The sequence below is a fragment of the Methylocaldum sp. genome, from assembly GCF_035627495.1.
GTDB lineage: Bacteria > Pseudomonadota > Gammaproteobacteria > Methylococcales > Methylococcaceae > Methylocaldum.
Genome location: NZ_DASPLO010000070.1, coordinates 1 through 41,710 on the forward strand (window position 1 = coordinate 1; position 41,710 = coordinate 41,710).

43 protein-coding genes, 4 tRNA genes and 1 other RNA gene are annotated in these 41,710 nt (G+C 56.0%); 25 read left to right on the forward strand and 23 right to left on the reverse strand.

Features of this window, described 5'->3' with window-relative positions:
* From VEB01_RS05390 to VEB01_RS05440, 11 genes are all read right to left on the reverse strand, one after another.
* On the reverse strand, positions 1-156 hold a 156-nt coding region (locus VEB01_RS05390), incomplete at its 3' end, for a GTP-binding protein (protein ID WP_324873561.1).
* A 40-nt stretch (positions 157-196) separates the two neighbouring features.
* A tRNA-Thr gene (locus VEB01_RS05395) sits at positions 197-272 on the reverse strand.
* Between the two features lie 22 nt (positions 273-294).
* Positions 295-368, reverse strand: a tRNA-Gly gene (locus tag VEB01_RS05400).
* An 18-nt stretch (positions 369-386) separates the two neighbouring features.
* A tRNA-Tyr gene (locus VEB01_RS05405) sits at positions 387-471 on the reverse strand.
* Between the two features lie 48 nt (positions 472-519).
* Positions 520-1,098 carry an aminoacyl-tRNA hydrolase gene (gene pth / locus VEB01_RS05410; RefSeq protein WP_475441462.1) on the reverse strand — a complete coding sequence of 193 codons (579 nt, stop codon included), beginning with the start codon at positions 1,096-1,098 and terminating at the stop codon, positions 520-522.
* Positions 1,099-1,151: 53 nt separating this feature from the next.
* Positions 1,152-1,760: a 50S ribosomal protein L25/general stress protein Ctc gene (locus VEB01_RS05415; protein WP_324873491.1), complete on the reverse strand. Its 609-nt coding sequence runs from the start codon at positions 1,758-1,760 to the stop codon at positions 1,152-1,154.
* Between the two features lie 44 nt (positions 1,761-1,804).
* Positions 1,805-2,758, reverse strand: a complete 954-nt coding sequence (locus VEB01_RS05420) for a ribose-phosphate diphosphokinase (protein ID WP_324873492.1) — start codon at positions 2,756-2,758, stop codon at positions 1,805-1,807.
* Positions 2,759-2,798: 40 nt separating this feature from the next.
* Positions 2,799-2,873 (reverse strand) — tRNA-Gln (locus VEB01_RS05425).
* Positions 2,874-2,896: 23 nt separating this feature from the next.
* On the reverse strand, positions 2,897-3,748 hold the full coding sequence (gene ispE, locus VEB01_RS05430; protein ID WP_324873493.1) for a 4-(cytidine 5'-diphospho)-2-C-methyl-D-erythritol kinase: 852 nt from the start codon (positions 3,746-3,748) through the stop codon (positions 2,897-2,899).
* A gap of 3 nt (positions 3,749-3,751) precedes the next feature.
* The gene (gene lolB / locus VEB01_RS05435; RefSeq protein ID WP_324873494.1) at positions 3,752-4,336 is read right to left on the reverse strand and encodes a lipoprotein insertase outer membrane protein LolB; all 585 of its coding nucleotides are present in this window, start codon (positions 4,334-4,336) and stop codon (positions 3,752-3,754) included.
* 21 nt (positions 4,337-4,357) lie between these two features.
* Entirely contained in the window at positions 4,358-6,019 is a 1,662-nt protein-coding gene (locus VEB01_RS05440; RefSeq protein ID WP_324873495.1) for a tetratricopeptide repeat protein, read from the reverse strand.
* 314 nt (positions 6,020-6,333) lie between these two features.
* Here VEB01_RS05440 and hemA point away from each other — a divergent pair, with 314 nt between their 5' ends.
* Genes hemA through VEB01_RS05460 form a run of 4 tightly spaced genes read left to right on the forward strand, consistent with a single transcriptional unit; the run spans position 6,334 to position 10,014 of the window.
* The gene (gene hemA / locus VEB01_RS05445) at positions 6,334-7,593 is read left to right on the forward strand and encodes a glutamyl-tRNA reductase (RefSeq protein ID WP_324873496.1); all 1,260 of its coding nucleotides are present in this window, start codon (positions 6,334-6,336) and stop codon (positions 7,591-7,593) included.
* A 3-nt stretch (positions 7,594-7,596) separates the two neighbouring features.
* Positions 7,597-8,679, forward strand: coding sequence for a peptide chain release factor 1 (gene prfA, locus VEB01_RS05450; protein WP_324873497.1), 1,083 nt, complete (start codon positions 7,597-7,599; stop codon positions 8,677-8,679).
* Between the two features lie 4 nt (positions 8,680-8,683).
* Positions 8,684-9,577, forward strand: a complete 894-nt coding sequence (prmC, locus tag VEB01_RS05455) for a peptide chain release factor N(5)-glutamine methyltransferase (RefSeq protein WP_324873498.1) — start codon at positions 8,684-8,686, stop codon at positions 9,575-9,577.
* 23 nt (positions 9,578-9,600) lie between these two features.
* A complete protein-coding gene (locus VEB01_RS05460) occupies positions 9,601-10,014 on the forward strand; it encodes a M67 family metallopeptidase (RefSeq protein WP_324873499.1) in 414 nt (137 codons plus the stop codon).
* Between the two features lie 39 nt (positions 10,015-10,053).
* On the opposite strand, the gene VEB01_RS05465 is transcribed toward VEB01_RS05460, so the two are convergent.
* The 5 genes from VEB01_RS05465 to gatC all read right to left on the reverse strand — a co-directional run bounded on the left by VEB01_RS05465 (position 10,054) and on the right by gatC (position 17,611).
* Positions 10,054-10,671 carry a DUF502 domain-containing protein gene (locus tag VEB01_RS05465; RefSeq protein WP_324873501.1) on the reverse strand — a complete coding sequence of 206 codons (618 nt, stop codon included), beginning with the start codon at positions 10,669-10,671 and terminating at the stop codon, positions 10,054-10,056.
* A gap of 93 nt (positions 10,672-10,764) precedes the next feature.
* Positions 10,765-14,148: a PAQR family membrane homeostasis protein TrhA gene (gene trhA / locus VEB01_RS05470; RefSeq protein WP_324873503.1), complete on the reverse strand. Its 3,384-nt coding sequence runs from the start codon at positions 14,146-14,148 to the stop codon at positions 10,765-10,767.
* A 211-nt stretch (positions 14,149-14,359) separates the two neighbouring features.
* Positions 14,360-15,793 (reverse strand): Asp-tRNA(Asn)/Glu-tRNA(Gln) amidotransferase subunit GatB, encoded by a 1,434-nt coding sequence (gene gatB / locus VEB01_RS05475; RefSeq protein ID WP_324873504.1) that lies wholly within the window; start codon positions 15,791-15,793, stop codon positions 14,360-14,362.
* A gap of 9 nt (positions 15,794-15,802) precedes the next feature.
* Entirely contained in the window at positions 15,803-17,257 is a 1,455-nt protein-coding gene (gatA, locus tag VEB01_RS05480; RefSeq protein ID WP_324873506.1) for an Asp-tRNA(Asn)/Glu-tRNA(Gln) amidotransferase subunit GatA, read from the reverse strand.
* A 66-nt stretch (positions 17,258-17,323) separates the two neighbouring features.
* On the reverse strand, positions 17,324-17,611 hold the full coding sequence (gatC, locus tag VEB01_RS05485) for an Asp-tRNA(Asn)/Glu-tRNA(Gln) amidotransferase subunit GatC (RefSeq protein WP_324873508.1): 288 nt from the start codon (positions 17,609-17,611) through the stop codon (positions 17,324-17,326).
* Positions 17,612-17,718: 107 nt separating this feature from the next.
* Here gatC and VEB01_RS05490 point away from each other — a divergent pair, with 107 nt between their 5' ends.
* The 15 genes from VEB01_RS05490 (at position 17,719) to VEB01_RS05560 (ending at position 32,636) form a co-directional block, all read left to right on the forward strand.
* A complete protein-coding gene (locus VEB01_RS05490) occupies positions 17,719-18,765 on the forward strand; it encodes a rod shape-determining protein (protein ID WP_119630495.1) in 1,047 nt (348 codons plus the stop codon).
* 44 nt (positions 18,766-18,809) lie between these two features.
* Complete coding sequence (gene mreC / locus VEB01_RS05495; protein ID WP_414675418.1) at positions 18,810-19,691, forward strand: rod shape-determining protein MreC; 882 nt, start codon at positions 18,810-18,812, stop codon at positions 19,689-19,691.
* Positions 19,678-20,172, forward strand: a complete 495-nt coding sequence (mreD, locus tag VEB01_RS05500; RefSeq protein WP_324873512.1) for a rod shape-determining protein MreD — start codon at positions 19,678-19,680, stop codon at positions 20,170-20,172. Before mreC ends, mreD begins: the two co-directional genes overlap by 14 nt.
* Positions 20,173-20,199: 27 nt before the next feature.
* Positions 20,200-22,044: a penicillin-binding protein 2 gene (mrdA, locus tag VEB01_RS05505; protein WP_324873514.1), complete on the forward strand. Its 1,845-nt coding sequence runs from the start codon at positions 20,200-20,202 to the stop codon at positions 22,042-22,044.
* Complete coding sequence (rodA, locus tag VEB01_RS05510; RefSeq protein ID WP_324873516.1) at positions 22,041-23,171, forward strand: rod shape-determining protein RodA; 1,131 nt, start codon at positions 22,041-22,043, stop codon at positions 23,169-23,171. The genes mrdA and rodA overlap by 4 nt, the downstream gene beginning before the upstream one ends.
* 5 nt (positions 23,172-23,176) lie before the next feature.
* On the forward strand, positions 23,177-24,175 hold the full coding sequence (gene mltB / locus VEB01_RS05515) for a lytic murein transglycosylase B (protein WP_324873518.1): 999 nt from the start codon (positions 23,177-23,179) through the stop codon (positions 24,173-24,175).
* A 99-nt stretch (positions 24,176-24,274) separates the two neighbouring features.
* A complete protein-coding gene (locus tag VEB01_RS05520) occupies positions 24,275-25,420 on the forward strand; it encodes a D-alanyl-D-alanine carboxypeptidase family protein (RefSeq protein WP_324873520.1) in 1,146 nt (381 codons plus the stop codon).
* A gap of 18 nt (positions 25,421-25,438) precedes the next feature.
* A complete protein-coding gene (locus VEB01_RS05525) occupies positions 25,439-26,287 on the forward strand; it encodes a D-amino acid aminotransferase (protein ID WP_324873521.1) in 849 nt (282 codons plus the stop codon).
* Complete coding sequence (locus tag VEB01_RS05530; protein ID WP_324873523.1) at positions 26,284-26,556, forward strand: YbeD family protein; 273 nt, start codon at positions 26,284-26,286, stop codon at positions 26,554-26,556. Before VEB01_RS05525 ends, VEB01_RS05530 begins: the two co-directional genes overlap by 4 nt.
* A gap of 123 nt (positions 26,557-26,679) precedes the next feature.
* On the forward strand, positions 26,680-28,122 hold the full coding sequence (gene mgtE / locus VEB01_RS05535; protein ID WP_324873524.1) for a magnesium transporter: 1,443 nt from the start codon (positions 26,680-26,682) through the stop codon (positions 28,120-28,122).
* Between the two features lie 11 nt (positions 28,123-28,133).
* A complete protein-coding gene (gene lipB / locus VEB01_RS05540) occupies positions 28,134-28,781 on the forward strand; it encodes a lipoyl(octanoyl) transferase LipB (RefSeq protein ID WP_324873526.1) in 648 nt (215 codons plus the stop codon).
* A complete protein-coding gene (gene lipA / locus VEB01_RS05545; RefSeq protein WP_324873529.1) occupies positions 28,774-29,751 on the forward strand; it encodes a lipoyl synthase in 978 nt (325 codons plus the stop codon). The genes lipB and lipA overlap by 8 nt, the downstream gene beginning before the upstream one ends.
* Positions 29,748-30,980 carry a type III PLP-dependent enzyme domain-containing protein gene (locus tag VEB01_RS05550; RefSeq protein WP_324873531.1) on the forward strand — a complete coding sequence of 411 codons (1,233 nt, stop codon included), beginning with the start codon at positions 29,748-29,750 and terminating at the stop codon, positions 30,978-30,980. The genes lipA and VEB01_RS05550 overlap by 4 nt, the downstream gene beginning before the upstream one ends.
* 93 nt (positions 30,981-31,073) lie before the next feature.
* Complete coding sequence (locus tag VEB01_RS05555) at positions 31,074-31,598, forward strand: C40 family peptidase (RefSeq protein ID WP_324873533.1); 525 nt, start codon at positions 31,074-31,076, stop codon at positions 31,596-31,598.
* Between the two features lie 42 nt (positions 31,599-31,640).
* Positions 31,641-32,636, forward strand: a complete 996-nt coding sequence (locus tag VEB01_RS05560) for a zinc-dependent alcohol dehydrogenase family protein (RefSeq protein WP_324873535.1) — start codon at positions 31,641-31,643, stop codon at positions 32,634-32,636.
* Between the two features lie 28 nt (positions 32,637-32,664).
* Here VEB01_RS05560 and rpiA read toward each other — a convergent pair whose 3' ends face one another.
* Positions 32,665-33,321, reverse strand: coding sequence for a ribose-5-phosphate isomerase RpiA (gene rpiA / locus VEB01_RS05565; RefSeq protein ID WP_324873537.1), 657 nt, complete (start codon positions 33,319-33,321; stop codon positions 32,665-32,667).
* 120 nt (positions 33,322-33,441) lie between these two features.
* Here rpiA and ilvA point away from each other — a divergent pair, with 120 nt between their 5' ends.
* The gene (gene ilvA / locus VEB01_RS05570; RefSeq protein WP_324873539.1) at positions 33,442-34,971 is read left to right on the forward strand and encodes a threonine ammonia-lyase, biosynthetic; all 1,530 of its coding nucleotides are present in this window, start codon (positions 33,442-33,444) and stop codon (positions 34,969-34,971) included.
* Here the strand turns inward: ilvA and VEB01_RS05575 are convergent, their stop codons facing one another.
* The 5 genes from VEB01_RS05575 to VEB01_RS05595 form a co-directional block, all read right to left on the reverse strand.
* On the reverse strand, positions 34,972-35,430 hold the full coding sequence (locus VEB01_RS05575; RefSeq protein WP_324873541.1) for an EVE domain-containing protein: 459 nt from the start codon (positions 35,428-35,430) through the stop codon (positions 34,972-34,974).
* Positions 35,431-35,443: 13 nt separating this feature from the next.
* On the reverse strand, positions 35,444-36,034 hold the full coding sequence (locus VEB01_RS05580; protein WP_324873543.1) for a 5-formyltetrahydrofolate cyclo-ligase: 591 nt from the start codon (positions 36,032-36,034) through the stop codon (positions 35,444-35,446).
* Positions 36,035-36,119: 85 nt separating this feature from the next.
* Positions 36,120-36,304: non-coding RNA, 6S RNA (gene ssrS, locus VEB01_RS05585), on the reverse strand.
* A 61-nt stretch (positions 36,305-36,365) separates the two neighbouring features.
* Entirely contained in the window at positions 36,366-36,665 is a 300-nt protein-coding gene (locus VEB01_RS05590) for a cell division protein ZapA (RefSeq protein ID WP_324873546.1), read from the reverse strand.
* A complete protein-coding gene (locus VEB01_RS05595; RefSeq protein WP_324873547.1) occupies positions 36,662-36,877 on the reverse strand; it encodes a TIGR02449 family protein in 216 nt (71 codons plus the stop codon). The genes VEB01_RS05590 and VEB01_RS05595 overlap by 4 nt, the downstream gene beginning before the upstream one ends.
* A gap of 115 nt (positions 36,878-36,992) precedes the next feature.
* On the opposite strand from VEB01_RS05595, the gene VEB01_RS05600 reads away from it, so the two are divergent.
* The 3 genes from VEB01_RS05600 to ubiH are packed head-to-tail and all read left to right on the forward strand — an operon-like array spanning position 36,993 to position 40,046.
* Complete coding sequence (locus VEB01_RS05600) at positions 36,993-37,529, forward strand: UPF0149 family protein (protein WP_324873549.1); 537 nt, start codon at positions 36,993-36,995, stop codon at positions 37,527-37,529.
* A gap of 13 nt (positions 37,530-37,542) precedes the next feature.
* Positions 37,543-38,859 (forward strand): Xaa-Pro aminopeptidase, encoded by a 1,317-nt coding sequence (gene pepP, locus VEB01_RS05605; protein ID WP_324873551.1) that lies wholly within the window; start codon positions 37,543-37,545, stop codon positions 38,857-38,859.
* On the forward strand, positions 38,856-40,046 hold the full coding sequence (gene ubiH, locus VEB01_RS05610) for a 2-octaprenyl-6-methoxyphenyl hydroxylase (RefSeq protein WP_324873553.1): 1,191 nt from the start codon (positions 38,856-38,858) through the stop codon (positions 40,044-40,046). Before pepP ends, ubiH begins: the two co-directional genes overlap by 4 nt.
* A gap of 117 nt (positions 40,047-40,163) precedes the next feature.
* On the opposite strand, the gene VEB01_RS05615 is transcribed toward ubiH, so the two are convergent.
* The gene (locus VEB01_RS05615; RefSeq protein WP_324873555.1) at positions 40,164-40,565 is read right to left on the reverse strand and encodes a hypothetical protein; all 402 of its coding nucleotides are present in this window, start codon (positions 40,563-40,565) and stop codon (positions 40,164-40,166) included.
* Positions 40,566-40,701: 136 nt separating this feature from the next.
* On the opposite strand from VEB01_RS05615, the gene VEB01_RS05620 reads away from it, so the two are divergent.
* On the forward strand, positions 40,702-41,145 hold the full coding sequence (locus tag VEB01_RS05620) for a hypothetical protein (RefSeq protein ID WP_324873557.1): 444 nt from the start codon (positions 40,702-40,704) through the stop codon (positions 41,143-41,145).
* 93 nt (positions 41,146-41,238) lie between these two features.
* Entirely contained in the window at positions 41,239-41,544 is a 306-nt protein-coding gene (locus tag VEB01_RS05625) for a helix-turn-helix domain-containing protein (protein ID WP_324873559.1), read from the forward strand.
* The last annotated feature ends 166 nt before the right edge of the window (positions 41,545-41,710 follow it).

Sequence of the window (41,710 nt, forward strand, 5' to 3'; positions counted from 1 at the left end):
CGCGTCAATCTGATCGTACGCCCTGAACTCGCCACCAAAGCGCTCCGCACCCACCTTCGTCAAAGCCGCCGTCAGGGTCGTCTTGCCATGGTCCACATGACCAATCGTCCCGACGTTCACATGCGGCTTCGTGCGCGTAAACTTTTCTTTGGACATCCGCCAATACCCCTTAATCTGATTACCGATACACCCAAACTGGAGCCCATAACCGGACTTGAACCGGTGACCTCTTCCTTACCAAGGAAGTGCTCTACCGACTGAGCTATATGGGCGAAAACCTGCCACCCTTTTTGCTGGAGCGGGTGATGGGAATCGAACCCACGCCATCAGCTTGGAAGGCTGAGGTTCTACCATTGAACTACACCCGCGCAAAATCCTAAATTTAATGGTGGAGGGGGAAGGATTCGAACCTTCGAAGGCTGAGCCGTCAGATTTACAGTCTGATCCCTTTGACCGCTCGGGAACCCCTCCAAGGGTTAAGACGCAAATTATTGGGCATTCACTTGCCTGTGTCAATATTCAACGCACTTCATTTCTTGGACCGGCATGAAGACTAGCCGTCACGGCGCTTAAATCTCCCTGCAACATAGCAGGAAATAATTCAACCACCCTAGAAATCGCGCCACGAATCAATTCGCACTCATCACCACCCGGGTTACCCAGAACGTAGGGCACGACGTCGTCGCGATTACCGGGATGACCTATACCGATACGTATCCGATAAAACCCGGCCGCGCCCAACTGGCCAATCAAATCCTTCAAGCCGTTGTGACCACCGTGCCCGCCGCCGCACTTCAGGCGTACAACACCGGGAGCAAAATCTAGCTCATCGTGAGCCACTAAAATTTCCTCGACCCCTATTTTGTAGTACCGGGCTAGCGCCGCCACCGACTGCCCACTCCGATTCATGAATGTCGTCGGCTTTAGGAGCAACGCACTGTCTTTTCCGAACTCCAACGCCGCCACCAACCCATGAAACCGCTGATCCTCCCGAAACGCGAGGCCGCGAGCAGACGCAAGCGCATCCACAAGCCAAAACCCGGCGTTGTGCCGGGTTTTTTCATACTTGACCGTCGGATTTCCAAGACCGACCACCAACCTGAATCGAACAGACAACAGCCTCTCCCGGCCATTTCATCAGCAACGGACAGCTATTCGGCCACACCCTCAGACGATTCGGCAACCTTACCGGACTGAATTGCCGCAACCGGCAGATCATGTTCCGGTCCATGAGCCAAGGCAAGGACATCAACCCCTTCAGGCACCTTCAAATCCGAGAGATGGATAGATTGCCCCACATCGATTTGCGCCAGATCAACCTCGATGTATTCGGGCAAGCGATCCGGCATACAGGCGACTTCCACATCGACCAGATTATGGGTTACCACACCACCCTTCTTCACACCAACCGAGATTTCCTGATTGACGAAATGCAAGGGCACATGGACACGAATTTTCTCAACTCCGCTTACACGCTGAAAATCCATGTGCGTGATAATCGGCCTACTTGGATGCCTCTGCAGCCCCTTCAAAATGACTCTTTCCTCTCTGTCTACAACCTTGACAATCAAGACATGGGAATAAACAGCTTCATTCTCCAGGCTTTTCACAACTTTATTGTGATCCAACACTACCCCTACCGGGTCGGCGCCACCACCGTACAGAATTGCCGGAATTTTGTTTGCCCGACGCAACCGCCGCGCATCGCCTTTACCGGTAGCCGATCTTAACTCTGCCTCAAATACAAAACTGCCTACCATCTTTCTCTCCAAAATACTCTTAGCAGTGGATTAACAAAACTACATCAGTCCACATAGAGGGAACTAACTGATTCGCCGACCGCTATGCGGCGTATCGTTTCCGCCAACATTTCAGCAACACTCAGCTGCCGAATTTTTTTACATTGCTGCGCATCCGGATGCAGCGGAATCGTATCCGTCACGACTAACCCGTCCAGCACCGAATCTTCGATGTTTTCTACAGCTCGTCCCGATAACACAGGATGAGTACAATATGCCACCACCCTCCGAGCCCCGTGCTCCTTCAACGCGCCCGCCGCCCGGCATAGAGTCCCGGCCGTATCCACCAAATCATCGACCATGATGCAGGTACGCCCCTCCACATCGCCGATAATGTTCATCACCTTGGCCTCATTCGGCCTTGGACGACGCTTGTCGATAATAGCCAAATCCGCGTCATCAAGACGCTTGGCCAATGCCCGCGCCCTCACCACACCGCCCACATCGGGGGAAACAACAATCAAGTTTGGATACTTCTGCCGCCACACATCACCCAATAAAATTGGAGAGGCATAAACGTTATCCACGGGAACATCAAAAAAACCCTGAATCTGATCGGCATGCAGATCCACGGTCAACACCCGGTCCGCCCCTGCCGCACAAATCATCTTGGCGACCAACTTTGCCGTGATAGGCACTCTAGCCGACCTAATTCGACGGTCTTGGCGCGCATAACCGTAATAAGGTATCACTGCGGTAATCACGGACGCCGACGACCGACGAAAGGCGTCGATCATGACAAGCAACTCCATGATGTTTTCATTAATCGGCGCACAGGTAGGCTGGATCAGAAAGACCTCCCGCCCGCGGACGTTTTCCTCAATCTCGACCGCTATCTCACCATCGATGAATCTTCCGATAGTTGCCATCCCCAGCCGCATATTCAGTTTGCGCACGATGCCTTCGGCCAAGGAAGGATTGGCATTCCCCGAAAACACCATGAACGAGGCGTCTGTCATTCAAGACACTCCAAAGTCGAGACGTCGAGTCGGAATTATATGGCTGGGGCGCCAGGATTCGAACCTGGGAATGCCGGGATCAAAACCCGGTGCCTTACCGCTTGGCTACGCCCCAATGAATGTTGTTGACAGCCTTATTCAGGCCAACTTCAGCGCCTGATGAAGAGGCGACCGATTCATGCCCCGGGCCACAAACACCGACCAGTCGCGCTCTAATGCAATAGCCGCCGCCCGCGCATCAGTCTCGTCGGCAAAGGTCGCGAACACGCAAGCCCCGGTACCCGTAAGCCTAGCAGGCGAGAAACGCCTCAAGCTGCCCAAGGCAGCCTCAATCTTTGGGTATAACTCCGAAACCACAGGCAAACAATGATTTTCCTGCTGGCCTGCAAGAAAGTCGGCTATTTTGATTGGTTTATTATTTCGTGTCAAACCAGGCGCCGAAAAAATTTGCCCTGTCGCCACATGGCACTCGGGCACCACGACGAGATACCAAGGCTCCGACAGATCCAGCGGAGTCAACACCTCCCCGACTCCTTCGGCCCAAGCGGAACAGCCATTGACGAAAACCGGAACGTCAGCACCCAATTGCAACCCCAAGATCATTAGGTCCTGCAATGATAAGCCTGCCTGCCATAAGCAGTTCAACCCCAGTAAGGCTGTTGCGGCATCTGAGCTTCCTCCGCCCAACCCGCCACCCATAGGCAGATTTTTTTCTATTTCGATTTCGACTCCGCAGCGAACACCGGCAGACTGACGCAAGAGTTGCGCAGCCCTCACTGTCAGATCCATTTCTTCCGGCACGCCCGGAAGCGGGGTCAGCAGCCGAACTAGACCATCGGAACGACGGCGCAGCGTGATCCAGTCACAACGATCGATAAATTGAAATACTGTTTGAAGCAGATGGTAACCGTCGTCGCGACGACCCACGATCCTCAGCATCAGATTGAGCTTTGCCGGCGCTGGCAAACGAAGCACTTCCGCTTTCGTCATGTACTATCCCCTAATTTGCCAGCTATCCGCTATTAACTTGAGTTTCACTTCGGGACCTTGAATAGCCATTTTCTGTGGCATTATCCGATCGCCCACATTCACATACCGCTCAAATCGAAGCGTCCAGCCCGATTGCTGGAACCCTCGCGATGAACCGGACTCCTCATAAACAGGCGTATGACTTTGATTCGGATCAGGCAAACCCATAACCCAGTAACGCAAGCTGGATAAAGGCACAGCAAATCCCAGCCGGTCCTTCAGCATGGCATCAGGATCGCGGGAAAATTCCGCAATCCCGCCACCCCCGTTAACATAAATCAGATCCTTTTGCAGAATAATAGATACCATACCCTGGCTAAAAGGACCCGACACCCGCAAACGATCCTGATCCGCATCGTGCTCCCAAAATAGATTCGCATGCCAGGCATCATGCGTCGTTTGCACACCAATCCGACCTTCCAGCCGCCAAGCCTTTAGGTCATAGTTTTCTTCGGCTTTCGGAGGGAATACGGGGCGGCCGGGCTCTTTCTCAAAAACGGCGCAACCGGCTAGCGACGCGATCAATGCAAGAACAAAAACCTTAAACAAAACTTGTCCTTCTAACACACGCTACTTGAAAGCTTCTCGGTACTTAACCTTGATTTTCTTCATGTCCTCATGCGCCGGATCTTTCTTGAGCGCCTCTCTCCACACTTTCTTGGCCTCTTGCCGCTTCCCGGACTCCCACAACACCTCCCCCAAATGCGCGGCGATTTCGGGATCGCGAACCGACTCATAAGCACGCCGCAAATAATCCAGCGCCACCGCATAGTTTCCCAAGCGGTAATGCAGCCAACCGTAGCTATCCAAGATGGCCGGATCGTCAGGCTTTAACTCGATCGCCCGATCAAGATACCGCTTAGCCTCTTCCAAACGGTCGCCGCGATCGGCCAAAGTGTAACCCAAAGCATTAAGCGCACTGGCATCGTCGGGACTCTTCTCTAGTACGGCACGCAAATCCGCCTCCAATACCTCAATGCGCCCCAACTGTTCGGCGACCAAAGCACGGGAATAAAGCAATTCCATCTGACCCGGCATTTCGTCCAGGGCCTCCGTCAGCAAATCAAATGCCGCTTCATAGTCCTTGGTTTTCGATAAGAGCTCCGCCTCCAGCAAATAAAGTCGCAATGCCTCATTGGGAAACTGTTTACGCACCTCACCTAAGCGCTGCCGCGCGTCGGTCATACGGCCGAGATTAATCAAAGCAGTAATCGCATTGACCTTAGCGTCGAATTCCAATGGCCCCGACCCGACTCTATCAAACCACTGCAGCGCGTTTTGCAGGCGATTCTGGTGCGCTTCGATTAACCCCAGGTAGAAATAGGCCTGCGCCCGCCACTTGGTCACGGCCGTTAAAGCGGAAAACTCTTTCTTCGCTCTCTCATCTCGTCCCGTTTCCATCAACAGTGTTGCGAGACCAAAACGGGCATCGTGATTATCCGGCTCCTTCTCCAAAATGCGAGTTAACTCCCTCTCCGCGCCTTGAAAATCCCCCGCTTTTGCCAAGAACTGGGAGTAGATCAAGCGCAAACGGACGTTGGCGGGGTCACTCCTCAGGGCCTTTTGAAGCGCGCTCCTCGCCGCCTCGGAATCACCCATCTGGGACATAACCTGCGCTTGCAACAGCCGAGCCCGATTCCAATCAGGATGCAGGGCCAGCGCCTTTTCCGTTTCCTGCAGGGCTAATTGATACTCGCCTTTATTGCCGGCCAAAAGCGCATACGCAAAGTGAAGTTCGGCCATGCGCGGAAATTCGGCGACCAGGCGCTGCATCACCTTCTCCCCCTCTTCCTTGGAAACCTCCGAATCCAACCACTTGACCAATTCGATCAAGGTATTTTCCAGGTCTACATCGGGCAGGGTCAAAAGAGCCCTCAGCTGATCGAGAGCCTTATCGGTTTGCCCCGTTTTAAGAAGCAGTAAAGCCGTTATCCGACGCGCCGAAACGTTTCCCGGATCGCGCTCGCTCCATAATGTAGCCGCCGTTAGAGCTTTTTCGGTATTTTTAAGATAGAGTCCGATTTGAGCCGCCCGCTCTGCGATCTGAGCATCTTGAGTAAGCCTGGCGGCTTCCAAGTAATTGTTCAGAGCAGTCTCGTACTGTCCGCGCTGACCGGCCACTTCGGCGGTTAAAAGCAAATAGACGATTTCCGAGTGCTGATTGAGTTCTCGGACACCTGCCTGACGGATCTCTTCGGAGGATTCGCCAGAATGGGGCCGCGATGGATTCAAACCCGCGCATCCCGACAGCCAGATACCCCCGACACACGCCAAACAGACCAATCGTTTCAACACTGACGAAATCCCTAAGCCGAAGTTAATAAAAGAACCTTGGATAGTATCGACAACGCTTTTCTCCCTCCATCCGGAGCGGCATCACGGAGATGTCCTGAGCTTTCGACAAAGCGGAGTAAACTGAATTTTATAAACCGGCGAGATTGTACGCTGTCCGTAACATGCAACAATAGACCCGAACCTCCACTATTTGGCTGCGCCCGAGGTTTTTTCTTAAAATTATATTTGGAAAGTCGCAGAAATTTGAGTTCATGGGCATTTTAACCTTAGGGTTGAATCACAATACCGCGCCGATTTTGATCAGAGAGCGCTTGGTCTTCCCGACCGAACGCCTCAAATTCGCCTTGCTGGATCTAATTAAATTGCCGCAGATCGGCGAAGCGGCAATTCTTTCTACGTGCAACCGAACGGAATTGTACTGTGGCGTCGAAACCGATAATCAAGACATCCTGATCGACTGGATCGCTCAAGAGCAGCGCCTTCAACGGGAAGATTTCCAGCCGTATCTCTATTTTCACACCGATGCCGAGACGATCCGCCACATGTTTCGCGTCGCCTGCGGGCTGGACTCGATGATACTAGGAGAACCGCAGATTCTCGGGCAGATGAAATCGGCCTATCAAGTCGCGGCCGAAGCCGGCACTCTCGGCAAGACCCTGAGCAAATTGTTTCAGCACACCTTCACCGCCGCCAAGAAGGTGCGAACCGATACGGCTATCGGTTCCAGCCCCGTTTCGGTTGCTTTCGCGGCCGTGCGACTGGCGCAACGCATCTTCGACGATCTCTCACGGCAGACCGCTATTCTGATCGGCGCCGGAGAAACGATCGAACTGACCGCCCGTCACCTGACCGAGAGCAAAATCGGCCATCTGATTATCGCTAACCGTACCTACGACAAAGCACACACTTTAGCCACACACTTCAACGGATTTGCCATTTCGTTGGCCGAACTGCCGAAACACTTGGCCAAAGCCGATATCGTCGTCTCGTCTACCGCCAGCCAATTGCCTATTTTGGGTAAAGGCGGCGTTGAAAGCGCCCTCAAAGCACGCAAGCACAAGCCGATGTTCATGGTGGATTTGGCCGTGCCTCGCGACATCGAACCGGAAGTCGCCCAGCTGAGAGATGTTTATCTCTATACGGTCGACGATTTGCGGAACACCATCGAGGAAAACCTGAAATCTCGGCAGGAAGCGGCCAAGAAAGCCGAAGAAATTATCGACACCGAAGTGGAGCATTTTTTGGACTGGCTTCGCGCCCAGGGTGTGACGGCTACCATCCGCGACTTCCGCAGCCAGGCCCAAGAGATCCGCGCCGAAGCCTTAAATCGCGCCAGACAGGCGCTGCGAAGCGGTAAGTCGCCCGAAGAGGCGCTGGACCTTTTAGCGAATTTACTCACCAATAAATTGATTCACATTCCCAGCGTCCAAATCAAACAAGCGGGCATCTACGAGCGGCACGATCTGATTGCCGCCGCCCGAGAACTCTTTCAACTTAAAGACAGCTCTTAATACGTGAAACCATCTATTCGCCAGAAACTCGATCATCTCGCCCAGCGATTCGAAGAGATTACCGCCCTCCTTGCCGAACCATCGATTCAGAACGATCAGGACCGCTTCCGCGCGCTGAGTCGCGAGTACGCTCAACTCAACCCGCTGGTCGGCTGTTTCACAAAATATCTGGGCACGCTCGAAGATCTTGCCTACGCGCAGAGCCTGCTCGAAGACAAGGACCCGCAGGTTCGCAGCCTCGCCAAGGAGGAGCTGGCTCATGCCCAAGAAAGGCAAGAAACCTTGGAGCAGGAGTTGCAAATTCTTTTGCTGCCGAAGGATCCTAACGACGAGCGCAATATCTTTCTGGAAGTCCGCGCAGGTACCGGCGGCGCCGAGGCGGCACTGTTCGCCGGCGATTTGTACCGCATGTACAGCCGCTATGCCGAGCAAAAAGGCTGGAAGGCGGAGGTCGTCAGCGAAAGCGAGGGTGAACATGGCGGCTACAAGGAAGTGATCGTCCGCATTAGCGGCCAGGACGTATACTCGCGCCTCAAATTCGAGGCCGGCGCCCATCGCGTGCAGCGCGTACCGGAGACGGAAGCCCAGGGGCGTATTCACACCTCAGCCTGTACGGTGGCGGTACTCGCCGAGGCCGATGAAATCGACATCGACATCAATCCGGCCGATCTGCGGGTCGATACCTACCGGGCCTCGGGCGCCGGCGGTCAGCACGTCAACCGGACTGATTCGGCGGTGCGCATCACACACATTCCTACCGGCATCGTCGTGGAATGCCAGGATGAACGCTCTCAACACAAGAACCGTGCCCGCGCCATGTCCTTGCTGAAGTCGCGCATCCTATCCGCCGAAGAAGAAAAGCAGAGCGCCGAAATTGCCGCCTCGCGCAAGCTACAGGTGGGCAGCGGCGACCGTTCGGAGCGCATCCGCACCTACAACTTTCCGCAGGGCCGGCTCACCGATCACCGCATCAACCTGACCCTCTATCGGCTTGAAGCCATCATGGCGGGCGATCTCGACCCCGTGATCGAACCTCTGATCAATGAACATCAGGCTGAATTGCTGGCGCAGCTGGCCCAGGATTAGTGCGATGAGTACGCCTCGCCCCGCACCGAAGCCAGACAAGTCCGATAGCGCAACCATAGCGGCTGTGCTTCGGTCTGCCGCCGCTCGACTCAGTGAACTGAATGACACGGCACGCCTCGATACGGAAATTTTACTGGCGCTTGCGTTAAACCGCGATCGATCGCACCTTCGCGCATGGCCGGAACGAGAACTTTTACCCGAGGAGCAAGAGCGTTTTCGAGATCTGATCGAACAACGGCGGTCCGGAACTCCGATCGCCTATCTCTCCGGGGAAAAGGAGTTCTGGTCTCGGGCGTTCAAGGTTCGCCCCGACGTGCTCATCCCACGCCCCGAAACCGAGTTGCTGATCGAATTGGCGCTGGCATTCATACCGGCGACACAGATGGCCGATATTTTAGACTTGGGGACCGGCAGCGGCGCCATCGCCGTGACCGTCGCCGCGGAGCGTCCTTTGGCCCGCATCACCGCAACCGACCTTAGTACTGGCGCATTGGAAGTCGCGCAAGAAAATGCGGGTCTGCACGGTGTGCGCAACATTCGCTTTCAACTAGGCGATTGGTTCAATGCGGTGCAGGACGACGAGCGGTTCGATTTAATTGTCAGCAATCCGCCTTATGTCGCCGATGACGATCCACATTTAAGCCAGGGCGATGTGCGCTTCGAACCGGCTTTGGCTTTGAAAGGCGGCATACACGGGTTGGATGCTTTCCGAATCATTGCCCGGGAAGCGCGCGATTACCTGAAACCACACGGGCGACTGATGCTGGAACACGGCTTCGATCAGGCGAAATCTCTAGCCGATCTCTTAACCGAGTTTGGTTACACAGACATCAGCCACCATCTCGATCTCCAAGGTTACGCTCGAGTCACCACCGCACGGTCGGGAAAACGGGTTTAGCCACTCCTTTTCGGAATAGAGCCATGCGCAACACAGAAATCTGTATCCCGCGGTCTTTGGTTAACCAGTTACTGCACCATGCCCAAACATCGCCGGATCTTGAAATTTGCGGTCTCATCGGAGCGAAAAACGGCGTCCCGAGCAACTGCTATCCGGTTAAGAACGCCGCTACGACACCCGACTGCCGGTTTCTGATGGCGCCCGAGGAACAAATCGAAGCCATGCGTAAGATGCGGGAACGAGGAGAGGAATTATTCGCAATCTTTCATTCGCATCCTGCCGCCCCCGCCGAACCTTCGGCCACCGATCTCGAACAAGCGGCTTATCCCGATGCGCTGTATATCATTATCTCCCTAAACACGAAGGGAGTTCTTGAAATGCGCGGGTTCCGCATCCGTCAAGCACAACGAATCGAAGAAGTCGCTTTGCTTCTGTAGCAAGGTTAACTGCGTGGCGGGCTCCAAGAACGCGATTGCCTAACGGGGCAGTTCCAGGGCCTCTCGCGATTTGGGAAAGTCAGCCCCGACGCTCATGACGAAGCTGGTCACATCAGAGATATCGAGGGCGGATTTGACCACCTTCGACTCGTGAACGATGACCGTGAAACCATTAGTCGGATTCGGCGAAGTGGGCACGTACAAAACGTAACGGTCACCCTCACGATTCGTGACATAAGCCGGCAGCCACATTCCTTCCCGTGGATACTCGACATAGACGATTTCCCGTTTATTCTCGTCGGGCTTGCTGCGAAACATGTCGACGATCTTTTTGGTCACCCGATAAACCGTGTTCAAAAACGGCACTCGCTCGATGGCAAGATCGATCAGCGAAATCAATAGCGAGTGGCGTCGCTTGTTGATGGTGTGGCCGATATAAGCCAACAAGGCGAAGACGCCGGCAAACGTTAAGAGCGTGATACCAGAATTGCCGACAGCTTCGTTTACGCCAAATACCGTACTCAATATCAAGTGCGCGAGGAATATTACTATTTGCGCCACGACAATAATCGGCAGCACCGCCAAAGTGCCGATCAAAAAATTATTCAAGGCGATTTTGATGAGATGTTTAGCCTCTGCAAAATTACTGGGTGCCATGAGTTTTCTCCCTGCATGTCTAATCTGCCTTTTAGACAACATCTCCCGCAACAATGATCGCCAGCGCCGATTATGCGCAAAGCGACAGCCCTCTCACTGACCCGGGCCCGCTCCGGTCCGGCTGTCGAACCAGCCGCGGCGAATCGTCCATTTCGCCATTTCCAGAACTGGGAGTATCGTGGCTGACGCGCCCAGCACCACCGCCCATTCGATTCGCGACAGACTGTCGGTGCCGAACGCGTTCTGGAAGAACGGCACATAGATGATTACAAGGAGCAACATCGCTTCCCAAACGATCGCCAGATTCAGCCATTTGTTCGCGAACGGCCGACGAAACACAGAAAAATGATCGGAACGAAAATTGTAGGCCTTGAAGAACTCGATCGAGACCAGCGTCGCGAAGGTTATCGTCATTGCCTTGGAAAGCTCGTTGCCGTTTCGTAACGCCCATAAAAAGACACTGAGATTAACCAGAGTCGACCAAATGCCTCCGACCAGCATCAGTGAGACGACCGGAAAACTGAAAATTCCCCGCTTCGGGTCGCGAGGCTTCTGCCGCATCAAAGCCTCGTCCATCGGATCGACCGCCAGCGCCAAAGCGGGAAGTCCATCAGTGGCCAGATTCACGTAAAGAATTTGCACCGCACTCAAAGGCAGCGGCAACCCGGCCAGCATAGCGCCTGCCATCAGACCTATTTCCCCGATGTTCGAGGACAATAGGTACATTAAGTATTTTTTGATGTTGCTGAAAATCCCCCGTCCTTCCTCCACGGCGGCGACGATGGATGCAAAATTGTCGTCGGTGAGCATCATCGCAGCGGCCTCCTTGGACACGTCGGTGCCAGTGATCCCCATAGCCACGCCGATATCGGCCTGTTTGAGAGCCGGTGCGTCGTTCACGCCGTCCCCGGTCATGGCGACAATGCGGCCTTGTTCTTGCAGAGTGCGGACTATGCGAATCTTGTGCTCGGGAGCTACACGGGCGAAGACCTCGATTTGCCTGACCGCTCGCGCGAACGCCTCATCGCTCATCGCGTCCAGATCGATGCCGGTAATCACTCGTCCGTGTTTCAGAATACCCAACTCGCGGGCAACAGCGCGGGCCGTAGCCGGATGGTCGCCGGTAATCATGATCACCTTGATGCCGGCCTTCTCGCAGGTGGCAATGGCGGACTTGGACTCGGGGCGTGGCGGATCGATCATCCCGACCAGCCCTAGGAAACACATGTCTTTTTCAGCCGTTTCCAGAGACGTTTCTTCCTTTTGAGCCACCGCCAGAACGCGGAGCGCCTCGCCGGCCAAACGCTCGGCCTCGGCCTGTATCACACCACGCGCCGCATCGTCCAACGGAGCTTCACCCTCTGCACTCAGCCAGCGATCGCACGCGTTAAGGATGACCTCCAAGGCACCTTTGGCATAGGCTATCCGCCCGCCCTCGGCATTCTCGTGGAGCGTCGTCATCCGCTTGGATTCCGAGGTAAAGGGAATCTCGCCCATTCGCGGAAACCGGCCGTTCAGTTCGGAGGGCTTTAACCCGGCCTTGGCGGCGGCAACCACCAACGCGCCTTCCGTAGGATCGCCTTGAATCTGCCAGCGCCCCTCTTCAGTTCGAAGCACACTCGCATCGCTCGCCAGTGCCGCCGCTTGAAGCAGCGTCATCACAGGAGGGGTGGGAGCGACTTCGCGGGCTTTGTGGAGGAACCGGCCGACTGGTTCGTAACCGGCGCCCGTAACGCTGAACAATTCCCCGGCAGCCCAAATCTTGCGGGCGGTCATCTCGTCCTTGGTCAAGGTCCCCGTCTTGTCCGAGCAAATGACGGACGTGCTGCCCAAGGTCTCCACGGCCGGCAAACGACGTATGAGCGCGTGACGCCTGACCATCCGGCGAGCGCCGATGGCCAGAGAAATCGTCACTACGGCGGGCAGGGCCTCCGGCACTACGGCAACGGCCAAGGCAATGCCGAAGATCAGCATGTGCTCGAAGGATTCGCCGCGCAAAATGCCGAGGGAAACGATGAGCGCGACGATGAAAACGGCGGCGACGGCCAGCACGTTCCCGACTTTATCGAGGCTCTTCTGCAGCGGCGTCTCGCGCTGTTCCGCCCCGCGCAAGAGACCCACGATACGTCCGAACTCGGTTTCCATCCCGGTGGCGACGACGACGCCCTGGCCTCGCCCGTAAGTCACGGCCGTGCCGGCAAACCCCATGTTCTGGCGATCACCGATGGCTAACTGAGGATCATCCAACGGCGCGGTGCGCTTTTCCACCGGCGTCGACTCGCCCGTCAGGGGTGCCTCGTCGATTTGGAGATTCACGGATTCGATCAGGCGCAGATCGGCGGGAATGCGGTTGCCGGTCAGCAAACGGACGACATCGCCGGGAACCAGATAGCGTGCAGGTATCTCCACGAATTTACCATCGCGCATCACGCTCGCCATCGGCGCCGCCATCTGCTGCAAGGCTTCCATTGCGCGCTCGGCACGGTATTCCTGAAAAAATCCCAGCAATACGGCAAATAAAACGATCACCGCAATGACGATGGATTCGACGGTATGTCCTAAATACGCCGAGAAGCCGATGGCAACCAGCAGAATAATGACCAGGACGCTCTTGAACTGCGACAGAAAAAGCCTGAAAGCCGAAGTTCCCTTGCCTTGCTCGATCTCATTGAATCCGTGCTTGACAAGGCGGTGATCGGCCTCCTCTTCAGTCAATCCGCCCGGACCGGATCGAACGTCCCCATAAGTTTGTTCGATTGTCTTGGAATGCCAGGCCGGTTGTTGCTCCGGTGCCTCCGCCAGATCCGGCTTTATCAGCTCAATCCGATCCAGACAGTTCCAAACGAACCGCCAATGGAAACCGATGCCGGCCAACACGGCAATGTGGAACAATTCGTGCGGGCCTAACACCCCGCCGACGATAACCGGCCACCGCAGAAAGTCGAGAACCGCACCCGAGGTATAAGCCAATGCGCTGAAAAGCATCGGCCTGAAGAACGAAAAACCGAATCGGCGCCAAACAGCGATCCCGGACGCCAGCCCCAGCCAGCCGAGCCCTAGATACAGCGTCAAACCGAGCGATTCCGGGATGTTCTCGAAGAAGACGACCTTGAGCGTAAGCCCGGTAATGGCCAATCCCCATACCAAAAGCAAAACGCCCCAACGCCAGATGCCCGAGAAAAGGATGCAATGCACGGGGGTGAAGCTTCCCGCGATCAGCAAAAAGATCGCGGCATGATCCAGCCGCTGCAATACCGCACGCCCAGCCCCGCCGACGGACAGCAGATGGAACACGCCGCTCATGGAGAGGAGAAAAATGCAGGTAAAGACGAACACCCCTACGGCTATTGTGCGGCAGAGATTGCCCCGGGCCCGGCGAATCAAAAAGAACCCCAGAATGGCGAACACGCCCGCGGCCAACAAATGCATGAGAGAACTTACGGGATCGGCAAAACCTGGAATCGGATAAGTCTCCATGGCGGAATTGAGCTTTAAAACAGCTGGTGAAAAGGGCTGGCAGGGTCCTTGCGTTGGCGATGGAACGCGGCTACGAGACTAAGCCTGAATCGACAAACGCGCGCCTGGCCCCATCGCCACCGCGAGAACTCACCTCGGGGCGATATCTTGGGTTCGGGTAGTGATCGATAGGACCGTAACGGCTTGCTAATCGCCGTCGTCTGGCGCACGTTTATTGCAATTTCTTCTTGAGCAAATCGTTCAATTGCTGCGGATTGGCCTTGCCTTGGGTCGCTTTCATGGCCTGGCCGACGAAAAATCCGAACAACTTATCCTTGCCCGCCCTGTACTGCGCCAGTTGTTCCGGATTGGCGGCGATGATTTCGTCGATGGTTTTCTCGATCGCGCCGGTATCGGTGATTTGTTTCAGTCCTTGTTTTTCGATGATGGCGTCAGCGGTTTCGCCCGATTCCCAAAGGGTTTCAAAGACCTGCTTAGCCAGTTTTCCGGAGATGGTTTCATCGGCGATGCGCCTGACGAGGCCTGCGAGTCGCTCTGCCTCGACCGGGCTTTTCTCGATCTCCAAGCCAGCTTTGTTGAGCGCGCCCGACAAATCGCCCATCACCCAGTTGGCGCACAATTTGGGATCGCTGCCCGACGACTCCTTGACCACGGCTTCATAGTAGTCGGCAAGCTCCCGCGTTGCCGTCAGCACGGTCGCATCGTAGTCGTTCAAGCCATACTGGGATTTGAAGCGGTCGCGCTTTTCGTCCGGAAGTTCGGGCAGATCCTTGCGCACTTCCTCGATGAAATCGCTCGATATTTCCAGCGGCAGCAGGTCGGGATCGGGGAAATAGCGGTAGTCGTTCGCCTCTTCCTTGCTGCGCATGGAGCGGGTCTCATCCTTGTTTGCGTCATACAAGCGGGTTTCCTGTACGATTTGTCCGCCATTTTCAAGAATTTCGATCTGTCGCTCGATTTCGTAGTTAATTGCGCGCTCCACAAAACGGAACGAGTTCAGGTTCTTGATTTCGGCACGGGTGCCGAACTTCTCCTGACCTTTAGGGCGAATCGACACGTTGGCATCGCAGCGGAACGATCCTTCCTGCATGTTGCCGTCGCAAATCTCCAGATAACGCACCAAAGCGTGCAGCTTTTTCATATAAGCCACCGCTTCCTTCGCCGAGCGAAGATCCGGTTCGGACACGATCTCCAGAAGTGGCGTGCCGGCGCGGTTCAAATCGATTCCGGTAAACCCGTGAAAATCCTCATGCAATGATTTACCGGCATCTTCTTCCAGATGGGCGCGGGTGATCCCGATGGTTTTCTCGATACCGTCCACCGAAATACTCAGATGTCCCGTGCTCACTACGGGAAGGTCGTATTGACTGATTTGATAGCCTTTCGGCAGGTCGGGATAGAAGTAGTTTTTGCGCGCAAAAACCGAAAACGGAGTCACGCGGGCGCCGATGGCAAGGCCGAATTTGACCGCCATGCGCACTGCCTCGCCGTTCAGCACGGGCAATACGCCGGGCAAACCCAAATCCACCGCACAGGCTTGGGTGTTGGGCTCCGCACCGTAGGCCGTCGGCGCACCCGAAAAAATCTTGGATTTAGTAGCGAGCTGGGCGTGAATTTCCAACCCGATAACCGTTTCCCATTCCATACAAACCTCTTATACGAAATCTCTCGGAGCCCGCCGGTGCCAGTCGGTCACTCGTTGATACTGATGCGCCACATTAAGCAAACGCTCCTCGGCGAAATAATTGCCGATGATCTGCATGCCGACGGGCAGATTCTTCGAAAATCCCACGGGGATCGACATGCCGGGAAGACCGGCCAGATTTACGGCGATCGTATAGATGTCCGACAGGTACATCGCGATGGGATCGGCGGTCTTTTCCCCGAAGCGGAACGCGACAGACGGCGCGGTGGGGCCCATGATCACGTCGACCTCCTCGAAGGCCCGATTGAAATCGTCGCTGATCAAGCGCCGGATCTTTTGGGCTTTGAGGTAATAGGCATCGTAATAACCCGCGGAGAGCGCATAAGTACCGATCAGGATGCGCCGCTTCACTTCCGCGCCGAAACCTTCGCCGCGGGAGCGCATGTAGAGATCGTGCAAGTCCTTGGGCTCCTTGCAGCGATACCCGAAGCGGACACCGTCATAGCGGGCCAGGTTGGACGAACACTCGGCGGGTGCCACAACGTAATAAACCGGCACCGACAGCTTCATGTTAGGCAGCGAAATCTCTTTCACGGTCGCGCCCAGCCTCCGATATTCGTCGATAGCATCGTCGATGAGGCGCGCGATGTCTGAATCCAAGCCCTCGTCGAAGAACTCTTTGGGCAAACCGATCCTGAGCCCATCCAAGCTGTTGTTAAGAGACGCGGAATAATCCGGCACCGGCCTATCGAGGCTGGTGGAGTCCTTTTCGTCGAACCCTGCCATGACTTGGAGCATGAGCGCACAGTCTTCCGCCGTTCGAGCCATGGGACCGCCCTGATCGAGGCTGGATGCGAAAGCAATCATTCCCCAGCGAGAAACCAGACCGTAGGTCGGCTTCAACCCGGTGATACCACAAAAAGACGCGGGCTGACGAATCGATCCGCCGGTATCCGTTCCGGTGGCTCCCGGAGCTAGCCGTGCCGCCACCGATGCCGCCGAACCACCGGACGAGCCCCCCGGAACGGTGCCGGTATCCCACGGATTCTTGACCGGTCCGTAATAGCTCGTTTCGTTGGAAGATCCCATAGCGAACTCGTCCATGTTGAGTTTCCCCAGCATGACGGTTCCCACCTGCTTGAATCGCTCCACGACCGTGGCATCGTACGGGGAGATAAAGTTGTCGAGCATCTTCGAGCCGCAGCTCGTCTTTACGCCTTTGGTGCAGAAAATATCTTTCTGCGCGATGGGGACACCGGTCAAGGCTCCGGCCGAACCTTGGGCGATCAATGCATCGGCCGCTCCGGCCTGCTCTAGCGCCTGTTCCTCGGTGACGGTGACAAAGCAGTTGAGTTGTGAGTCATATTGCCGGATGCGCGCCAGAAAAGCCCGCGTCAGTTCAATACTGCTGAATTCTTTTTTCTTGAGCCCGTCGGCTAATTCGGCGATGGTTTTGTCGTGCATGAGTTGGTTCCGGAATCCAGAATATGCATGAAACGGGGTAACCTCCAAATCAACCCGTCGCACTGATCATTCTATAACTTTGGGCACCAGATAAAGTCCGGCTTCCACCAAGGGCGCGCGCGCCTGGAATAACTCCCGCTGATCAGCCTCGCTCACTGCATCAGGCCGTAAACGCTGGGCCTGATCCAGGGGATGAGCCATGGGAGAAACGGTAGCGGTATCCACAACGCTCATTTCCTCGACAAAATCCAATATGCCCGAAAGATCGCGAGCATAAGCGGCCGCTTTTTCGGCATCGATAGCAAGGCGTGCGAGCCAAGCGATCTTGTGAACTTGATCTATGTTTAAGGACATAATTGCATCCATTGTTTCTTTCGGTCATATAATACCCTATATATTGCTCTTGTTGCTCTGGCCCCCACCCGTTGTTAAATTACGGCATTTACAAGGACTACATGCCCATGTTCTTCAGACACCTCCGAGGATTCTTCTCTAACGATTTGTCCATCGACCTTGGCACCGCAAACACCTTGATCTACATCCGTGGCCAAGGCATTGTGGTGAACGAGCCATCGGTGGTGGCTATCCGCGAGGATCGCACCCGCGGACAAAAATCCATCGCGGCGGTAGGTTCTGCCGCAAAATCGATGCTGGGACGAACGCCCGGCAATATCACCGCCATCCGGCCTCTCAAAGATGGGGTGATTGCCGACTTTACCGTCACGGAAAAAATGCTCCAGTACTTCATCCACAAGGTACACAAGAACAAACTCTTCCGGCCAAGCCCCAGAGTTTTGATCTGCGTACCGTGCGGTTCGACCCAGGTGGAGCGGCGCGCCATCAAGGAATCGGCGGCAGGGGCCGGAGCCCGGGAAGTTTATCTCATTGAGGAGCCGATGGCGGCAGCAATCGGCGCCGGATTGCCCGTACATGAAGCACGCGGCTCGATGGTGTTGGACATTGGCGGCGGGACTTCCGAAGTGGCAGTGATCTCGCTGAATGGCATCGTCTATTCCGCCTCGGTGCGCATCGGCGGCGACCGCATGGACGAGGCCATTATGAACTACGTGCGCCGCAATTACGGGACTCTGATCGGAGAGTCAACAGCCGAGCGGATCAAGTACGAAATCGGCACCGCCTATCCGGGAAGCGAGATCAAGGAAATCGAGGTCAAAGGCCGCAACCTTGCGGAAGGCGTACCGCGCAGCTTTGTTCTGAACAGCAACGAAATCCTCGAGGCACTTCAGGAGCCCCTGCAAGGCATTATCGGCGCTGTGAAGGTGGCACTGGAGCAAACGCCGCCCGAACTCGGCGCTGACGTTGCAGATCGAGGTATCGTTTTGACCGGCGGGGGAGCGTTACTTAAAGACATGGACCGCCTGATCGCCGAGGAAACCGGACTTCCCGTTTTTATCGCTGAAGATCCGATGACCTGCGTCGCTCGCGGGGGTGGACGAGTATTGGAACTGCTGGACGAAATTGGCGCGGCAGCATTCTCACTTGAATGAAGCCGGCTGACTGCCGGCTTGCGTCGTTTTAAGAGGATTGGGATATCAAACGGCTGTTCTCGCAAGGCTATTCACTCAACATCCGTCTACTGCTGTGTTTGGCGGCCGCTCTAGTCTTGCTTGCCTCCGAGCAACACGGCGTGTTCCAGGCCGTGCGAACACCTTTCGCTTCAGTGGCTTATCCTTTACAGCAAATCGTTAGCTCGCCCGTACGTTTCGCGCAGCACATCATAGAATCCGTATCCACATACGCTAGCCTGGTTGCGGAAAACCAAAAACTAAGAGACGAGCAACTCGTCTTCAAAACGAAGCTGCTGAAATTCGCCGCCTTGGAACAAGAAAATATCCGGCTACGCGGGCTTTTGGATACCTCTTTCAAAGTTGGCGAGCAAGTGTCGATTGCCGAACTGCTATCCATCAATCTAGTTCCCTATGAGCATATTGTCGTGGTAAACAAGGGTGCCCGATTCGGCGTCCATGCCGGCCAACCCGTATTCGACGCAAACGGGGTTGTAGGGCAGGTACTACGAGTCACGCCTTATAGCGCCGAAGTAATGCTGATTACCGATCCGAATCACGCCATCCCGGTGCAGGTGAATCGGAATGGTCTTCGCACCATAGCCCTGGGCACCGGACAGACCGACCGCCTGGCCCTACCCTATCTTTCCAGCAATGCCGACATTCAGGTGGGCGATCTCCTCGTAACCTCGGGGCTCGGCGGCGTCTTCCCGCATGGCTATCCGGTCGCCACCGTGACAGCCGTCGCACCGCAAAAAACATCCTTCGCCAAAATAACCGCTGCACCGGTAGCCCAACTCGACCGAAACAGGGAACTGCTGTTGGTATGGAGCGACTCCCAACCCATCCCGAGGATCCCTGACCAAGAGCATCATTCAGAAGCTTTGCCTGCACATGGCGACCGTTAAACCGTCCTCCACCGGACTGACGGTGGTCCCTCTAAGTCTTGTATTCGCCATGATTTTGCGAATCCTTCCTTTGCCCCACGAGTGGTTTAATTTCAATCCCGACTGGACTGCTTTGTTCTTGATTTACTGGACCATGGCGATACCGGACCGTGTAGGAGTAGGCACGGCCTGGTTCACCGGCCTTTTCGTCGACACGTTAACCGGCCGCATGTTAGGTCAGCACGCTCTGGCTTATTCCATCATCGCCTATGTCAGCCTCCGATTGTATCGTCGCCTGCGCCTTTACCCGCTCCCTCAGCAATCTTTATGGATACTCATATTTCTGCTGATAAGCCAATTTCTGGTCCTCTGGACGCAAAACGTCAAGAACATGAATGTTTTAAATTGGGTATATTGGCTGCCGTCCTTCACCGGCGCGCTTGCTTGGCCGGCGGTATTGATAACGCTACGGCGGATTAGACGCCACTTCAGCATCTTCTAATTTTCGGCTATGCGGTAAGCGATCGCTATGGGCCGCCCCTTCGAGTTCAAAAACAAGTTTTACGAGAACCGCCTGTTTCTCAACCGCATTGCCGCCAGCGTATTGTTTATGCTGGTGGCCACCGCAGGACTCATAGTCCGCCTGATTTATCTCCAGGTAATGGGGCACGAGCATTACACGACCTTGTCGCGCGACAATCAGGTCAAGATATCCCCTTTGGCGCCTTCCCGCGGTTTGATCTTCGACCGCAACGGCGAAGTTCTGGCGGACAATACCGCCACCTATAGCTTGGAAGTCATTCCGGAACAGGTTCCGAATCTGAATGCCACCTTAGCCGAGCTCAAGCAACTGCTGAATCTGAGCGATGAAGAGCTCAGCCGTTTCAAGGCGCAGAAAAGCCAGCGCAAGAGCTTCGAGAGCGTGCCCTTGCGTCTGGAGTTGACGGAGGAAGAAATAGCCCGCTTCGCGGTCAAGATGCCTTATTTTCCCGGCGTCGAGATCCGAACCCGGTTCATGCGCAGTTATCCATACGGCTATTTGACTTCCCATGTCGTAGGCTATGTGGCCCGCATCAACGAAGCCGAACTTCAATCTCTCGACCCCGCTCAATACCGCGGGACGTACCATATCGGGAAGAGCGGCGTCGAAAAAACCTACGAATCCATATTGCACGGCAAAACCGGGTACGAGGAGTACGAAACCAATGTCCAAGGACGCGCTATTCAGGTATTGAGCACTACCGACCCCCTGGCCGGAACCGATCTTTACCTTTCCTTGGATATTCGATTGCAAAAAACCGCCTTCGACGCCCTGGGAGAGTTCAACGGATCGGTGGTAGCACTGGATCCCTCTACGGGCAAGGTGTTGGTATTAGTCAGCAAACCGGGCTTCGATCCTAACCCGTTTATCCATGGTATCCGCAAAGAGGATTACGATATTCTTCAGAACACGCCGGAACGCCCGTTGTACGACCGCGCCTTGCGGGGCGTGTATCCGCCCGGCTCCACGGTCAAGCCGTTCATGGGCTTGGCCGGTTTGAAACTCTCGGATTTGAACCAGGGGCGGCGAGTTTTTTGCCCCGGCTACTACCGCCTCCCCAATGCGGAGCACAAATACCGGGACTGGCGCAAACAAGGACACGGATCTGTGGATCTCAAAGCGGCCATCACTCAGTCCTGCGACGTCTTTTTCTATGACCTCGCTCACCATATCGGCATCGATCAGCTACAAGAGTTCATGCAGCAATTCGGTTTCGGCAAACGAACCGGAGTCGATCTCGGGGGTGAAAAAACAGGCCTGTTTCCTTCACGGGAATGGAAGAAAAAAAAGCGCAAACAAGTGTGGTATCCCGGCGAAACTCTCATTGCAGGCATTGGGCAGGGCTATGTTCAAGTTACGCCTATGCAGCTGGCGAGAGCCACGGCGATACTCGCCAATCGTGGACGAAGCGTAGAGCCGCGCGTGGTGGACTCCATAAAAGCGACATACGAGGTCCAGAACCCTTACCCCAGAAGCGGTGGCGAAATAGCTGCAGACCTCAAGCCTGAATACTGGCGAACTGTGATCGATGCCATGATCGATGTAGTCCATAGCCAGCGAGGAACCGCCAAAGGCATATCCGCCGGCCTTTCCTATACGGTCGCCGGCAAAACCGGGACTGCACAGGTTTTCACAGTACGGCAAGACCAGGAATACAAAAACTTGAAGATCAGTAAAACGATGCGCGATCACGCTTGGTTCATAGCTTTCGCACCAGCGGAAAGCCCCCGCATCGCTATCGCCGTACTCGCGGAAAACGGCGGACACGGCAGCTCCGTCGCCGCGCCTATCGCTCGCGCCGTGATGGATCAGTATTTGCTCGAAAATCCATGAACATCGATCCTGTACTCGCTCAACTTCGGGTCACGCCGCCTCAGCGCACTTCGCCGCTGCAGAAACTTCATATCGACTTGCCGCTGCTGGCCGGGCTAGGGGGCTTATGTACCCTCGCCTTCATCATCCTTTACAGCTCCGGCGGCCAAGATCTGAACGTGCTCCTGCGTCAGGCGACGCGCCTCGGGCTGGCTATGGTCGTGATGATCGCCATTGCCCAAATTCACCCGCGCCACCTCAAGTTTTATAGTCCGGTTCTATATCTGCTCGGCGCGCTGCTTCTGACAGCCGTTTTGGTGATGGGTAAAACAAGCATGGGCGCTCAGCGCTGGCTGGACCTCGGAATTGTACGCTTTCAGCCCTCCGAACTGACCAAGCTATCCACCCCCATGATGATTGCCTGGTATCTGTCCGGGCACACGCCCCCCCGCTTGAAGCAATTAGTCCTTGCCGGCCTGTTAGTTCTGATACCCACACTGCTTATCGCCAAGCAACCGGACCTCGGCACCGCCGTATTGGTGGCCAGCGCCGGCTCGGCCGTGGTGTTTCTGGCTGGAATCCCGTGGCGCTATATGTTCGCCCTCGGCGTTTTAGGCGGAAGCCTGTTACCTGTAGTCTGGCACTTCATGCATGGTTATCAGCGGGACCGGGTTTTGACTTTCCTGAACCCGGAAGGGGACCCTCTGGGACGTGGTTATCATATTATTCAATCCAAGATCGCTATCGGTTCCGGTGGTATTTATGGCAAAGGCTGGCTGCACGGCACTCAGGCGCACCTGGAGTTTCTGCCGGAGCGCTCCACCGACTTCATTTTTGCAGTATTCGCCGAGGAGTTCGGGCTGGTTGGCTGCCTGGGGCTATTGGGACTCTATCTCTTTGTTCTCGGGCGCTGTTTTTATATCGTGGTGCAGGCTCAGGACAACTTTAGCCGGCTCCTAGCCGGGGCCCTGACAGTGACTTTTTTCGTGTACGTATTCGTCAATATCGGCATGGTCATCGGCATTCTCCCCGTGGTGGGAGTTCCCCTGCCCTTGATCAGCTACGGCGGCACATCCATGGTGACCCTGCTGGCCGGCTTCGGTATGCTTATGTCCGTCCAGACCCATCGCAAACTCCTGCCGAGCTGATGATCATGAGATTTCCGACCCTAATCCTGTTGATTGTTTCTCTTTGTGGCTTTTCCTTACCCGGAAAGGCCACGGAAGACCTGATGGAACGCCCGGACGTCCGAACCTTCATTCGGGACATGGGCCGCAAACATCGCTTCAGCGCCCTTGAGCTCGACAAAGTATTCCGGGGCGTCACGATCCAGGACAAAATTCTCGAAGCCATGGCCAAGCCATACGAAGCCAAGCCTTGGCATGCCTACCGTAAGCTGTTTCTCACCGAGACACGAATTCAGAGCGGGGTCGATTTCTGGAGCCGGAACACTGCCGCGCTGGCCGCGACTGCGCGAAAATACGGCGTTCCCGCCGAGGTAATCGTCGCCATTATCGGAATCGAAACCACGTATGGCCAATCGCCCGGCAAGTATCGGGTCATCGATGCGCTCTCCACCTTGGCCTTCGCTTACCCGAAGCGAGCCGAATTTTTCCGGCGCGAACTGGAGGAATTCCTGGTGCTATGCCGGGAGGAGAGCATGAATCCCACCCATCCCATGGGGTCCTATGCCGGCGCTATGGGCTTGCCGCAGTTCATGCCGAGCAGCTACCGGAGGTACGCTGTCGATGGAGATGGAGATCGCCGACGCGATATCTGGAACAATCCGGCCGATGCCATTGCCAGCGTCGCCAGTTACTTCGCCGCTAATGGATGGCAAGCGGGTGAGCCGGTGGCCTTCCCCGCTACTGTGAGGGGTACGGCTCATGAACAGCTGGCAAGCACCAACGTGAAACCGGCCCATACCGTGCGGGAATGGCTTTCCCTTGGCGTCGACTCCGGCGCGTCCTTGCCCGCCCATGTCAAAGCCGCTCTGGTGAGACTCGATGAAGAAGCTGGTCCTGCGTATTGGCTGGGGCTTCACAACTTTTACGTAATCACCCGCTACAATCATAGTCCGCTGTACGCGATGGCCGCTCACGAACTGAGCCGCCAATTGGTGTCCCGCCGCAGTGCCGATGGCTCTTTCTGAGCCTGATTTACCACCGCCAAATCCAACGAAGCCCCGGCACGCGGTGCGCGCGTGTTACAATGCGGCGCCGATTTTCAACCCGACCGAAAGCAGAAAGCCGTGAAAATTAAACTACCCAGCTTGCTTTTTCTTTTTGCCCTGCTCGGATTTTACCGTCTCAGCCTCGCCGATCCGGTACTGATACCGGCACCGCCCGAGGTTGGAGCGAAGGCCTACGTTTTGGAGGATTTCAACAGCGGACGCGTGCTCGCCGAGAGCAATGCGGATCAACGCCTTGAACCGGCCAGCCTGACCAAAATCATGACCGCCTACGTGGTATTCCGGGAATTGGCGGCCGGCCATCTGAAACTGGACGACATGGTTATGATAAGCGAAAAAGCCTGGCGTACCGAAGGTTCGCGCATGTTTGCTCAGGTTGGCGTCCAGATCCCGGTTGAAATGCTGCTCAAGGGCATGATCGTTCAGTCCGGGAACGACGCCAGCGTGGCTTTGGCCGAGCATGTCGCCGGCGACGAGGCTGTGTTCGCCCAGATGATGAACCAGAATGCCGAACGGCTCGGCATGAAAAACACCCATTACAAGAACAGCATGGGTTTACCCGATCCTGAGCATTACACTACTGCGCGTGATCTTTCCATTCTCACGCGGGCCATGATCGGGGAATTCCCCGAATACTATAAATGGCATGCGATCAAGGAATTCGAATTCAACGGCATCAAGCAAATCAACCGCAACCGCCTCTTGTGGCGCGACCCCACCGTGGATGGCGTGAAAACCGGACATACCGAAGGCGCCGGATTCTGTCTGGTCGCGTCCTCGGTACGCGATGGCATGCGGTTGATTTCCGTGGTACTGGGCACCAAGGGCGAGAACGATCGCGCCAATGCAAACCAGGCGCTGCTCAATTACGGTTACCGCTTCTTCGAAACCCGGCCGATTTACAAAGCCAATGAGAAATTATCCGAAACCCGGGTGTGGAGGGGCGCGGACACCGAATTGGCGTTAGGCGTCAACCGTGACTTCTACGTCACTTTCCCGCGCGGCCAGTACCAGAATCTCAAAGCCGGCATGGAAATCAACACCACGGTGACCGCTCCGGTAAAACAAGGCGATAAGCTCGGTACGGTAAAAGTCACGTTCAACAACGAGACAGTCGGCCAACAGGATTTGGTGGCGATGAAAGCCGTGAATGAAGGCGGTTTTTTCCGCCGTACGATCGACCAGGCCCAACTGTTCTTCAAATAATCCAAGGAATCGGCTGAAATGGCGGAAAACGACTGCCTCGTCTATTTGAACGGGGATTACTTGCCGGTGGGCGAGGCCAAGGTGTCCGTTTTGGACCGCGGCTTTCTGTTCGGCGACGGCGTTTACGAAGTTGTTCCCGTCTACGGTGGACGCCCGTTCCGGCTGGACGAGCACTTGCGCCGGCTGGACGGCAGCCTGCACGGCATCCGCATGGCGAACCCGCTTCCCGACGACAGGTGGGCGGAGATCTTCAACCGGCTCATTAACGGCGAGCACGATCAATATATCTATCTGCAGGTCACGCGCGGGGCCGCGCCGAAGCGGGACCATGCCATTCCCGCGGATGTCAAACCGACCGTATTCGTCATGTGCTCGGCCATTGCACCGATCCCGATCAGCGGGGTATGCGCCGTCACTGTGGACGATATCCGCTGGCGGTGGTGCCACATCAAAGCCATCACGCTGCTCGCCAACGTGCTGTTGCGGCAAGAGGCCGTGGATCGGAACGCCGCCGAAGCCATTTTGGTCCGTGACGGCTGGGTAACCGAAGGGGCGGCGAGCAATGTTTTTGCGGTAATCGATGGCGTTTTGACGACCCCGCCTAAAGGCAATGATCTCTTGCCGGGAATCACCCGCGATCTGGTGCTGGAGCTGGCGCAGGAAAACGGGGTGCCTGCCGTCGAACGCCGCATCAGCCTGGATGATTTGAAGCGTGCTCCGGAGATTTGGCTGACCAGTTCGACACGGGAGATTCTCCCGGTCATCGAACTCGATGGCGTAGCGGTCGGACAGGGTGAACCCGGCCCGCTTTGGCCGCGAATGCAAGCCATTTATCAAGCCTACAAACAGAGGTTGCGCATGGCATGAATACCGAGACTCCCGCGACGCTGCTCCAGTTTCCCTGCGAATTTCCGATCAAGGCGTTCGGTCACAGCCGCCCCCATTTCGACGGTCTGATTGCCGAAATCGTGCGCCGTCATGCTCCGGGTTTGACCGAAGGCGCGGTGACCGCCCGGCCCAGCCAGGGGGGGAAATTCACGGCGGTCACCGTGACTATCCGGGCTGAAAGCAAGGCGCAGCTGGATGCTATTTATCAGGACCTCACCCGTTGCACCGAGGTCATCATGGCCCTGTGAGCGGCCGCTTGCGTGTGACCATTCTTTAAGAGGAACCCGCCCTATGAAGTAACCGATCCGGTCGACTTCGCACATCTCGCATCGTCCTTCCGAACCCGCTGAGCAGCACCGACCGAGCGTTTCATGGCCGAACCGAACACCACCCCTCCCGAAGAAACACTCAAGCATCATCTGGAAGAGGTCATCACGCTCCTCAACAAACAGAAGCTCGAGGAGACCATTCTCCAGCAGCGAGCGATGCCGCACCATGACCTCGTGGAAACCCTGCTGCACAAGCGCCATCAGGCGGCACTGAAACACAAGCTCGATCAACTCCATGCGGCGGACATCGCCTATATCCTGGAGGCGCTGCCGCTGGAACAGCGGCTTATTGTCTGGAATCTGGTCAAATCCGAACTCGACGGACAGATCTTGCTCGACGTGTCCGATGCGGTACGCGAAACGCTCATTTCGGACATGAACATGGAAGAGCTGTTATCCGCCACGGGACAGCTCGAAACGGACGAAATCGCCGATCTTGCACCGGATTTGCCGGAAGAAGTCTTGCAGGAACTTCTGGAAAACCTCAACGATCAGAACCGAAAGCGCCTGCAATCAGTGCTGTCGCACGAGGAGGACACCGTAGCTGCCCTAATGGACTTCGGCATGCTCACGATACGGGAAGACATCAGCTTAGGCGTCGTGCTGCGTTACCTGAGAAGGCGGGGCGATCTGCCCGAGCATACCGACAAGCTGTTCGTGGTCGACGAGCACAACGTGCTGAAAGGCGTACTGCCCCTGAAACGGCTGCTCACCACCAATCCCGACAAGCCGGTCTCGGAAATCATGGGCAAGGATGTGGTTTCATTCCATCTCGACGATGATGCGGAAGAAGCGGCGCGGGCTTTCGAGCGCTACGATCTTTTGTCCGCCCCGGTCGTGGACCGCGAAGGCAAGCTGCAGGGCCGTATCGGCGTAGATGCCATCGTCGATTATATTCGCCGGAAATCCGATGAAGATATGCTGTCTCAGGCTGGTCTACTGGAGGAAGAAGACATTTTCTCCGGTGTCTGGAAAAGCGCCCGGAACCGTTGGCTTTGGCTGGCAATCAACCTCGTTACCGCTTTCGTCAGCACCCGGGTTATCGGGGTCTTCGAAGACACTATCGTCAAGGTGGTGGCATTGGCCTCGCTCATGCCCATCATCGCCGGTATCGGCGGCAACACCGGCAATCAGACCAGCATGATGATCGTTCGCTCCATCGCACTCGGCTTGATCAATTCGTCGAATGTGAAGCGGCTGATCGTCAAGGAACTGGCCATCGGCTTCCTCAATGGAGCCGTGTGGGGCTCGGTACTGGGGCTGATCGCCTATCTGCTCTATCGGGACATCGAACTCGGCTTGGTCATGGCGGGCGCCACCTTGCTCAATCTCCTGGTGGCGGCGATCATGGGCATCGCCGTTCCACTGGTGCGGGATAGGCTTGGGCTCGACCCCGCGGTCGGTACCAGCGTGCTGCTGACCGCCATGACGGACGGCATGGGCTTTTTTATCTTCCTCGGATTGGCCACCCTCGTTCTTCTGTAACAGCCGCGCCTATGACCGATACGACCGAAGCCCTATGCCTGCGCAATCTCGGCCTTACAGAGTACGAGACGAGCTGGCACGCCATGCGACAGTTCACCGAGCAGCGGGATGAAAGCACACCGGATGAGCTGTGGCTGTTGGAACATCATCCGGTCTATACCTTGGGACTGAACGGGGACATCCGGCACATGATCCGAACCACGGACATTCCCGTCGTCAAAACCGACCGCGGCGGGCAGATTACCTACCATGGGCCTGGTCAACTGATCGTTTATGTGTTGGTCGATCTTCGACGGAAGAATCTAGGCGTGAGGCGCTTGGTAAGCGCCTTGGAAAACGCGGTAATCGGCTTGCTTAAGCAGTACGGCATCACGGCCCAGGCGCGACAAGATGCACCGGGCGTCTACGTAGGCGGCCGCAAAATCGCCTCTCTCGGCCTTCGCGTGCGCAAGGGCTGCAGCTATCATGGTCTAAGCCTTAACGTGAATCCGGACTTGTCGCCGTTTTCGGCCATCAATCCGTGCGGCTACGCGGGACTTGAAGTCACTAGCCTAACCGCGCTCGATGTGGCCATCCAAGCGCACGAGGCGGCAGCGCCTTTGGCCGTCGAAATCATGCAAACCTTGAACTACGAACGAGTGATCCCTACCCGTGGCTGACAAAGACTCCTACCAGGCCCCCTCCAGACTGAGCCCCGATACCCATCAACGCAAGGCCGACAAGCTGAAGCGCATCCCGATCAAAGTAGTTCCGGCGGAAGCTCCGTTGCGCAAACCTGCCTGGATACGCGTCAAGGCCACGAGCAGCGAAAGCGTCAACCGGATCAAACAGATCCTGCGCGAGCAAAAGCTCCATACGGTTTGCGAGGAAGCCGCCTGCCCGAACCTGTCAGAGTGCTTCGGCCACGGCACGGCCACGTTCATGATCCTCGGCGATATCTGCACCCGCCGCTGCCCCTTCTGCGACGTGGCCCACGGCCGTCCCGCCGAGCCGGACCCGAACGAGCCCGAACACCTCGCTAAGGTCGTTCGGCAGCTGGGGCTCCGCTACGTCGTCATCACCTCGGTGGACCGGGACGACCTTCGCGACGGCGGCGCCGGCCATTTCGCCGCCTGCATCGAAGCCGTTCGCCATCAGAATAGGGACATCAAGATCGAAATCCTGGTGCCGGATTTTCGCGGCCGCATCGACGCCGCGCTCGATCAATTGGCACGGATGCCCCCCGACGTGTTCAACCACAACCTCGAAACCGTTCCACGTCTCTACCGGCAAGCGCGCCCCGGCGCCGACTATCGCGTATCCCTCGATTTGCTGGCCCGATTCAAACAGCTTCATCCTGAAATACCCACGAAGTCGGGATTGATGCTGGGCCTAGGCGAAACTCTCGAAGAGGTGAAAGAAGTTATGGCGGACTTGCGCGGACACGGCTGCGACATGCTGACCATAGGCCAATATCTGCAACCGAGCCGCGACCATTTGCCGGTGGTCCGCTACGCGACGCCTGAGGAATTCGAAGATCTCGCCCAAATCGGCCGAGGCCTCGGCTTCTCCGCGATCGCCAGCGCACCTATGGTACGCTCGTCCTATCATGCCGATCTGCAAGCGTCCACGGTGCTGGAAGATTATTGAACCGCAACCGCATCTTGGATATCGAGCGCCTTAAGCATCTACTGCCGGAAACTCCGGCCTTCGTTTACGACGAAGCACGGATCATTCATGCACTCGATTTGCTGGGTCGCGTGCGCGAAGCCTGCGGCCTGCGGATCTTGTACTCGGTCAAGGCATTTCCGTTCGCTAGCGCGTTGCGCTTGATTCTTCCCCGAGCGGACGGCTTTTCGGTCAGCTCGTTATTCGAGGCGCGGCTGGCCTCCGAAGTTCTAGAACTGGGTGGTCATCACTCGCTCCAAAAAAGTTCGCTGCACATTACCACCCCGGGCCTTAAAGCCAGCGAGATCGATGAGATCGCCAACCGTTGCGATTTCGTCAGCTTCAATTCCTTCGAGCAGTTTCAGCGGCTTGGACCGCGTGTGGCGGAGCGCGCCAGTATCGGACTTCGCATCAATCCCCGGCTTTCGTTTCTCGATGATGGGCGCTATGACCCCTGCCGGCCATACTCGAAATTGGGCGTGCCTCTCGACAAACTGGCCGATGCTCAGGATCGGGACTCGTCTTTAAAACGCCCTATCGATGGGCTACATTTTCATACCTTGTTCGAATCGCGCTCCTTCGGGCCGTTGAAGGCAACCCTCGACCGGATCGAAAGCGTACTCGACGGGTTTATGGATAGCCTCAAATGGATCAACCTGGGCGGAGGATATCTCTTCGAAAGCGCGGATGATTTGGAGGAATTGGCCGACGTCGTGGGCGCTTTGAAACAGCGGCGCGACATAGAAGTTTATTTCGAGCCGGGCAAGGCCATCGTCGGGCAATCCGGTTATCTTGTGGCAAGCGTCATCGACCGGTTCGAGCGAAACGGCAAAGCCATCGCCGTCCTGGATACGGGCGTAAACCACCTTCCGGAGGTTTTCGAATATCAGAAAAGCCCACTGCTTGCCGAACACCAACTGGAAGGTTCCTTCGATTGCATGCTAGTCGGCAGCACCTGTCTGGCCGGGGATGTCTTCGGCGAATATCGCTTTGCGGAGCCGTTGAGCGTCGGCGACCGGGTGGTATTTCCGAATGTCGGAGCCTACAGCCTGATCAAGGCGAACCGCTTCAACGGTTACGATTTACCCCCGATTTTTGCGTCTGATCGCCAAGGCCGGATCAAAGCGATGAAGCATTTTGGCTACGAAGATTATCGAAAGCAATGGACAGCTTCCCAGCCCAGCCTTGCCGCTGACCACAGCTGCGATTAAATTTAAAGCGGGGACGCGGTGCTTTCGAGTGGACTCAAACGCCGCTTCCGTTTCGAGCGTCGAAAAATCCCATCAAGCACCCGGAGCCAAACCATGGGGTCGGCTATCTATCATGCCTTCCGCAAACCCGTAATCTCGCAACTGCTCGCACTTGCCACTATCTCGATATTGCTCGCCGGGTGCGCCGGGACACGCGAAATCAAGACGAGAGTCCACTACCCCGATTCGAATGCAGTGGTGCGTTACGCCCTCAGTTTGCAAGGAGCGCCCTATCGCTATGGCGCGGAATCGCCTCGGGAAGGCTTCGATTGCAGCGGCTTCGTGAAACACGTATACGAAAGGCACGGCGTTCGTTTACCGCGAACCGCCCATCAAATAGCTGCTGCAGTCCCCCGTATCGATAGCCGGAACAGACAGCCCGGCGACTTGGTCTTCTTCAATACGACCGGACAACCGTTCTCTCATGTCGGGATTTACGTGGGTAACGATTCATTCGTACATTCCAGCAGCGTCAGAGGGCAAGTGATCGTTTCCAGCCTGGAACGGCCCTATTGGTGGGATCGCTTTTTGGGTGTACGCAGACCCAGCTTCCCGGACCGGTTCGTCAGCCACCGCTAATGCCGAAGATCATGAATTCAATCATTGCGAGGTAGGAACGCCATGAAAGCCATTTTGATGACACAGCCCGGATTGCCCGATCTGCTTGAACTACGGGATATTGACGAGCCGGCTATCACCCAACCCACGCACATCAAAGTCCGGCTTCGGGCGGCGGGCATTAACCCCGTTGACACCAAAATACGGCAAAAAGGACTTTTCTATGAAAACCCGCTGCCGGCCGTGCTCGGCTGCGACGGAGCCGGAGAAGTGGTGGAAATCGGCGGGTCCGTGAGTCGGTTTAGGATCGGCGAGCGGGTTTGGTTCTGCAACGGAGGACTGGGCGGCGACCAAGGCAATTACGCCGAATACACGGTATTGGACGAGCGTTGGGCCGCTTCCGTACCGCAATCGCTCGACTTCGAGCATGCCGCTGCCGCTCCCTTGGTTTTGATTACCGCCTGGGGCGCCCTTTACGATCGGGGACGGCTGCAAGCCGGCCAAACGGTTTTAATTCATGCCGCGGCGGGCGGAGTCGGTCATGTGGCGGTCCAACTGGCAAAGCTCCGCGACGCACGGGTGCTCGCCACCGTCGGCTCGCCGGAGAAAGCCGAACTCGCCAAAAATTGGGGTGCGGATGCGACCATCGATTACCGGCAGGAAGACTTCGTGCAGCGCGTAAACGAGCTGACCGATGGCAACGGCGCGGATTTGGTGATCGATACGGTCGGACCCGATGTATTCAAGCACAGCATCGACTGCACCGCCCCGTTCGGCGATCTGGTGACGTTGCTGGATCCGGGCGAAATATCTTTACACGAAGCGCGAATGCGCAATCTCCGCATCGGCTTCGAACTGATGCTGACCCCGATGCTGCGCAATCTGCACACGGCTCGCGATCACCATGTGGAGATTCTGCGGCAGTGCGGCGAATGGATCGATCAAGGCCGCTTGGAAATCCACGTAAGCCAAGTCTTGCCGCTGGAAAAGGCCGCCGCGGCGCATGCCCTGATCGAGACAGGACATGCCACGGGGAAAATCGTCTTGAAGATACCGTAGGGTGGGTTAGCGCAACCGGCCGAAATGGCTAATCGAGCTTTCTGACGCCGCTCGCGCTTCCGAGGAGGACGACGTCCGCGCCACGCAGGGCGAAGAGACCGACCGTCACGACACCCGGAATATTGTTGATATCCCGTTCCATTTCCGCCGGATTCAGGATGTTAAGATTGTGCACATCGAGAATTTGGTTGCCGTTGTCGCTGACGAAGCTCTCGCGCCATTGCGGCTGGCCGCCCAGCTTCACGAGCTCGCGGGCCACATAGCTTCGCGCCATCGGGATCACTTCCACGGGCAGCGGAAACTTGCCTAGGACATTCACATACTTGCTCTCGTCTACGATGCAGACGAATTTCCGGCTGGCCGCCGCGATGATCTTTTCCCGCGTCAGCGCACCGCCGCCGCCCTTGAGCATCTGCTTGTGGGAATTGACCTCGTCGGCTCCGTCCACGTAAACGTCCAGCGTACCCGCGGCATTCAGATCCAGAACCGGTATGCCGATTTTCTTGAGTCGAGCGGTGCTCATCTCGGAGCTCGATACGGCGCCTTCGATATCTTGTTTGACATCTGCCAGCAGATCGATGAAATGGTTTACCGTCGATCCGGTGCCGATGCCAAGCACCGAAACGCCCTTTACGTAATCGAGAGCGGCTTCCGCCACTTTCTTCTTAAGCTCGTCTTGCGTCATTTTCGTCGCTCCATCATGTAGTTACTCGAAATTTGCGGGATAATAGCGTGATCATGCCGGCACTGTCATGCTATGTCGCCTTGCCGGCCGCGTTTCTCACTCGCATCTTAAGATTAAAAAATGCTTCACAAGTATATCGAGCGCATTCTGCGCGCCCGAGTTTACGACGTCGCTTCGGAAACTCCCCTGGACTTCGCTCCTGGACTGACACGCCGCTTCGACAATTCGGTCTACATCAAGCGGGAAGACCTCCAGCCGGTCTTTTCCTTCAAATTACGGGGCGCTTACAACAAGATCGTTTCATTGGACGATGCGGCGAAGCAGGCCGGCGTGATCGCGGCTTCGGCCGGCAACCACGCCCAGGGCGTCGCGCTCTCTGCGCAGCGGCTCGGCATCCGGGCGGTCATCGTGATGCCCTGCACTACTCCGGCCATAAAGGTACGGGCGGTGCAGAACTTCGGCGGGGAAACCATACTGTTCGGCGATTCGTACGACGAGGCGTACGAGCACGCCTTAAGCCTCGCCGAAGAGCAAAAACTGAGTTTCGTTCACCCCTATGACGACCCCGAGGTCATCGCCGGCCAAGGCACTATTGGCATGGAAATCCTGCGGCAACACACGGGCGACATTCATGCCATCTTTGTCCCCGTGGGCGGTGGAGGATTGATCGCCGGCGTCGCAGCTTATGTGAAGTGCATTCGGCCGGAAATCAAAATCATCGGCGTCGAACCGGACGACGCGGATTGCCTGAACCGGGCGCTGAAAGCGAAGCGTCGGGTCATCCTGAAACAAGTCGGGCTGTTCGCAGACGGCGTTGCCGTCCGGCAAATCGGCAAAGAGCCGTTCCACATCGCACATCAATACGTGGACGACGTTGTTACCGTCGACACGGATGAGATCTGCGCGGCCATCAAAGACATCTTCGACGACACCCGTTCGGTTGCCGAACCTGCGGGAGCCCTGGGTGTGGCAGGCTTGAAGAAATACGCCTCAACAACCGGAGTGCGGGATCAGTGCCTGATCGCCATCGAAAGCGGCGCCAACATCAACTTCGACCGGCTGCGCCATGTGGCGGAGCGGGCCCAGGTCGGCGAGCGGCAGGAAATGCTCTTGGCCGTGACGATCCCGGAAAAACCCGGCAGCTTTCTCAATTTTTGCCGCGTTCTGGGCCGGCGCAGCATTACCGAATTCAACTATCGCTACTTCGACGACAACGCCGCACACATCTTCGCGGGCATCGCGATAGCCGACGGCAGCCGGGACAGCGAGGAACTGATGACACAGTTGCGCGAACAAGGCTTCGCGGTCACCAATATGACCGGCAATGAGCTGGCGGTGGAGCATATCCGCTACATGGTGGGGGGGCATGCGCCACGCCTGCTGCACGAAATGGTGTACAGCTTTGAATTCCCCGAACGCCCCGGCGCGCTTTTGAAATTTTTGTCCTTCATGGGCGGGCGTTGGAATATCAGCCTATTCCATTATCGGAACCATGGCGCCGCGTTCGGCCGGGTGCTGATGGGAATCCAGGTGCCGAAGACGGAACGGCGTGCCTTCCACGAGTTTCTGGATGTTATCGGCTTCGCGTATCGGGAGGAGACGAACAATCCCGCTTATCAGCTCTTCGCGGGCGGCAACGCAAAAGCCTGACTACTCCAAGGAGAGGATAAAAGCCCACTGCGCCTCGGCAACCGGCATGATGGACAGCCGGTTGCCGCGCCGAATGAGCGCCAGACCGTCGAGTTCCGGCCGCTCCTTCAGTTCGCTTAAGGTAATCGTCCGTTTGAGCTTGCGGACGAACTGTACGTCCACCATGAACCAGCGCGGATCGTCCGGCTTACTGCCGGGATCGTAATGCTTGTTGCCGACATCAAAAGCGGTGAAGTCCGGATAAGCCTCACGCGAAATTTTCGCGATGCCGGCGATGCCGGGCGTTTCGCAGTTGGAATGGTAAAAAAACGTCAGATCCCCCACTTTCATCTGGTCGCGCAGCATGTTTCGCGCCTGATAATTGCGCACGCCGTCCCAGTGTTCGGTCTGATCGGGCCGCATCTCCAGGTCATCGATGCTGAACTCGGAAGGCTCGGATTTCATCAACCAATAGTGCATAGGGATTCTGGATCTAGGTGAAAGTGTAAAAGGCCTCCTCGGTGACCACGCCGTTCAGCGGTACATCCCAAGGCTCCGCTGGTATACGGTCCCATTTTTGGCATTCGAAAGCCAGACCGATGAGAATCGGCGAACGCGGTTGGCTACCGTCCTTAAGATAAGCGAACGTGCGGTCGTAATAGCCGCCGCCCATTCCGATGCGATTACCGGAAAGATCGAAGGCTACCAGGGGAACGAGAACCAGATCCAATGTCCACGGCTCGCTGACCGTATCTTCTCCGATAGCAGGCTCGGGAATATGGAATCTATTAGGAATCAGAGCCGTTTCAGGCGCGTAACGCCCGAACCACAGCGACCGCTGGGGAGATGAACGGAGAATAGGCAGATAACACGCTTTGCCGCATGACCACAAGGTTTCAACGATGGCTTGAGTTCCGACCTCGCCGTCGTTGCTGAGATAAGTCGCGACGCGACGGCTGCGCCCGATAATCGGCGAGCTAATAAAGTGTTCCGCAATGTGAAGACTCTTCTCCCGAGCAAGCTCCGGCGGCAAGTTTTGCCTAAGACTTCGAATCTGGCGCCTGATATCTGCCGGAAGATTCATTCGGAAGAATCGGGCTGAGGCTGGCGGGCACGTGTTCGCGTGTTGGCCAAGAAGGATTTATTCAGAAAGATAAGGTGGAGTGGAAGTATTCCCCGCCTGCGCCGTAGACCGCTTTCGCCCTTGAACCGAAGGTTCAGGTGGGAGCGCAAGAGCGCCGAATTAGGCTTTCCGCTCGGGGCGGACATGCGCACATCGCTCGCTCAATGGCTCCCGGGGTTTTAGATTAGGCTCAAGAAGTAACCCAGCTGCCTTCGTACGCCGCAGGGAATACGTAAACTAAATTTTACTAGGTCGATAAATTGATGCAATACGTATCGGCGCCGGAACCGATTTATTCCGCACGCAAGGCTGAATCCACCTTCTCGTGCAGCGACGAAAAACGGCCTCGCAAATCCTGCGATAACAATTTATTCTGCTGCTGAGCCTGCAGAAGCTCGTGGGCAATATTCAGGGCTGCCATTACAGCGATGCGCTCGGTGCCGATCACTCGGCCGGTATCCCGGATTTGGCGCATTTTTTCATCCAAATAACGCGCGGCAATCAAGAGATCGTGCTGCTGATCTTCGGGGCAGGAAATAGGATATTCCTTGCCGAGTATCTGAACTTTAATTGGCGGATTCATTTCGCTCATGATTCATGTCCCATGGATTTCAGGCGGGAAATCATCGCTTCGACGCGGCTTTTCGCCATCTCGGTTTTGTCGGATAGTTGCGCCCGCTCTCGCATCCATTCGTCTAACGTGGACTTCAGCACCTGATTTTCACCACGCAGCCGTTCGCACACGACGGTCAGTGACTCGATTTTGCTTTCTAAGCGCCTTAGCTCGGCATCCAAATCAAACATATCCGCTATCATGATTCCGGAGCCTTGGAATAAGGGTTAATCTGCGGTGCTGGCTTTTGATCCGGCTATTCAGAGTGTTAGCATAAAGAATTAAAGTAGGGTCTACAAGGCTGGAATGAACCAAGATATATCCTATCAGGATGTCCAGGACATTGTCCTGAACAACGACTCAGCGGCTAGCGCCGCCGAAGCGCATGGAGTGCTGTCCGGCCTGCTATGCCTAAACGGTCGAATCGAATGCGATCAATGGCTGGAGGCCGTTTTCGGCGAAAACAGAACTAATCTGAACCCCGCCGAGCATGCCTTGCTTTCGAAATTGTGCGAGACGACTCGGCATCAATTGGACGATTTCGATTTTTCGTTCGAATTGCTGCTGCCGGACGATACGCTTCCCTTAAGCGAACGTGCTAATGCCTTGGGAGAATGGTGCCAAGGCTTTTTGTATGGTCTCGGTTACCGATCGGATGGCGCCGACTGGCCGGGAGAGAGCACCGAAGTCCTGCACGATATTCTGGAAATCTCCCGTCTTAATCCGGATTCCGCCGGAGAATCGGATGAAGTGGCTTATGCCGAGATCACGGAATACGTCCGCGTAGGCGTACAGGTAATCCGCACCGAATTGCAGCAACAACCGCCCACGCGACTCCATTAAGACGGAAATCCTCATGCCTCAGCCGAGCGAATTCAAAGTGCGCCGCAAACAGCTGGCGCATCGCATCAAGAAGAAGAGCGTAGCGCTGATCGCGAGTGCGCCCGCGAGCGTGCGCAACCGGGATGTGGAATATCCCTATCGCCAGGACAGCGATTTTCATTATCTGACCGGTTTCAACGAACCGGAAGCGGTGGCGGTCTTTGTCCCCGGACGAAAACAAGGGGAATACATTCTATTTTGCCGCGAATTCGACCCGACTAAAGCTCTCTGGACCGGAAAATATGCCGGACTCGAAGGCGCCCGCGACGCTTTCGGCGCAGACGAAGCATTTCCCATCGATGAACTGGACGAAATTCTGCCCGGCCTCCTGGAAAATCGTGAGCGGGTTTATTTCCCGATTGGGCACGATCCGGAGCTCGATCATCAGGTCTTCGCCGCGGTCAACGAGCTACGCGGGAAAGTCCGTACCGGCGTCCGCGCTCCATTTGAATTCGTATCGCTGGAGCATCTGCTCCACGAGCAGCGGCTGATCAAGACGCCACACGAAATCCATTTGATGCGGAAAGCCGCCGACGTTTCCGTGCTCGCGCACAAACGCGCGATGCGCAACTGCAAGCCGGGATGCTACGAATATCAAATCGAAGCCGAATTGCTCCACGAGTTCACCCGGCACGGCATGAGAGCGCCGGCGTATCCTTGTATCGTCGCAGGAGGACATAACACTTGCGTGCTCCACTACACCGAAAATAAGGATGTACTCAGGGACGGCGACCTTCTGTTGATCGATGCCGGGGCGGAGTATGAAAATTATGCCTCCGACATCACCCGTACCTTTCCGATCAACGGAACGTTCGGCGAAAGTCAGCGCCTCCTTTATGAATTAGTCCTGGAAGCCCAGCTCGACGCCATCAAGCAGGTGCGCCCGGACAAGCGCTGGAACGATCCGCACGACGCCGCCGTTCACACGTTGACCAAAGGGCTGGTCAAGCTAGGCTTGCTGGAGGGGCGGGTTTCCAAGTTGATCAAGGACGAAGCCTACAAGAAGTTCTACATGCATCGGACCGGCCACTGGCTAGGCATGGACGTGCATGATGTTGGGGAATATCGGATTGACGGCGAATGGCGGACGTTGGAACCCGGCATGGTGCTGACGGTGGAACCCGGCCTTTATATCGCACCGGATTGCCACGATGTGGACCCTAAATGGCGCGGCATCGGCATCCGCATCGAAGACGATGTTTTAGTCACCAAAGAGGGTTATGAAGTTCTCACCGATGGGCTTCCCAAAACCGTAGCGGAAATTGAAGCGTTCATGGCGGGTTCCGAATGAACTACGATTTTGATCTCTTGATCGTCGGCGGCGGACTGGTCGGGGGCAGTCTCGCTCTGGCCTTGCGCGACGCACCGCTCCGTATCGGAGTGGTCGAAGCGCTAACGGAAACCGAAAGACAGGCGTCAGCGGCCGGTGATCGTGCCCTGGCCTTGGCGCGCAGCACCGTCCAAATTCTCGATCAATTGGGCATTTGGCAAAGCGTCGCGGCCAAAGGCATGCCCATCCGGCACATTCACGTCTCCGACCGAGGACGTTTCGGGAAAACTCGTCTTCACGCCGCTGAAAAAGGCGTCGAGGCGCTAGGCCACGTCATCGTCGCCCGAAACCTGGAGGATCGAATTGCCCAGGAGTTGCGCGCACTCGATGCGGAGCTTCTGTGCCCGGCCCGGATCATCGGCCTCAAAGCAGGCCGGGACGGCGTGTGCGTTACCCTCAAGCAAGGCGATGAATGCCTTAACCTCACGGCCGCCCTGGTGGTCGCCGCCGATGGCGGCAACTCCACGGTGAGAAGACTTTTAGGGATAGAGCAAGATGTTCGGGATTACGGACAAACGGCTATCGTGACCGAAGTGCGTACGGAGGCGGACGTGAATTTCACGGCGTACGAGCGCTTCACGGCGTCGGGCCCATTGGCCTTCCTTCCTTTGGAGCGCAAGAAGTGCTCGGTAGTTTGGACGCTCAAAAACGAAGACGCAACCGAACTCTTGAACGAATCCGAACTGAACTTTACCGCGAACCTACAGTCGGTGTTTGGATATTGGCTCGGAAAAATTCAATTGGCCTCCCAACGGCAGGGTTTTCCGCTCAAACTGATCCGCGCGGAGAAAATGGCGGACGAACGTGTATTGTTGATCGGCAACGCGATGCATCAGCTCCACCCGGTTGCCGGGCAGGGCTTCAACTTGGGGCTTCGTGATGCGGCATTCCTGGCTGAACGCTTATTCGCCAAGCTGGCGTTCAATGAAGATATCGGTGAAAAAGAGTTCCTTGACCATTATGTCCAAGTCAGGCAGAGAGATTTGACAAATGTGATTCATTTCACCGACGGGTTGGTACGGACGTTCTGCACCGACTTTCCGCCCGTCGCCCTGGCCCGTAATGCGGCCTTGATCGCCTTGGATTGCTTCCCACCGGCAAAGCGCTTGCTGGCTCGTCATGCCATGGGATATGGCTTTAGATTTTGAGCGAGAAGCGAGATTTTGAAAAAACTAGTCGTCTTGACCAGCGCCGAGAGCATTAATCTTGCTCGTCAAGGCTCACAAATCCTTATGAGCTTTGCCAGCTTCCCGTTCAAATCAAAACTATTTGAACTCTGGAAAAGGGCTCTCCAATACCCACCGCTCTTTCACGATGTCAAAACGCCATTTTTGGTCGTCGGTCAGGCTTCTTTCCACGAGATCCTGATTGTTGATATAGCGGATCTCAACGGTTTGCTGCACAGTTCCTCCTTCATTCAGCTCAGACCGGAACACTGAATCATAGGCGGTAACTTTTATATTTTTCAGGGCCTTGAAATCAGGCAGCGGTTTCTGTTTGTTGGACTGAAAATCCCAAGCTTTTTGAAACGCTCCCCAACGGATAGCCGAACCATAGTTGTTTAGCGCCTCCTCCATTTTCATCAGCCTCAAATCATGGGCACACGCCGCAAGCGCCAAGCAGCAGATAACCCAATTTATTGTTTTGAAAATCCGATTTTGAGCCATAGAAGTATCCCAAACTGATGAACGATAAAAAGAGAGCGGCAGGACTTGGACTTCGGCGTGACGTTGCGGGAGCTTTTGACGTCAATTTTGCAGCGAGATTATATAATGCTCGCCCGAGCACCTTTGGAGATAAACAATGAAAATACTAGCCGCTTTCTTGGTATTGTTTGGCGTTATTTACTTTCTGCCTGCGTTTATGTCGCGATCCGATGAGATCAGTGGCACCTCGCGGGAGACAGTTTACAAGTCGGCAATCAAGGTAAAACGCTACCTCAATACGGACGAGCGAGTTTTGTTCGATACCGCTTTTGGAATTTTAGACAAAATCAAATCGGAAGAAGGAAACGACGCCTTCGTTGACACCGTGGACGGAAAGACACCGGAGGAAATCATTGAACTGACGAAGCATGAGGTCAACGTCAAGATCGCAACCGGCCATCCCGATTTCAAACACTACAGCTCCTGGGAAGATATGGTGCAGAAGCTAACTAACGGAGAAGGCAAGAAGCCGCCCACACATCCTGATGCTTCACCCGCCCACCCCCTGCGCAACTCGGAACGGCCGGCTCGCCCTCAATAGTCGGTCCAAAAATTCGACGTCCTCTTACGGCTTTGCAAGACACGGCTAGTGTAACGTTCCCGACAAAAGCTTAAGAACGGTACCATGGGTGTTATGAGAACGCTCCTAAAACCGAGCTTGAACGAAGTGGACCGGCAGACCCTAGAACAGTGGGTGAAGAGCCGGGCGGTGGCACCAAAACAGAAACTGCGCGCCCGCATCATTTTGATGACAGCCGAAGGCCGCCCCACCGAAGAACTGATGGGGGTTCTGAAGGTCAGCACCCCGACCCTGAACCTCTGGCGGAAGCGCTATCAGGAAGGCGGTCCTGCCGCTTTGGTGAAAGGCAAGACGCAACTGCCGGGAACCCCCTCGTTGCCAACGGAGAAAGTTCAGGACATCCTTGTATTGACCCAGTGAAATCCTGCTCAGGTGCTAGGTTCTGTCCCATTAATACGTAGCATAAATCTTGCTTAATTTCTGGGTGTCTTTAGATTTGAGGAGATACCCAATGAAAAACGGCCGCCCGAAAGCCGAACTGGTCATCACACCCGCTGAACGCGAACAACTGGAGGCACTGGTGCGC

Coding starts and splice junctions, on each gene's coding strand:
- ubiH (WP_324873553.1), top strand. CDS start 38,856: ATGAACTACGATTTTGATCTCTTGATCGTCGGCGGCGGACTGGTCGGG.
- gatA (WP_324873506.1), bottom strand. CDS start 17,257: ATGCACGACAAAACCATCGCCGAATTAGCCGACGGGCTCAAGAAAAAA.
- VEB01_RS05530 (WP_324873523.1), top strand. CDS start 26,284: ATGAATACCGAGACTCCCGCGACGCTGCTCCAGTTTCCCTGCGAATTT.
- VEB01_RS05620 (WP_324873557.1), top strand. CDS start 40,702: ATGAAAATACTAGCCGCTTTCTTGGTATTGTTTGGCGTTATTTACTTT.
- VEB01_RS05580 (WP_324873543.1), bottom strand. CDS start 36,034: ATGAATCTTCCGGCAGATATCAGGCGCCAGATTCGAAGTCTTAGGCAA.
- mltB (WP_324873518.1), top strand. CDS start 23,177: ATGAGATTTCCGACCCTAATCCTGTTGATTGTTTCTCTTTGTGGCTTT.
- gatB (WP_324873504.1), bottom strand. CDS start 15,793: ATGGAATGGGAAACGGTTATCGGGTTGGAAATTCACGCCCAGCTCGCT.
- gatC (WP_324873508.1), bottom strand. CDS start 17,611: ATGTCCTTAAACATAGATCAAGTTCACAAGATCGCTTGGCTCGCACGC.
- ispE (WP_324873493.1), bottom strand. CDS start 3,748: ATGACGAAAGCGGAAGTGCTTCGTTTGCCAGCGCCGGCAAAGCTCAAT.
- prmC (WP_324873498.1), top strand. CDS start 8,684: ATGAGTACGCCTCGCCCCGCACCGAAGCCAGACAAGTCCGATAGCGCA.
- rodA (WP_324873516.1), top strand. CDS start 22,041: ATGAACATCGATCCTGTACTCGCTCAACTTCGGGTCACGCCGCCTCAG.
- VEB01_RS05625 (WP_324873559.1), top strand. CDS start 41,239: ATGAGAACGCTCCTAAAACCGAGCTTGAACGAAGTGGACCGGCAGACC.
- rpiA (WP_324873537.1), bottom strand. CDS start 33,321: ATGACGCAAGACGAGCTTAAGAAGAAAGTGGCGGAAGCCGCTCTCGAT.
- VEB01_RS05615 (WP_324873555.1), bottom strand. CDS start 40,565: ATGGCTCAAAATCGGATTTTCAAAACAATAAATTGGGTTATCTGCTGC.
- lipB (WP_324873526.1), top strand. CDS start 28,134: ATGACCGATACGACCGAAGCCCTATGCCTGCGCAATCTCGGCCTTACA.
- VEB01_RS05590 (WP_324873546.1), bottom strand. CDS start 36,665: ATGAGCGAAATGAATCCGCCAATTAAAGTTCAGATACTCGGCAAGGAA.
- VEB01_RS05560 (WP_324873535.1), top strand. CDS start 31,641: ATGAAAGCCATTTTGATGACACAGCCCGGATTGCCCGATCTGCTTGAA.
- ilvA (WP_324873539.1), top strand. CDS start 33,442: ATGCTTCACAAGTATATCGAGCGCATTCTGCGCGCCCGAGTTTACGAC.
- VEB01_RS05595 (WP_324873547.1), bottom strand. CDS start 36,877: ATGTTTGATTTGGATGCCGAGCTAAGGCGCTTAGAAAGCAAAATCGAG.
- mreD (WP_324873512.1), top strand. CDS start 19,678: ATGGCGACCGTTAAACCGTCCTCCACCGGACTGACGGTGGTCCCTCTA.
- VEB01_RS05415 (WP_324873491.1), bottom strand. CDS start 1,760: ATGGTAGGCAGTTTTGTATTTGAGGCAGAGTTAAGATCGGCTACCGGT.
- VEB01_RS05420 (WP_324873492.1), bottom strand. CDS start 2,758: ATGACAGACGCCTCGTTCATGGTGTTTTCGGGGAATGCCAATCCTTCC.
- VEB01_RS05555 (WP_324873533.1), top strand. CDS start 31,074: ATGGGGTCGGCTATCTATCATGCCTTCCGCAAACCCGTAATCTCGCAA.
- mrdA (WP_324873514.1), top strand. CDS start 20,200: ATGGGCCGCCCCTTCGAGTTCAAAAACAAGTTTTACGAGAACCGCCTG.
- VEB01_RS05460 (WP_324873499.1), top strand. CDS start 9,601: ATGCGCAACACAGAAATCTGTATCCCGCGGTCTTTGGTTAACCAGTTA.
- hemA (WP_324873496.1), top strand. CDS start 6,334: ATGGGCATTTTAACCTTAGGGTTGAATCACAATACCGCGCCGATTTTG.
- VEB01_RS05465 (WP_324873501.1), bottom strand. CDS start 10,671: ATGGCACCCAGTAATTTTGCAGAGGCTAAACATCTCATCAAAATCGCC.
- VEB01_RS05575 (WP_324873541.1), bottom strand. CDS start 35,430: ATGCACTATTGGTTGATGAAATCCGAGCCTTCCGAGTTCAGCATCGAT.
- trhA (WP_324873503.1), bottom strand. CDS start 14,148: ATGGAGACTTATCCGATTCCAGGTTTTGCCGATCCCGTAAGTTCTCTC.
- pepP (WP_324873551.1), top strand. CDS start 37,543: ATGCCTCAGCCGAGCGAATTCAAAGTGCGCCGCAAACAGCTGGCGCAT.
- mgtE (WP_324873524.1), top strand. CDS start 26,680: ATGGCCGAACCGAACACCACCCCTCCCGAAGAAACACTCAAGCATCAT.
- VEB01_RS05490 (WP_119630495.1), top strand. CDS start 17,719: ATGTTCTTCAGACACCTCCGAGGATTCTTCTCTAACGATTTGTCCATC.
- VEB01_RS05600 (WP_324873549.1), top strand. CDS start 36,993: ATGAACCAAGATATATCCTATCAGGATGTCCAGGACATTGTCCTGAAC.
- VEB01_RS05525 (WP_324873521.1), top strand. CDS start 25,439: ATGGCGGAAAACGACTGCCTCGTCTATTTGAACGGGGATTACTTGCCG.